Source organism: Nesterenkonia marinintestina (assembly GCF_025420485.1).
GTDB lineage: Bacteria > Actinomycetota > Actinomycetes > Actinomycetales > Micrococcaceae > Nesterenkonia > Nesterenkonia marinintestina.
Genome location: NZ_JAOEFD010000014.1, coordinates 1 through 57671 on the forward strand (window position 1 = coordinate 1; position 57671 = coordinate 57671).

General features: G+C 70.1%; 51 protein-coding genes and 1 tRNA gene (1 of these 52 running past the window's edge). 35 read left to right on the plus strand and 17 right to left on the minus strand.

All coding sequences use genetic code 11. The features are described from left to right. The first annotated feature begins 107 nt into the window (after positions 1-107). Positions 108-878: a M50 family metallopeptidase gene (locus N7E59_RS10285; protein WP_261624848.1), complete on the plus strand. Its 771-nt coding sequence runs from the start codon at positions 108-110 to the stop codon at positions 876-878. A 16-nt stretch (positions 879-894) separates the two neighbouring features. Here N7E59_RS10285 and purU read toward each other — a convergent pair whose 3' ends face one another. From purU to N7E59_RS10310, 5 genes are read right to left on the minus strand one after another with little or no spacing between them, the layout of a single operon-like run. Continuing rightward, a complete protein-coding gene (gene purU, locus N7E59_RS10290; protein ID WP_261624849.1) occupies positions 895-1776 on the minus strand; it encodes a formyltetrahydrofolate deformylase in 882 nt (293 codons plus the stop codon). Beyond that, positions 1773-2429, minus strand: a complete 657-nt coding sequence (locus tag N7E59_RS10295; RefSeq protein WP_261624850.1) for a sarcosine oxidase subunit gamma — start codon at positions 2427-2429, stop codon at positions 1773-1775. Before N7E59_RS10295 ends, purU begins: the two co-directional genes overlap by 4 nt. Beyond that, entirely contained in the window at positions 2419-5373 is a 2955-nt protein-coding gene (locus N7E59_RS10300; protein ID WP_261624851.1) for a 2Fe-2S iron-sulfur cluster-binding protein, read from the minus strand. The genes N7E59_RS10295 and N7E59_RS10300 overlap by 11 nt, the downstream gene beginning before the upstream one ends. After that, entirely contained in the window at positions 5370-5630 is a 261-nt protein-coding gene (locus tag N7E59_RS10305) for a sarcosine oxidase subunit delta (RefSeq protein WP_261624852.1), read from the minus strand. Before N7E59_RS10305 ends, N7E59_RS10300 begins: the two co-directional genes overlap by 4 nt. Positions 5631-5657: 27 nt before the next feature. Next, positions 5658-6875 (minus strand): sarcosine oxidase subunit beta family protein, encoded by a 1218-nt coding sequence (locus N7E59_RS10310; RefSeq protein ID WP_261624853.1) that lies wholly within the window; start codon positions 6873-6875, stop codon positions 5658-5660. Between the two features lie 119 nt (positions 6876-6994). Between N7E59_RS10310 and N7E59_RS10315 the strand changes: the two genes are divergently transcribed. Continuing rightward, positions 6995-7657, plus strand: coding sequence for a GntR family transcriptional regulator (locus N7E59_RS10315; protein ID WP_315943020.1), 663 nt, complete (start codon positions 6995-6997; stop codon positions 7655-7657). A 32-nt stretch (positions 7658-7689) separates the two neighbouring features. On the opposite strand, the gene N7E59_RS10320 is transcribed toward N7E59_RS10315, so the two are convergent. Beyond that, positions 7690-10209: a GcvT family protein gene (locus N7E59_RS10320; protein ID WP_261624854.1), complete on the minus strand. Its 2520-nt coding sequence runs from the start codon at positions 10207-10209 to the stop codon at positions 7690-7692. 94 nt (positions 10210-10303) lie between these two features. After that, entirely contained in the window at positions 10304-11083 is a 780-nt protein-coding gene (locus N7E59_RS10325; protein WP_261624855.1) for an IclR family transcriptional regulator, read from the minus strand. Between the two features lie 131 nt (positions 11084-11214). On the opposite strand from N7E59_RS10325, the gene N7E59_RS10330 reads away from it, so the two are divergent. Genes N7E59_RS10330 through N7E59_RS10340 form a run of 3 tightly spaced genes read left to right on the plus strand, consistent with a single transcriptional unit; the run spans position 11215 to position 13989 of the window. Further along, the gene (locus tag N7E59_RS10330) at positions 11215-11568 is read left to right on the plus strand and encodes a bifunctional 3-phenylpropionate/cinnamic acid dioxygenase ferredoxin subunit (RefSeq protein WP_261624856.1); all 354 of its coding nucleotides are present in this window, start codon (positions 11215-11217) and stop codon (positions 11566-11568) included. Next, a complete protein-coding gene (locus tag N7E59_RS10335) occupies positions 11565-12827 on the plus strand; it encodes an NAD(P)/FAD-dependent oxidoreductase (RefSeq protein WP_261624857.1) in 1263 nt (420 codons plus the stop codon). Before N7E59_RS10330 ends, N7E59_RS10335 begins: the two co-directional genes overlap by 4 nt. A gap of 10 nt (positions 12828-12837) precedes the next feature. Beyond that, on the plus strand, positions 12838-13989 hold the full coding sequence (locus N7E59_RS10340) for an aromatic ring-hydroxylating oxygenase subunit alpha (protein ID WP_261624858.1): 1152 nt from the start codon (positions 12838-12840) through the stop codon (positions 13987-13989). Positions 13990-14020: 31 nt separating this feature from the next. On the opposite strand, the gene N7E59_RS10345 is transcribed toward N7E59_RS10340, so the two are convergent. Beyond that, positions 14021-15379, minus strand: a complete 1359-nt coding sequence (locus N7E59_RS10345; RefSeq protein ID WP_261624859.1) for a GntP family permease — start codon at positions 15377-15379, stop codon at positions 14021-14023. Positions 15380-15456: 77 nt separating this feature from the next. On the opposite strand from N7E59_RS10345, the gene N7E59_RS10350 reads away from it, so the two are divergent. Further along, positions 15457-16080 carry an HAD family hydrolase gene (locus N7E59_RS10350; protein ID WP_261624860.1) on the plus strand — a complete coding sequence of 208 codons (624 nt, stop codon included), beginning with the start codon at positions 15457-15459 and terminating at the stop codon, positions 16078-16080. A gap of 68 nt (positions 16081-16148) precedes the next feature. Here the strand turns inward: N7E59_RS10350 and N7E59_RS10355 are convergent, their stop codons facing one another. From N7E59_RS10355 to N7E59_RS10365, 3 genes are all read right to left on the minus strand, one after another. Beyond that, positions 16149-16352: a hypothetical protein gene (locus N7E59_RS10355; RefSeq protein WP_261624861.1), complete on the minus strand. Its 204-nt coding sequence runs from the start codon at positions 16350-16352 to the stop codon at positions 16149-16151. A gap of 43 nt (positions 16353-16395) precedes the next feature. Next, entirely contained in the window at positions 16396-18339 is a 1944-nt protein-coding gene (locus tag N7E59_RS10360; RefSeq protein WP_261624862.1) for an aconitate hydratase, read from the minus strand. A 129-nt stretch (positions 18340-18468) separates the two neighbouring features. Further along, the gene (locus N7E59_RS10365; RefSeq protein WP_261624863.1) at positions 18469-19695 is read right to left on the minus strand and encodes a PQQ-dependent sugar dehydrogenase; all 1227 of its coding nucleotides are present in this window, start codon (positions 19693-19695) and stop codon (positions 18469-18471) included. 86 nt (positions 19696-19781) lie between these two features. On the opposite strand from N7E59_RS10365, the gene N7E59_RS10370 reads away from it, so the two are divergent. From N7E59_RS10370 to N7E59_RS10380, 3 genes are read left to right on the plus strand one after another with little or no spacing between them, the layout of a single operon-like run. Continuing rightward, positions 19782-20606, plus strand: a complete 825-nt coding sequence (locus tag N7E59_RS10370) for a TspO/MBR family protein (RefSeq protein ID WP_261624864.1) — start codon at positions 19782-19784, stop codon at positions 20604-20606. 54 nt (positions 20607-20660) lie between these two features. Continuing rightward, entirely contained in the window at positions 20661-21707 is a 1047-nt protein-coding gene (locus N7E59_RS10375; RefSeq protein ID WP_261624865.1) for a hypothetical protein, read from the plus strand. Positions 21708-21757: 50 nt separating this feature from the next. Further along, positions 21758-22303, plus strand: coding sequence for a hypothetical protein (locus N7E59_RS10380; RefSeq protein WP_261624866.1), 546 nt, complete (start codon positions 21758-21760; stop codon positions 22301-22303). Positions 22304-22315: 12 nt separating this feature from the next. On the opposite strand, the gene N7E59_RS10385 is transcribed toward N7E59_RS10380, so the two are convergent. Beyond that, positions 22316-23134, minus strand: coding sequence for a FadR/GntR family transcriptional regulator (locus N7E59_RS10385; protein ID WP_261624867.1), 819 nt, complete (start codon positions 23132-23134; stop codon positions 22316-22318). 123 nt (positions 23135-23257) lie between these two features. Between N7E59_RS10385 and N7E59_RS10390 the strand changes: the two genes are divergently transcribed. Beyond that, a complete protein-coding gene (locus tag N7E59_RS10390; RefSeq protein WP_261624868.1) occupies positions 23258-24508 on the plus strand; it encodes an alpha-hydroxy acid oxidase in 1251 nt (416 codons plus the stop codon). On the opposite strand, the gene N7E59_RS10395 is transcribed toward N7E59_RS10390, so the two are convergent. Beyond that, positions 24497-25390: a M23 family metallopeptidase gene (locus tag N7E59_RS10395; RefSeq protein WP_261624869.1), complete on the minus strand. Its 894-nt coding sequence runs from the start codon at positions 25388-25390 to the stop codon at positions 24497-24499. The genes N7E59_RS10390 and N7E59_RS10395 overlap by 12 nt on opposite strands. A 128-nt stretch (positions 25391-25518) precedes the next feature. On the opposite strand from N7E59_RS10395, the gene N7E59_RS10400 reads away from it, so the two are divergent. From N7E59_RS10400 to N7E59_RS10420, 5 genes are all read left to right on the plus strand, one after another. Next, positions 25519-26577 carry a YeiH family protein gene (locus N7E59_RS10400; protein ID WP_261624870.1) on the plus strand — a complete coding sequence of 353 codons (1059 nt, stop codon included), beginning with the start codon at positions 25519-25521 and terminating at the stop codon, positions 26575-26577. Positions 26578-26631: 54 nt separating this feature from the next. Then, a complete protein-coding gene (locus N7E59_RS10405) occupies positions 26632-27648 on the plus strand; it encodes an Rv2578c family radical SAM protein (protein WP_261624871.1) in 1017 nt (338 codons plus the stop codon). A gap of 137 nt (positions 27649-27785) precedes the next feature. Beyond that, positions 27786-29573 carry a gamma-glutamyltransferase family protein gene (locus tag N7E59_RS10410; RefSeq protein WP_261624872.1) on the plus strand — a complete coding sequence of 596 codons (1788 nt, stop codon included), beginning with the start codon at positions 27786-27788 and terminating at the stop codon, positions 29571-29573. A 47-nt stretch (positions 29574-29620) separates the two neighbouring features. Then, positions 29621-29953 carry an antibiotic biosynthesis monooxygenase family protein gene (locus N7E59_RS10415; RefSeq protein ID WP_261624873.1) on the plus strand — a complete coding sequence of 111 codons (333 nt, stop codon included), beginning with the start codon at positions 29621-29623 and terminating at the stop codon, positions 29951-29953. Positions 29954-30012: 59 nt separating this feature from the next. After that, a tRNA-Arg gene (locus N7E59_RS10420) sits at positions 30013-30085 on the plus strand. Between the two features lie 101 nt (positions 30086-30186). Here the strand turns inward: N7E59_RS10420 and N7E59_RS10425 are convergent. Beyond that, positions 30187-31692 carry a protein adenylyltransferase SelO gene (locus tag N7E59_RS10425; protein WP_261624898.1) on the minus strand — a complete coding sequence of 502 codons (1506 nt, stop codon included), beginning with the start codon at positions 31690-31692 and terminating at the stop codon, positions 30187-30189. 192 nt (positions 31693-31884) lie between these two features. On the opposite strand from N7E59_RS10425, the gene N7E59_RS10430 reads away from it, so the two are divergent. Together N7E59_RS10430 and N7E59_RS10435 are read left to right on the plus strand one after the other, a co-directional pair. Further along, a complete protein-coding gene (locus tag N7E59_RS10430) occupies positions 31885-32412 on the plus strand; it encodes a hypothetical protein (RefSeq protein WP_261624874.1) in 528 nt (175 codons plus the stop codon). A 72-nt stretch (positions 32413-32484) separates the two neighbouring features. Further along, positions 32485-32883: an SDR family NAD(P)-dependent oxidoreductase gene (locus tag N7E59_RS10435; protein WP_390905043.1), complete on the plus strand. Its 399-nt coding sequence runs from the start codon at positions 32485-32487 to the stop codon at positions 32881-32883. A 44-nt stretch (positions 32884-32927) separates the two neighbouring features. On the opposite strand, the gene N7E59_RS10440 is transcribed toward N7E59_RS10435, so the two are convergent. Next, positions 32928-34382: a GMC family oxidoreductase gene (locus tag N7E59_RS10440; protein ID WP_261624875.1), complete on the minus strand. Its 1455-nt coding sequence runs from the start codon at positions 34380-34382 to the stop codon at positions 32928-32930. Between the two features lie 41 nt (positions 34383-34423). Between N7E59_RS10440 and N7E59_RS10445 the strand changes: the two genes are divergently transcribed. Next, on the plus strand, positions 34424-35560 hold the full coding sequence (locus tag N7E59_RS10445) for a permease (RefSeq protein WP_261624876.1): 1137 nt from the start codon (positions 34424-34426) through the stop codon (positions 35558-35560). A gap of 6 nt (positions 35561-35566) precedes the next feature. Here N7E59_RS10445 and N7E59_RS10450 read toward each other — a convergent pair whose 3' ends face one another. After that, positions 35567-36238, minus strand: a complete 672-nt coding sequence (locus tag N7E59_RS10450) for a phosphatase PAP2 family protein (protein WP_261624877.1) — start codon at positions 36236-36238, stop codon at positions 35567-35569. A gap of 168 nt (positions 36239-36406) precedes the next feature. On the opposite strand from N7E59_RS10450, the gene N7E59_RS10455 reads away from it, so the two are divergent. Further along, positions 36407-38770: an excinuclease ABC subunit UvrA gene (locus tag N7E59_RS10455; protein WP_261624878.1), complete on the plus strand. Its 2364-nt coding sequence runs from the start codon at positions 36407-36409 to the stop codon at positions 38768-38770. Here the strand turns inward: N7E59_RS10455 and N7E59_RS10460 are convergent. Further along, a complete protein-coding gene (locus tag N7E59_RS10460; RefSeq protein WP_261624879.1) occupies positions 38760-40733 on the minus strand; it encodes a bifunctional metallophosphatase/5'-nucleotidase in 1974 nt (657 codons plus the stop codon). The two genes, N7E59_RS10455 and N7E59_RS10460, sit on opposite strands and share 11 nt — an antisense overlap. Before the next feature lie 197 nt (positions 40734-40930). Between N7E59_RS10460 and argS the strand changes: the two genes are divergently transcribed. From argS to atpA, 16 genes are all read left to right on the plus strand, one after another. Continuing rightward, positions 40931-42583 carry an arginine--tRNA ligase gene (argS, locus tag N7E59_RS10465; RefSeq protein WP_261624880.1) on the plus strand — a complete coding sequence of 551 codons (1653 nt, stop codon included), beginning with the start codon at positions 40931-40933 and terminating at the stop codon, positions 42581-42583. Continuing rightward, complete coding sequence (lysA, locus tag N7E59_RS10470; RefSeq protein WP_261624881.1) at positions 42583-44055, plus strand: diaminopimelate decarboxylase; 1473 nt, start codon at positions 42583-42585, stop codon at positions 44053-44055. The genes argS and lysA overlap by 1 nt, the downstream gene beginning before the upstream one ends. Positions 44056-44122: 67 nt before the next feature. Then, a complete protein-coding gene (locus tag N7E59_RS10475; protein ID WP_261624882.1) occupies positions 44123-45469 on the plus strand; it encodes a homoserine dehydrogenase in 1347 nt (448 codons plus the stop codon). Positions 45470-45548: 79 nt separating this feature from the next. Next, positions 45549-46649 carry a threonine synthase gene (gene thrC, locus N7E59_RS10480; RefSeq protein WP_261624883.1) on the plus strand — a complete coding sequence of 367 codons (1101 nt, stop codon included), beginning with the start codon at positions 45549-45551 and terminating at the stop codon, positions 46647-46649. 2 nt (positions 46650-46651) lie between these two features. Further along, entirely contained in the window at positions 46652-47638 is a 987-nt protein-coding gene (gene thrB, locus N7E59_RS10485; RefSeq protein ID WP_261624899.1) for a homoserine kinase, read from the plus strand. A gap of 338 nt (positions 47639-47976) precedes the next feature. Next, positions 47977-49968 carry a transcription termination factor Rho gene (rho, locus tag N7E59_RS10490; protein ID WP_261624884.1) on the plus strand — a complete coding sequence of 664 codons (1992 nt, stop codon included), beginning with the start codon at positions 47977-47979 and terminating at the stop codon, positions 49966-49968. A 118-nt stretch (positions 49969-50086) separates the two neighbouring features. Then, positions 50087-51232, plus strand: coding sequence for a peptide chain release factor 1 (gene prfA / locus N7E59_RS10495; RefSeq protein ID WP_261624885.1), 1146 nt, complete (start codon positions 50087-50089; stop codon positions 51230-51232). Further along, on the plus strand, positions 51229-52158 hold the full coding sequence (prmC, locus tag N7E59_RS10500) for a peptide chain release factor N(5)-glutamine methyltransferase (RefSeq protein WP_261624886.1): 930 nt from the start codon (positions 51229-51231) through the stop codon (positions 52156-52158). Before prfA ends, prmC begins: the two co-directional genes overlap by 4 nt. Then, the gene (locus N7E59_RS10505; RefSeq protein WP_261624887.1) at positions 52155-52856 is read left to right on the plus strand and encodes an L-threonylcarbamoyladenylate synthase; all 702 of its coding nucleotides are present in this window, start codon (positions 52155-52157) and stop codon (positions 52854-52856) included. Before prmC ends, N7E59_RS10505 begins: the two co-directional genes overlap by 4 nt. Before the next feature lie 15 nt (positions 52857-52871). After that, on the plus strand, positions 52872-54044 hold the full coding sequence (locus N7E59_RS10510) for an MraY family glycosyltransferase (protein ID WP_261624888.1): 1173 nt from the start codon (positions 52872-52874) through the stop codon (positions 54042-54044). Next, entirely contained in the window at positions 54041-54466 is a 426-nt protein-coding gene (locus tag N7E59_RS10515) for a hypothetical protein (RefSeq protein ID WP_261624889.1), read from the plus strand. Before N7E59_RS10510 ends, N7E59_RS10515 begins: the two co-directional genes overlap by 4 nt. A 217-nt stretch (positions 54467-54683) precedes the next feature. Next, entirely contained in the window at positions 54684-55496 is an 813-nt protein-coding gene (atpB, locus tag N7E59_RS10520; RefSeq protein ID WP_390905044.1) for a F0F1 ATP synthase subunit A, read from the plus strand. Between the two features lie 150 nt (positions 55497-55646). Further along, the gene (locus N7E59_RS10525) at positions 55647-55853 is read left to right on the plus strand and encodes an ATP synthase F0 subunit C (RefSeq protein ID WP_261624890.1); all 207 of its coding nucleotides are present in this window, start codon (positions 55647-55649) and stop codon (positions 55851-55853) included. Positions 55854-55940: 87 nt separating this feature from the next. Next, positions 55941-56501, plus strand: a complete 561-nt coding sequence (locus N7E59_RS10530) for a F0F1 ATP synthase subunit B (protein WP_261624891.1) — start codon at positions 55941-55943, stop codon at positions 56499-56501. Next, a complete protein-coding gene (locus tag N7E59_RS10535; protein ID WP_261624892.1) occupies positions 56501-57310 on the plus strand; it encodes a F0F1 ATP synthase subunit delta in 810 nt (269 codons plus the stop codon). Before N7E59_RS10530 ends, N7E59_RS10535 begins: the two co-directional genes overlap by 1 nt. Before the next feature lie 87 nt (positions 57311-57397). Next, a protein-coding gene (gene atpA / locus N7E59_RS10540) for a F0F1 ATP synthase subunit alpha (protein ID WP_261624893.1) crosses the window boundary here: on the plus strand, positions 57398-57671 show its beginning. 1349 nt of this gene lie beyond the right edge of the window; the window shows 274 of its 1623 coding nt (coding positions 1-274); it begins with the start codon at positions 57398-57400; its stop codon lies off the right edge, out of view.

Genomic DNA, 57671 nt, shown 5'->3' on the forward strand with positions numbered 1-57671 from the left:
CCCCCCCCCCCCCCCCGGGGGGGGGCCCCACTGGTGCGACGGAGAGTTGTTCTCAGGCACCTCGGTGCCGCACCATCGATCGAGGACCATGCCTGAGGAGGGCGCAGATGATCGGTGAGGTGTTCGACGCCGTCGCACGGCGGTGGACCAGCGACGCCGTCGCCGACCCGCAGGTGGTGCTGATCCTCGCCGCGGCGGCCATGGCGGCCTCCTTCGTCCCGGTGCTGGCGAGGCTCTTCTCCCAGACGGGCACGATCGTCCACGAGATGGGACATGTGCTGGCCGCCTGGCTCACCGGCCGACGGGTCAGCGGGATCCGCGTCCACAGCGACACCTCTGGTGTGACCCTCAGCCGCGGTCGCCCCCGCGGCCCGGGGATGCTCCTCACCGCTCTCGCGGGCTATCCGGCACCGGCTCTGCTGGCGTGGGGACTCGCCGCCTCGGTCGGGACCGGCCATGCGGGGGCGGGGCTCACGCTCTACCAGGCGCTGCTGGTGATCGCCCTGATGCTCAGCCGCAACGTGGTCGGAGTCCTGTCCTGCGCGGTCTCGCTCGTCGCCACCGGGCTGATCTGGTGGTACGCCACGGACGAGGTCGTCGTCTACACCGTCGCGGTGCTCGCCGTGGTCTACGCGGTCGCCGCGGTCCGGGCCGTGCTGGGGCTCGCCGGCGTCCATGTGCGTGCCCTGACGGGGCGACGGTCCCACCGAGGCCACCGAGGCCACCGAGGCCACCGAGCGGCGGAGCAGGCGCGGACCACGGACGCCGCCCTGGCCGCCCGCGCAAGCTCCCTGCCGCTGCCGACGGCCGTCTGGCTGGTGCTGCTCCTCCTCGTCGTCGGGGTGGTCTCGGCCGCGGCGCTGTGGACTCTGACCTGACGGAGCATCAGCAGGCCTACCGGAGCACCACCGTCTTGACCCCGTTGAGGAACACGCGCCCCTCACAGTGCCACCGCACCGCCTCCGAGAGCGCCCGGCATTCGGAGTCCCGACCCACGGCGACGAGGTCCTCCGGCCCGTAGGTGTGGTCGACGTCCATCACCCGCTGGGAGATGATCGGGCCCTCGTCGAGTTCGTCGTTGACGTAGTGGGCGGTGGCTCCGACGGTCTTCACCCCGCGTTCGAAGGCCTGATGGTACGGCTTCGCCCCCTTGAACGACGGGAGGAACGAATGGTGGATGTTGATCGCTCGGCCGGAGAGCTCACGGGAGAGGTCGTCGGAGAGGATCTGCATGTAGCGGGCGAGCACCACCAGGTCCACCTCGAAGCGGGCGACGAGCTCCAGCAGCTGGGCCTCCGCCTGCGGCTTCGTGTCCGGGGTGACGGGCACGCAGAAGTACGGGATGCCGTGCCACTCGACCAGCTCGCGGTGGTCGGGATGGTTCGACACCACGGCTGCGATCTCGGCGGGCAGATCGCCGATCCTGCACCGGTACAGCAGGTCGTTCAGGCAGTGGTCCGACTTCGAGGCCATGACCAGCAGACGGCGGCGCTGGCCGTGCGGTCGCAGATCCCACGTCGCCCCGACCTCCGTCGCGAGTTCGGTGAGCCCATCGCGGATCACCTGCTCCCGAGCCGCGACGTCGGGGGTCTCGGCGCCGTCGTCGGGGGAGAGCCGGACGTGGACGCGCAGGAAGAAGTGCTCGGTGTGCGGGTCGTCGAACTGCTTCAGCTCGACCACGTCGCCTCCCTGGGCGGCGAGCACGCCGGTCACCGCGTGGACGAGTCCCGGCCGCTCCGGGCTGTGGAAGGTGAGGATCATCTCCGCCGCGCTCATCGGATCAGCTCCTCACCGGCGAACTCCGCCATCCCGTCCAGCAGCCATCGGACCGTGTAGTCGGCGAACGAGGCGCGCGGGAGGATGCGGAAGACGTCCTCCCGGGTGCGGTGGACGATCGCCTGCACGGGCCCCAGCAGCGTAGAGGCTGCGGCCCCCGCGGGGAAGGCCCGCGGGTGCAGGTCCACGTGGCAGCCCTTCTCGAGCACGGAGCGGGCGCTGGGTCCAGTGAGCTCCAGGATCGTCCGATTCCCGGAGAGGTCCACGATCTGGCCGGGCATCCCGTCGAGCGCGCCCTCGATGCCGCGCACGTCGATCAGGCCTGCCAGGCCGGAGGGCTCCACGGCGAGGAACTCGTCCGGGGAGATCCAGATGACGTGGCGGCCCTCCGGATCCCCGGTGACGGTCTCTCCGGCCCTCGGCCCCGCCGGAAGGCCCACGCCCCAGGCCTCGGCCGCCGCGCGGCCCGAGGGCGCTCCCGGCTCCGCGCGGATCCCCAGCTGCACGGCGAAGGGGATCTCTCGGAGTCTGACCCCCCTGGGACCGTCGACGTCTCCGGCGCGCATCTGCTCGGTCAGGTGGGCGGCGGGGGAGCGGCGCAGGTCGGCAGGCGGGGCGGATGCCTGGTCGGCGGTCGTCTGGTCAGCCGTCACGACGGGTTCCTTCCGGGTCGAAGTGGACAGGGGAGGTGAGCTCCACGTCGACGAGCCTACCGTCGACCGGACTGCGCACGACCTCGCCGATGCGGTTCCGCCCGTCCCACACCATGGCCAGGCCGAAGGGCCTCCCCAGCGCCGCGGAGCGGTAGGAGGAGGTGACGTGTCCGAGCATCGGCACGGGGCCCTCCTCCGGGGTGATCGGAGTCTGTGCTCCCACCAGCTGGGCTCCCTCCGGCAGCAGGGTCCGGCCGTCGGCGGGCAGCACGCCGACCAGATGTTTGCGGTCCTGCCTCGCGGTGTCGGGGCGGGAGTGGGATCGGCGTCCGATGAAGTCCTCGGTCGTCGACACCGCCCATCCCATGCCCGCGTCCTGCGGGGTGACCGTCCCGTCGGTGTCCTGCCCGACGATGATCAGCCCCTTCTCGGCCCGCAGCACATGCATGGCCTCGGTGCCGTAGGGGGTGATGTCGAAGGGTGCGCCGGCCTCCGCGATCAGCTCCCACGTCGCCAGGCCGCAGAAGTTCGCGACGTTGACCTCGAAGGCCAGTTCGCCGGAGAACGACACGCGACAGATCCGTGCGGGGACCCCGTTGCGCAGCGTGGTCTCACGGAACGCCATGAAGCCGAACGCCTCGTTCGACACGTCCAGCTCCGGAGCGATGCGTGAGATGACTTCGCGGGACTTCGGCCCGACGACGGCGACGGTGCTCCACTGTTCGGTCACGGAGGTGAAGGCGACGTCGAGCTCCGGCCATTCGGTCTGGTGCCACTCCTCGAGCCAGTCCAGGACCGTGGCCGCGCCGCCTGTGGTGGTGGTCATCAGATACCGGTCGTCGGCGATGCGCAGGGTCACTCCGTCGTCGAAGATCATGCCGTCCGGCGTGCACATCAGGCCGTAGCGTCCCCTGCCGACCCGCAGCTTCGAGAAGACGCCGGTGTAGATGCGGTCGAGGAGCCGACCGGTGTCGGTCCCTCGGATCTCGATCTTCCCCAGGGTGGAGACGTCCTGGAAGCCCACCGACCCTCGGGCGGCCGCGCATTCGCGCAGCACTGCGGTCTCCATGTCCTCTCCGGTGCGCGGGTAGTACCGCGGCCGCTTCCACTGGCCCACGTCCTCGAAGACGGCTCCGTGGTCGGCGTGCCAGGAGTGGATGTTCGTGATCCGCGCCGGTTCGAAGAGCTCTCCGCGCCTCCGTCCTGCCAGTGCGGCGAAGGGCACCGGTGTGTAGGGGGCGCGGTAGGTGGTGGTGCCGACCTGCCCGGGGTGCCCCGCGCCGAGGACCGTGGCCAGCAGCCCGACCGTGTTGACTGCGCTGGTGCGGCCCTGGTCGTTGGCCGTGGAGATCGAGGTGTACCGCTTGACGTGCTCCACCGAACGCATTCCGGCTCCGACGGCACGCAGCGCGTCGGCCACCGTCTGGTCCCGCTGCATATCCACGAAGTGGGTCGACCACTCGGCGGGGTCCTGAGCGTCCGGTGCGCCGATCAGCCACAGGGCTCGTACCGGACCGTAGTCCAGATCGGCCCGGGGCCCGTCGGCCAGCGGGTCTCGGGTCTGCGGGGAATCGCTCGGAGAGTCAGCCCCTTCGGCCCTGAAGCCGCAGGCCTCGGCGGCTCGCCGACCGGCCTCAGCTCCGGTGCGCAGCGCCCGACTCAGCGACCACGTGCCGGCCATCGCGCCGACGGTCTGCTGGCGCGCCACCGGTGCGGAGGGGACGAACGCGGCGAGTACGTCGTCCCAGGCGATGCCGCCCTGACGCTGACTGTGCAGATGCACCACGGGGGAGTGTCCTCCGGAGACGGCCAGGAGATCGGCGGAGAGCGTCTCGACGGAGCCGACCGGCACGTCGTCCCGGTCGAGGCGATGCACGGTGACCGCGGTGAGACGTCCGGCGTCGCCGTCGCCGTCGCTTCCGGTCACGACGGCGTCGAAGATCCCGCGGACACCGGTGGCCTCCAGCACGGCGGCGGCACGCGGAGTCGCCTCCGGCCGGGAGTCGACCACGGCCACCGGAGGGGCTCCGGCCTCGGCGAGGTCCTCGAGCAAGCTGTAGACGGAGTCGTTGGTGGTGGCGACCACGATCTGCTCGCCGGCGAGGGCGGCGTACCGGTTCAGGTAGGTCCTCACGGCCTCGGCCAGCATGATCCCGGGCCGGTCGTCGTCGGCGAACATGAGCGGACGCTCGTGGGCACCGGCGGCCAGGATCACCTCGGCCGCCCGGATGTGCCACACCCGCTGACGCGAGACGCCCGGCCGCTCGGACGCCGGCAGGTGGTCGGTCCTGTTCTCGACGGCGACGACGTAGTTCGCGTCATAGCTGCCGACGGCGGTGGTCCGCGGCAGGTAGGTGAATTCTGCGGCCGTGCGGGCGTCGTCGACGGTCCGACGCGCCCAGGCGACGGCGTCGGTGGACTCGATCCGTTCACCGCGGGAGCTCAGCAGCGAGCCGCCCGGTGCCGGCTGCTCGTCCAGCAGCATGGTGCGGGCGCCCGAGGCGGCCGCCTGGGAGGCCGCGGCGATGCCTGCCGGGCCGGCGCCGACGACGAGGACGTCGGTGTGGACGCGTGTGTGGTCGTAGAGGGCGCCGTCCGGGGTCTCGTCGAGCCGGCCCAGCCCCTGCAGCCACGAGGCCCGCAGACCGTCGACGAGTTCGACGGTGGTGGCCGGGAGCATGGACTCCGCGGCGTGGCCCGGTGACCGCGGCTCGACGTGCAGCAGCGCATTCGGCTCCTCGACGCCGGCGCCCATGATCCCGCGGGCCCTGCCCAGGTACAGGGAGGGCCCGCAGGGGAGCTCGCCGGCGGCGACCATCGCGCTGGCGACGGTGTCTCCGGACAGGCCGGTGTGGGCCTCGCCGTCGAGGGTGAAGCTGTGCTCCGCGTCCCGGTCCACGCCGTAGCCGGGAGACCGGTCGATGCCGAGTCGACGGCTGGTCATCGCGACCCTCCCTCCGGAGTCAGGAACTCATAGGTGACGGTGTCGCGGACGACGTCGAACCACTTGCGACAGCCTGCGGAGTGCTGCCAGCGCTCGGCGAAGGCTCCCGCCGGGTTGTCGCGGTAGAAGAGGAAGTGGGCCCAGGCGGCGTCGTCGAGCGCCTGAGGGTCCTCGGGGTAGGCCACGTGCGCCTGTCCTCCGTAGTGGAACTCCACCTCGTCACGCGGTCCGCAGTGCGGACAGGTGATCAGCAGCATCGGGGTCTCCTAACCGGTGTGGGGAGGTCAGTGGGCGACGGCGGCGGCGCCGTGCTCGTCGATCAGGTGCCCGGTCTCGAACCGTTCCAGGACGAACGGGGCGTTCAGCGGGTGGGGTGCTCCGGTGGCGATGGTGTGGGCGAAGGTCAGCCCCGACGCCGGAGTCCCCTTGAATCCGCCGGTGCCCCAGCCGCAGTTCACATAGAGGCCGTCCACCTCGGTGGGGGAGATGATCGGGGACGCGTCCGGCGTGGTGTCCACGATGCCGCCCCATGTCCGGATGAGGTGCGCCCGGGCGAAGATCGGGAAGAGCTCGACGGCGGCCGCCATCTGGTCCTCGATGACGTGGAATCCTCCGCGCTGGCCGAATCCGTTGTAGGAGTCCACGCCCGCCCCCATGACCAACTCTCCCTTATGAGCCTGTGAGACATAGACGTGGACGTGATTGGACATGACTACGGTGGGATGCACCGGTTCGAAGAGCTCTGAGACCAGAGCCTGCAGCGGATGCGACTGGATCGGGAGCCGCACGCCTGCCAGTGCGGCGGCCTGCGAGGAGCGCCCGGCCACGGCGAGCCCCACCGTCTCTGTGCTGATGCGACCGCGGGCGGTCTCCACGCCGACCACCCGATCGCCGTCCTTGTCGAAGCCGGTGACCTCGCAGTTCTGGATGATGTCGACGCCCATCTCGTCGCAGCGCCGGGCCAGGGCCCAGGCGACATGGTCGTGCTTGGCGATGCCGGCCCGGGGCTGATAGGTGGCGCCCATCACGGGGTAGCGGATCATGTCGTCGATGCTGATGATCGGACAGATCTCCCTGACCTGCAGCGGCTCCAGGAATTCGGCGTCCACCCCGTTGAGGTGGTTCGCGCCGACTCGGCGTCGGGAGTCGCGCACGTCCTGAAGGGTGTGGGCGAGGTTCAAGACGCCGCGCTGGGAGAACAGGAAGTCGTAGTCGAGCTCCGCCGGCAGCTCCTCCCAGAGCTTCAGCGACTTCTCGTAGATCGCGGCCGACTCGTCCCAGAGGTAGTTGGAGCGGATGATCGCCGTGTTCCTTGCCATGTTCCCACCGGCCAGCCACCCCTTCTCCAGGACGGCGACGTCGGTGATCCCGTAGCGGGAGGCCAGATAGTACGCCGTGGCGAGTCCGTGGCCCCCGCCGCCGACGATGACGACGTCGTAGCTGGACTTGGGCTCCGGGTTCCGCCAGAGGAAGTCGGGGTGCGGGGGAAGCATCTCTGCCATCGGGCGCCTCCATCGACGGTCCGTGATTGTCAACTGATATATCAGTTGTAGGCTAGAGTCTAGGACAGCCGTTCTCGAGCTGACAAGGTTGCCGGTGCGAGGTGGTTCAGGAGGAGGAGATGATGACGATGTCCGTGGAGCCCTCCGTCGGGGCCGAGTCGATGGCGGACAGGGCCTACCATGCGCTGCGGCGACGACTCGTGTTCCTGGACCTCACTCCGGGCGCACCGATCGCGGAGAGCGCCCTGTCGGCGGAGCTCGGCGTCGGGCGCACTCCGCTGCGCGAGGCCCTGAAGCGACTCGAGGCTGACCACCTGGTGGTGACCTTCGCCCGGCGGGGGACCTTCGCCTCAAGCGTCGACGTCGCCGAGCTCTCCGGCATCTCCGAGATGCGTCAGGCGCTGGTGCCGCTGGCGGCGCGCAAGGCCGCCCGGCAGCGGGGAGGAGGCGTCGCCGAGGAGCTCGCCCGGGAGACCGGGCGCCTGGAGGCCGGTCGGGGGACCGGTGGGGCCAGGGAGCTGCTCGAAGGGGACCTGCGCATCCACCGTCTCCTGAGCAGCGCGTCGGAGAACCTCTACCTCGAAGAGACCCTGGTGCGTCTGGACAGCCTGGTCACGCGTATGTGGTGTGCGATGCTCGACCGCATCCCACCCATGCAGGAGCACGTGCTGGAGCATGTGGCGCTGATCCGGGCGGTGCTCGACGGCGAGGAGGCTCGGGCGGAACGGCTGGCCGGGGCCCACGTGGACCACTTCGACCGGGTGGTGCGCGAAGTCGTGTGACACGCTCTCGGGCAGATCGTGCGGGGCGTGGATCAGCTCCGCATCCGGGAGCCTGAGGGGTCGAAGAGCCGGTCGGCGACCACATGCGCGCGCCAGCGGTCACCGAAGTGCTCCGTCAGCAGGGGCGTCCCCTCGGCGGCGAGCTCCGAGGGCACCCAGGCGTAGGCGATCGACTGTCCGACCGTGTGGCCCTGATCGGCGCTGGTCACATAGCCGACCGGCCCGTCGGAGCCGCGGGCGGGGTCGAACACCGGCTCGTGGCCCATCAGCACGTGGGTGGGGTCGTCGAGGGTCAGGCACGCCAGTCGGCGCGTGGGCAGGTCCGCACCGAGGGCGGCGAGCCGATCGGCCGCGGCCCCGCGGACCGCGAAGTCCAGGCCGGCCTCCGCCGGAGTGTGCTCCGGCGTCATGTCGGATCCCCAGAGTCGGAATCCCTTCTCGAGCCGCATGCTCTCGAATGCCCGGCGACCCACGGGAACGATGCCGAGGTCCCGGCCCGCGGCCATGATCTCGTCCCACAGGAACCGCCCGAACTCCGCGGGTGCGTAGATCTCCCACCCGAGCTCGCCGACGTAGCTCAGCCGCAGGGAGAGCACCGGCACCCCGGCGATCTGCAGCCGGCGGCAGCGATAGAAGCCGAACGCCTCACGCGAGACGTCCTCGTCGACCAGGCGCGACAGCACCTCCCGCGCCTGCGGACCCCACAGGCCCACCCCGCAGGAGCCGGTCGAGACGTCGGTGATGCGGAGGTCGGCCCCGTGGGCCCGCATCTTCCGGCTCAGCCACGCCGCATCCTGATGCCCGTTGACGCCGAGATGGAACTCCTGGTCACCGGTCCGTGCGATCGTCACGTCGGAGAGGATCCCGCCGCGGGGTCCGAGCATCAGCGCGTAGACGATGCTCCCCACCGATGTGCCGACGGGTCTGCTGAGCGCGCCCTCGTCGCTCAGCGCGGCGAAGAACTCCGAGGCACCGGCCCCGGAGACCTCCAGACGGGGGAGGGGCGTCATATCGACCAGACCAACGGATGCCCGCAGCCCGCGGACCTCCGCCGCGACCGCGGGATCCCAATGGCGGGCGGTCCACGGATCGCGCTCGGGTGCCGGCGCACCGTCGGACCCGTCGGTGTCCGCGCCGTACCAGAGCGGCCGCTCCCACCCGCCGGACGATTCGAAGACCGCGCCGAGGGCCTGCTGCCGTTCGTGGAACGGCGAGGTCCGCAGGCCGCGCATACGCAGGGTGGTGGCCTTCGGATGGACGATGTCATAGACCTCGTCGTAGGACTCTTCGCCCTGCTCGCGCGCCCATCGTCGTGTCACCACCGCAGGGTCGAACCGACTGAGGTCCAGGCCGTGGGTGTCGATCCCGGGATCACCGTGGACGATCCAGTCGGCCATGACCTGCCCGACGCCGGCGGACTGGGTGACCCAGACCGCCTGAGCCATCCAGAGGCCCTCTGTGCCGGGCACGGGCCCCAGCAGCGGTCCCCCGTCGGGGGTGAACGAGAAGATCCCGTTGAAGCTGGCGTCCTCATCCAGATCGACCGACCGCAGCGCCGGCAGCAGCCGTCGGGTCTCGTCCCACGTCGGCTGATAGTCCTCGCGGGTGAACGGGTGGATCGACGGTTGGACGCCGGTTCGGCGGGCCTCCTCGGGTGAGGCGATCTCCTCCGGCGCCACCGGCAGGGGCCGGTGCTCGTAGGCGCCGATGCAGATCCGGTCCCCCCACTCGCGCAGGTACATCGCGAAGTCCTGGTGGCGGAGCATCGGTCGTCCGACCTCCGTGCCCTCGTCGAGGTCGGTCACCGCCGGGGCGGGGAGGCTGAATCCGAATCCGTGCTCGACCGGCACCATCGCGATGTCCAGGTCGAGCATCTCCCGAGCCGCCCCCGGACCCCAGAGGCCGGTGCAGCTCACCACCACGTCGGCGTCCAGGGTCTGAGGGTCGACGTCGCCGACGCCCACGGGGACGACGTCGACTCCCGTCACACGTCCGTGGTCGCGACGGATCGCGACGGCACGGGTGTCGGGCAGGATCGTCGCCCCGCCGGCCTCGGCGCGGCGGGCCTGGAATTCGACGGCGCGGACTCCCTTGACCACGGCGTCGTTGGGGGTGTGGAGGCCTCCTAGGACCAGGTCCGTGTCCAGGCCGGGCCACAGGCGGCCCACCTGTTCGGCCGACAGCAGTTCGGCCGGCACGCCCCATGATCTGGCGAGGCCGAGCCGACGGTGCAGCTCCCGCAGGCGTTCCGGCGTCGTCGCGATCTCGATGCCTCCGACGCGCTTCATGACCCACCCGTCGTCGACGGCGGCCCCGTCGAGCTTGTCCAGTGTGCGCCGAGCCAGTTCGGTCATGGCTCGATGCGGCGAGATCTGGAAGACGAAGCCGGGCGCATGGGAGCTGGAGCCGCCGGTGGCGTACAGGGGGCCCTGCTCCACGACGGTCACGTCCGTCCGTCCCCGGAGCACCAGCTCGTCGGCCAGTGCGGCTCCGACGACACCGAGGCCGATGATCACCACGCGGGAACCTTCGGGGAGACCACTCTGCGACATCTGCCCTCCCTAGCGTTGCGGCTGGCGCAACGGCGTGTAGAAGATGCACTCACTCTAGAGAATGTGTGATCACCGACACAAGGGTGGCGGGCCGTCAGGCGGAGAAGTAGCCGAGTCGGGCCGCCAGCTGCGAAGCTTCGGCCGTCAGCAGTTCGGCCGTCTCGGCGAAGTGCGATTCGGGGAGTCGGAAGGACGGCGCCGTGGCCGACAGAGCGGCGACGACCTCGCCCTGCGGACCGTGCACCGGGACGGCCAGGGCATTGATGCCCTGCTCCCATTCGGCGACCGCGGAGGACCAGCCGCGGGCGCGGACGGCCTCCAGTTCGGCGCGCAGGAGCTCGGGATCCGTCATGGTCATGCCGGTGAAGTTCTCGAGGCCGCGGGCGACCACCTCGTCGAGCGCCCCCTCGTCGGAGTGGGCCAGCAGGACCTTGCCCGTGGATGTGGCGTGCAGGGGCCCGCGCTGTCCGACGTACTGCCTGGTCAGCCCCACCATCTGCTCACCCTGTGCCTGAGTGATCGTCACCGCTCCGCCCTCGGCGAGGATGGCGACGTTGACGGTCTCGTTGAGGCGCCGGGCCAATGCGGTGCAGCTGGACTGGGCGTCGCGGCTGAGGTCGATCCGCCCGGAGACCGAGCTCGCCAGGCGCAGGACGCCGAAGCTCAGCCGGTAGGACCCTCGGGCGGCCTCCTGCTCGACCAGGTCATGTGCCTCCAGGGTGCCCAGCAGGCGGAATGCGGTGGAGCGATGGACTCCCAGGCGCCGTGAGATCTCGCTGATGCTCGCGGAGGGCGTCTCGCTGAGCAGCTCCAGGATCGTCACGGCGCGCTCCACCGATTGGACTCCGCCGGCGCTTCCGGTCTTGGGGGGCATGGGTTCGTCCCTTTCCTGCGGTGTGTCCCTTGACGTGATGCGCGTCACGGGTGGCATACTCGGTCGCACCTGGTGTTGCGCATAAGACGAGCTGTTGCGCTATACACAACACTACGAATCGTCGGTGGTGAATGCAAGTGGCGTTCAGGGCATGTTCCGTCCAAGACCTCACCGCGGGGGAGGGCCTCCGCATCGACTCGGTCAGTCCTCCCATCGCCGTCTTCCTCACGGAGGAGGGATCGGTGCACGCGGTGGACGACACCTGCACCCACCAGGACGCCTCCCTGGCCGCCGGCTGGGTGGAGGACTGCCGAGTGGAGTGTCCGCTGCATGAGAGCACCTTCTCACTGCTCAGCGGTGCGGTGGACCAACCGCCGGCGAAGCGGCCGGTGCGGGTGCATCACGTGACTCTCCACGGCGACGACGTGCTCGTAGAACTCTCGCAGGAGGCTCCGAACCTCCCTCCGGGGATGGGGACCGTATGACGGTCCCGACGCTCGCCCCCGAAGGCCACCTGCTCATCGTCGGGGCCGGGCTGGCGGGGTATCACACCGCACGCGGGGTCCGCGCGCACGGTCACACCGGTCCCATCACGATCATCGGCGAAGAGCATCGGGCGGCCTACGACCGTCCTGCCCTGTCCAAGGCCTATCTCACCGGTGCGGCGGCCGAGGAGGACCTGCTCCTCGACGATCCGGAGGACCCGCTCGACGTCACCTGGGTCAGCGGAGTCGGAGTGGTCGGCCTCCGGGCCGAGCCTCTGGGGGTGCACACCGACGACGGCGCGTTCCACACCGCCGACGCCGTCGTCATCACCACGGGAGCATCCGCGCTGAGTCTCCCCTCCCTCGACTCCTCCGAGGACCGGGGCGGCTGCGCCCCGGCTCGGCCCTACGTGCTGCGGAACATGGAGGATGCGCTCGCACTGCGGGACACCCCGCTGCACGGGGCCGACGTCGTCGTGGTGGGCGGCGGATTCCTCGCACTCGAGTCCGCGGCCACCTGTGTCGCCCGCGGCGCAGGATCCGTCACTGTGGCCGCAGGTGAGGAGGACCCCGGCGCCCGACGCCTCGGGTCGCCGGTGGCTCGGGCCATCCGTTCGGCCCACGAGGCCCGGGGCATACGCTTCGCCCCCGGGGCCAGGGCGCAGGGGCTTCGTCGACGTCCGCCCTCAGACGGAGGTCCCCACTACGAGGTGCTGCTCGGCGACGGGGGAGTGCTCCCGGCCGACATCGTCATCTGCGCGATCGGCGCCGAGCCTCGTACCGAGTGGCTTCTGGACTCGTTCGTCCGTCTCTGCACACAGAGCGGTGCGGTGCTGTGCGACGACACCGGGGCGACATCGGTGCCCGGGGTGTACGCCGCAGGCGACTGCGCGCAGTGGGCCTCCCACTCCAGCGGGCTGCGACCGGTCGGTCACTGGCAGGAGGCCTTCGAGGAGGCGGCCGTCGTCGCCGCCGCACTGACCGGATCCGACCCCGTCCCGCTCCAGGAGCCGTACTTCTGGTCGGATCAGTTCGACCTCAGGATCCAGGGCGTCGGTCGGATCCACCTGGCCGATGATGTCACGGTCGTCGACGGCACCTCGGACGGTGGAGACCTGCTGGTGCACTACTCCCGGGACGGAGTGAACGTCGGAATCCTGGGGATCAACCGACTCCGCGACGTCACCCGTTGGCGCCGCGGCAGCCGGATCCGTCCCGCCTCGGCGGAGGCGCCCGGCCCCACCCCCGTCTCTGCCTGAGGAGGGTCCCATGATCATCGACCCCCTGGACCGACCCCTCCCCGGTGCCTCGCTTCATCCCACCCTCACCGGTGACGCCTACACGGACCCGGAGGTCTTCCGCGCCGAACAGGCCTCGATCTTCGAGACCATGTGGAACTGCGTGCTGCGAGCCGACGCCCTGCCGAGCCCGGGCCATTGGAGGACCGTGCAGGTCGGCAGGGAGGAGATCATCGTCGTCCGAAGCCGCAGCGCGGGCATCCGCGCCTACTACAACGTGTGCGCGCACCGCGGCATGAGGGTGTGCACCGGATATGAGGGCGTGAGCAGGAAGCTGCAGTGCGGCTACCACGCCTGGACGTACACCCTGGAGGGAGACCTCGCGGCGGCGCCGAACCTGACCTCCATGCCCGATGTGGACCGGGAGGACTACGGGCTGCGGCCGGTCCACGTCCGGGAGTGGCTCGGCTATGTGTGGGTCAGCCTGGCCGATGAGCCGCCGAACTTCGACCAGGAGGTGCTCGGGGAGGTGCGCACGCGGTTCGGTGAGGTCGAGTCGATCGACAACTACGGCATCGATCGGCTGCGGGTCGCGGAGTCGAAGACCTACGACGTGGGGGCGAACTGGAAGCTCATCATCGAGAACTTCATGGAGTGCTACCACTGCGCAACCATCCACCCGGAACTGACCGAGGTCATCCCTGAGTTCGCCGACGGTCTGGCCTCACAGCGCGCCGGCGGGGCGGTCCATGGATCGGGGTTCGGACAGGACGTCGCGGGGTTCACCGTCGACGGCTCGGAGTCGGGGCTCTCGGAGCTGCCCTCGATCGCACCCGATCAGGAACGCAGGTACTACGCCATCACGGTGAAGCCTCAGGTCTTCATCAACACCGTCCCGGACCATGTGATCGTCCATCGGATGACTCCGATCTCACCGGAGCGCACCGTCGTCGAGTGTGACTGGCTCTTCGCCGCCGAGGTCGTCGACCGTGTCGAGTCCGGGGAGCTCGACGTGGCGCGGTCGGTGGAGCTGTTCCACCGGGTCAACCTCCAGGACTTCGAGGCCTGCGAGCTCACACAGCCGTCGATGAGCTCGAAGGCGTATAAGGGCGGTGGGGCGCTGGTGCCCAGCGAGCACCACATCGGTGAGTTCCATGAGTGGTGGCGGCGAACACTCCGGTGATCGAAGGTCGTCGTCTCCCAGATCTGACTCGTCACAGCAGCAGACTCAGGATCCAGACGGCGGCGAACGCCGTGACCCCCTGGACGGCAGAGGCCACGGTGATCGTGCGGTAGGCCGTGCCGACCGGGATGCGGCTCAGCTGGGACACGACCCAGAAGAACGAGTCGTTGGCGTGGGACACCATCATCGCCCCGGCACCCACGGCGAGGACGGCCAGCACGGCCCCGGTGGAGCTTCCCAGGCCGAGGGCGTCCGTCAGGGGCGCCACCAGGGCGGAGCCGGTGATGATGGCGACCGTCGAGGATCCCTGAGCGGTCTTCAGCGCCGCGGCCACGAGGAACGGCACTGCGATGCCGATGCCGAGGTCGCTGAGCGTCTCGGCCAGGAAGTCCGTCAGAGGTGCCTCGTTGAGGACCGCCCCGAAGGAGGCACCGGCTCCGGTGATCAGGAGGATGGGCGCTGAGACGCGGATCGCCTCCGCCATCTGTTCGTTGAAGGTCTGGAGCTTACCGGTTCCTGAGAGCTGGGTGACGGCGATGAGCAGCCCGATGATCAGGGCGATGACCGGTGTGCCGAGGAACACCAGCGCATCGATGAGCAGCTCCGGCCCGCCGTCGATTCCGGGCAGCTGGACGAAGGACCCCACACAGATCAGCAGCAGGGGCACGCCGATGGGTGCGAACGCCGCCCCCGCGTTGGGCAGGCGTCCGTAGGAGGCGCGGAGCTCGTCGTAGTCGAGATCCTCGATGTCGTCGTCCTTGCCGGCGGGGAGCCGCTCGAAGTCCTTGTGGGAGAGTCGCGCGGCGAGGAGCAGGGCAGAACCGGCCGCAGCCGCGGAGACGACGAGGCCCAGCCCGACCACGAGGCCGAGCTGGTCCGTCACACCGAGTTCCCCGGCCGCCGCCAGCGGACCTGGGGTGGGAGGCACCAGATTGTGGGTGGCGAACAGACCGGTCATCAGTGCGACCGACGTCGCCACAGCCGAGATCCCTGCCCGGGCTGTGACCGCCTTGCGCAGCGAATTCAGGATGACGTATCCCGAGTCGCAGAAGACCGGGATCGAGACGAGGTATCCGATCACCGACATGGTGAGGTTCGGGAATCGCGACCCGATCAGCCTGATCAGGGCGTCAGCCATGGCGATGGCCGCCCCGGACCGTTCGAGGATCACCCCGATCATCGTGCCGAGGACGATCACCAGCCCGATGTTGCCGAGCGTGCTGCCGAAGGCCTCGGTCACGACGTCGACGCTGTCGGTCAGGGGGATGCGGTACAGCAGCGCCGCCAGCAGCGCGGCGCCCAGCAGCGCCAGGAAGGGATTGACCTTCCACCGGGCGGTGACCAGGACGATTCCGGCCACCAGGGCCACAAGGATGAGCAGATCGACCACGGGTCCCCTCCAGGAGTCGGTGCGGGTGAGTCGGTGGAGTGATCAGACTCACCGTCCGACAACGATAAGGTCTCCTCATGATCGGACGCACGAACTCCGCGCTGACGACGGTGGTCTTCGACCTCGGGAACGTCCTAGTCGGATGGGACCCGTACCTGCCCTTCGCGGATCACCTGACCCGCGCCGAATGGCGCGAAGCGGCCGACGCGGCCGGATTCGCAGCGCTGAACGTGCGGGCGGACGCGGGGGAGCGGATACACGACCTCGTCGATGAGGCGACGCGGCGCGACCCGGCGCACGGCAGGCTCCTGCGCGACTACTTCGACGGGTTCGCGGACTCGCTCACGGGTCCGGTGCCCGGTACGGCGTCGATCGTCGCGCGTCTGCGGGAGTCAGGGGTCAGACTCCTGGGGCTGACCAACGCGTCGGCCGAGACGTACCCCCTCATGCGTGCTGCCGCCCCTGCGACGGATGAGTTGGAGCAGATCGTGGTCTCGGGGCGCGAAGGCCTGATCAAACCCGATGCGGAGATCTTCCGGCGCCTGACCGAGATCACCGGCGCGACGCCGCAGGAGTCCGTGTTCATCGACGATACGGAGGCCAACGTTCGGTCCGCCTCCGCATCGGGGTTCACCGGGATCCGATTCCGTGATGCCGAGCAGCTGGCGGCCGACCTGCGGGAGCTCGGTCTGCTGCGCTGAGGCTGCGCTCGAGGCCTCAGACCTCCCGGCGTCTCAGTCTCAGCCCGCCCCGCCCGCTCGACTGCGACCTACTCGCCCGCGCAGTGGGGGCAGCAGTAGGTCTTCTCGCCGCGGTCCACGCCGTGACCGATGACCCGGCAGCCGCAGGCGGCGCAGGTCGGAGCCATGCGGTGGATCGCGCACTGGAAGCTGTCGAAGGTCAGGGTCTCACCGGCCTGGGTGACGGTGAATGCCTTCTCGTACTCGTTTCCGCACGTGGCGCAGGGTGTCATGCAGCATCTCCTCGATATCGGTCGTTCGGATGTCGGCCGGGCGTCATCCCGCCGCGGCCGTCGACTGTGCGTACTGGGCGATGCGCCCGCCGGCGAGCACCATCTCCACCTGCCGCTCCGACAGCCGGTGCCTCAGCTGGACCTCGCGATCGCCGATCTGTGCGGAGACCTCGTCCGAGGCACGGAGGGACTCGTGCAGTCCCCGCAGCGACAGCACGTCGTCCTGGGTGAGGGCGTCGTAGTCGGCCTCGTCGTCGAACTCCAGCGCCAGCACCCCGAAGTTGGCCAGATTCTGCCAATGGATGCGGGCGATCGACTTCGCCACGACCACGCGGAGTCCCAGGTATCGGGGCGCGACGACGGCGTGCTCGCGGGAGGACCCCTGCCCGTAGTTGGTCCCGCCCACTACGGCGTGGCCGCCGTCGGTCTCCACGGCCCGGGAGGAGTAGGTGTCGTCGACCTGGACGAACACGAACTCCGAGATCGCCGGGATGTTGCTGCGGTACGGCAGCACACGCGAGCCGGCCGGCATGATCTCGTCGGTGGAGACGTCGTCACCGACCTTCAGAAGGATCGGCAGGTCCATCTCGTCCGGAATCGGGTCGAAGGTCGGAAGGGAGCGGATGTTCGAGCCCTTCACCAGCTCCACGCGGCGAGCCTCCTCCGCGGGCAGGGGAGGGGTGAGCAGGTCCGGGCTGATGGTGAACGTCCCGGGCATCTGCACCTCGGGGTGCGCCATCTCCAGGTCGCGCGGATCGGTGATCTCGCCCGTCAGGGCGGCGGCCGCAGCGGTCTCGGGGGAGCACAGCCACACGGCGTCCTCATCGGTGCCGGATCGGCCGGGGAAGTTCCGCGGCATGGTGCGCAGACTGTTGCGTCCCACCGCCGGTGCCTGACCCATGCCGATGCAGCCCAGGCACCCGGACTGGTGCACTCTGGCGCCCGCGGCGATCATGTCGAACAGCCACCCCTCGCGGGCCAGATCCGCATACATCTCCCGAGAGGTGGGATTGACGTCCAGGGAGACGCGCTCATGCACGCGTCGCCCGGCAACAGCCTCGGCGACGACGGCGAAGTCGCGCAGCCCCGGGTTCGCGGAGGATCCCACGACGACCTGGAACACCTCCTCGCCTGCGGCCTCGCGCACGGGTCGAACGTTGCCGGGGGAGGAGGGTGCGGCGATCAGAGGTTCGAGCTGGGAGAGTTCGATGTGTTCGTGCACGTCGTACGCGGCGTCCTCATCGGCGAGGAGCTCGGTGAAGTCCTCGGCGCGGTCCCGTTCCGCCAAGTACGTCCGTACGGCGTCGTCGGCGGGGAACACCGAGGTGGTGGCACCGAGCTCGGCACCCATGTTGGCGATGACGTGGCGGTCCATCGCTGTCAGACCGACCAGCCCGTCGCCGTAGTATTCGATGATCCGGCCCGAACCGCCCGAGACTCCGTGGCGTCGCAGCAGCTCCAGGATCACGTCCTTGGCGGAGACCCACGGCGGCAGCTCACCGGTGAGCTCCACGCCCCAGATCTCCGGCATCGAGATGTAGAGCGGTTCGCCGGCCATGGCCATCGCGACTTCGAGGCCGCCGACGCCCACCGCGAGCATGCCCAGGGCTCCGGCCGCACACGTGTGGGAGTCTGCTCCGACCATCGTCAGTCCGGGCCGCCCGAAGTGTCCCTGATGCACGGGGTGTGAGACGCCGTTGCCGGCCCGGGAGAACCAGATCCCGTAGCGCTGGGCGGCCGACTGCAGGAACGCATGGTCCTCTGCGTTCTTCTCATCGGTCTGCAGCAGGTTGTGGTCCACGTACTGGACCGAGGTCTCCGTGCGCACCCGATCCAGCCCCATGGCTTCGAGCTCCAGCATGACCATCGTCCCTGTGGCGTCCTGGGTCAGGGTCTGGTCGATGCTCAGCGCGATCTCGCGGCCTCGGGTCATCTCGCCGGAGACGAGGTGATCTCCGATGAGCTTCTGTGCGACGTTCCGGCCCATACCAGGCCCTCCTCGCCCTCGTCGTTCGACTGTGGATCCCCCTCCACCCTGCCCGAGCATGACCGTTTGTGGCAAGGATCACGGGCCGCTGACCTGGGGCGATGCTGGGGTGCGGCCGCGGTGAGGTGCTCACCCCGGGGGAGTGAGCTGCAGGAGGCGGGCCTGGTCGCCGTCCTCGATGAGCCAGATGCTGCCGTCCGGCGCCTCGGCGACATCGCGGATCCTCGCGCCCATGTCCCAGATCTGCTGCTCCACGGCCTCGGTGCCGTCGAGCTCGACGCGGACCAGCGCCTTCCCGGAGAGTGCCCCCAGGAAGGCGTCCCCGGACCATCCGTCGAAGGCGTCGCCCTGATAGATCATGAGGCTGCCCGGCGAGATGCTGGGGGTCCATGAGACCTGCGGGGCGACGAAGCCGTCGTCGTCGGTGTGGTCCGGGATCTCCTCGCCCCCGTAGTGGGAGCCGTCGGAGGCCTCGGGCCACCCGTAGTTGCCGCCTTCTTCCAGGAGGTTGAGCTCATCACCTCCTGCGGGCCCCATCTCCGAGGACCACAGCCGGCCGTCGGGGGCGAACGCGATGCCGAGCGCGTTCCGGTGGCCGTAGCTCCAGATCTCCTCGGCGACGTCTGCGGAGACGTCCTCGTGGTCGGCGAAGGGATTGCCCGGCGCCGGGTCCCCGTCCGGCGTCAGCCGCATGGTCTTGCCGAGACCGCTGTCCAGATCCTGGGCGGGGTCCAGCTCCTGACGGTCGCCGGAGGTGACGAAGAGGTGCTCGCCGTCGGGGCTGATGGTCATCCGGTGGGCGAAGTGCCCGCTGCCGTCGGTCTTCGGCCGCTGCTCCCAGATGACCTCGAGGTCGTCCAGACGTGCCGAGTCGTCCTCTTGGGAGAGCGAGGCTCTCCCGACCACGGCGCCGGTCCCGCCGCCCCCGGCCGTCACCCAGCTCAGATAGACCACTCCGTCGTCCTCGAAGTCCGGACCGACGATCACATCGCCGAGGCCGCCCTGACCGTCGACGACGATGTCGTCGGGCACCCCGGAGACGTGCACCTCCTCGGATCCGTCGGGTTCGCGCAGCAGCATCTCCCCGGTCCGGGTGGTCACGAGCATCCGGCCCGAGTCCGGGAGGAACTCGAGGGCCCAGGGGGAGTCGTAGGTCCCGTGCTCCGTGATCTCGAACGGTGCGTCCTCGGCCGAACCGGTCTCCGGCGAGGGTCCGCGTCCGTCCGCGTCGTCCGCTCCGTCGTCTGCTCCGCCGATGCCGCAGGCCGGGAGCAGCATGGTGAGTGCGCCGACGGTGAGGAGGCGGCGCACGGTTCGGCGGTCGTCTCGACCGATGCTGGGGTGCGGATCCGGCATGCTGTCACTGTACCGACCGTGCTCCCGATACGCGTCCGAGTCTGACCTGCGACGATGGGGGTATGACATCTCCAGGGACGACGAACATGGACACACTCATCAGGGATGCCCCCGTCGACGGGCCGCTCCGACGCTGGGGCGTGCTGATCGCGGTCCTGACCGCGATCGGTCTGGCCGCATGGGGCGCAGGAGCCTTCGGCGGGGACTCGATCACCGAGGCCGCCGGGGGATGGCTCGACTCCGACTCCACCCCGCTCGCACCGGCGTCGGGCGCCTTCCGCATCTGGAGCGTCATCTATCTGGGCATGCTGGGCTATGCGGTGTGGCGGCTCGCCTCGCGGGGACGGTCCCCTGCGCGGGCCCGCCGGGCGGATCCGTGGGTGGTCGGCTCGGCGCTGCTCAACGCCGCGTGGATCGGAGTGGTGCAGGCTGACCAGCTCGCACTCAGCCTCGCGGTGATCGTGGTCCTGCTGACGGTCCTGATCCGCCTCCATCTGCTGCTGGCCCGCACCACGGCGGAGGGACGCGTGGAGACGGTGCTCCTGGACGGCGTGTTCGGCCTCTACCTCGGCTGGGTGTGTGTCGCAGTGGTCGCCAACGCCTCCGCGCTGGGCGGCTCGCTGCTCGACCCGGAGCGCGCGATGGGCCCTGAGACATGGGTCGTGGCCACGGCGATCGGGGTGCTCATCGTCGTGGTGCTCCTGGCCCTGGCGCTGAGCGAACTGACAGGGCGCCGGCTGGCCCCGATCCTGGCGATCGCCTGGGGGACGGCCTGGATCGCCGTCGGACGACTGGAGGGACGCTTCGAGGATCTCATCCTGGTCATCGCCGCGGCAGCGGCGGCGGGCACCGCGCTGGTGGTCCCGTCCGTCCGTCGAGCAGCGCTCGGTCGACGTGCCATGAGTCGCTGACCTGCGGCGATCCTCTCAGCAGTCGGCGCCCCGAGCGCGTAGGGTCACGGGCATATGGATCTCCGCGACCCGCGACTCCCCAGGTTCCCCGGCCTCCGTCGACCCGACGGCCGACGCCTCGGCATGCCGGGCGCGAGGCTGCTCGCCGTCACAGTCGTCGGTTCGCTGATGCTGAGCGCGTGCGGAGAGGGCGAGGGAACGACCGAGACTCAGACCGAGACGCAGACGCAGACGGAGGCGGAGGCTGAGGCGGAGTCGCCCGACGACGCCGTCGACGACGGCGTTGACTCGACCGACGCCGAACCCGCCGAGCTGCCCGGCGGCGGAGATACGCTCTTCCCCGACAGGCGATTCGTCGCCCTCTACGGCACTCCGGACGTCCCGGCGCTGGGGGCGCTCGGCGAGCAGGACGTCGATGAGGCCGTCGACCGGATCGAGGAGAAGGTCGCGGACTACCGGGAGCACAGCGAGGAGCCGGTGCAGCCGGCCTTCGAGATCATCACCACCGTGGCCACCGAAGCTCCGGGTCCCGATGGGAACTACACCAGCGAGATCGACCCGGAGACGCTGCGCCCCTGGGTCGACGCCGCCGCTGAGGCGGAGGTCTACGTCGTCCTGGACCTGCAGCCCGGACGCACCGACTTCCTCTCCCAGGCCAAGGCCTACGAAGACCTTCTGCGCGAGCCGCACGTCGGGCTCGCGCTCGATCCGGAGTGGCGGATCGGGCCGGGTCAGGTCCACGGGACGCAGATCGGGTCCGTGGACGCGGCGGAGATCAACGAGGTCTCGGACTGGCTCGCCGCACTCGTCGCGGAGCACGAGCTGCCCCAGAAGATGCTGGTGCTGCACCAGTTCACCGACGCCATGATCCGCGACCGGCAGGACGTCGACGCCTCCCACGACGAGCTGGCGATCACCCTGCACGCGGACGGACACGGAACTCCGGAGTCGAAGATGGAGACCTGGGAGCGTCTGCAGCGGGATCTGCCGGACGGGATCTGGATGGCGTGGAAGAATTTCCATCGTCAGGACAGTCCGACGTTCACGCCTCAGGAGACCTACGAGGTCGAACCCAAGCCCTGGTTCGTCTCCTATCAGTGACGCTGCGGACGCAGAGCGGGTCGAGCCCGATCGGGCGGACGGAGGGAACTATGGTCAGCGCACAGAACACCGGGGCCGTCGAGAGGGCGACGGCTCGCCCGTGGGCGCAGTGGCTGAGCCTGCTCGACGAGGCCGGAGCGGCTCGGATGGGACACGCCGCCATCGCCGAGCTCGCCCTGGAGCACATGCCCGAGGACCTGAGGAATCCCGGGTGGTGGGCCCAGGGGGTGGCCATCGGATACGAGCAGGAGCGCGGACTGCGGGTCCCGGGCCAGGGTTCCGACGGCACGTTCAAGACGTCGGTCTCCCGCACCGTGGCCGAGGGTCCCGAGGAGGCCCGCGGCGCGTGGATCCGACTCATGGAGCAGGCCCCCGACCATCAGGGGGTCGCGGTGGCCGGTGAACCCTGGACCTCGGACACGGAGAAGCGGCTGTACTGGCGCGCCAAGCTCGACGACGGTTCGAAGGTCTCACTGAGCGCCGAAGGGAAGGGTGAGGGGCGGACGCTGCTGACCGTCACCCATGAGAAGCTCCACGGCCCTGAGGTCATCGACGGCTGGAAGGCCCACTGGAAGGGCGTCCTCGGACGCCTCTGAGTCGACGACTCCTCACTCGGGTCCGCTCTCAGGCCTCCCCATATGCGGAAGCTCCGACACGGCGAAGCGGATGTGCTGCTCGATGAGGGCGGCGGCCCGATCCGCATCCCCGGCCTCCACCGCGGCGAAGATCTCCCGGTGCTGGTCCAGCAGGCGCCCGCGCAGGTCCTCCCAGGACTCGCGTCGGTGGAATGCGTGCAGGATCTGGGCGCGCAGGGAGTTCCGGATGGCCGTGGTCAGGTCGGCCACGAGGCGGTTCCCGGCGGCCTCGGCGATCGCCACGTGGAAGTCGGTGTCGGCGTCGTTGAAGATCTCGCGGTCGGCCTCTGCGGACTCCATCCGGGAGAGCGTCTCACGCATCCGGTCCAGGTCGCCGTCGTCGGCGTTGTGTGCGGCCAGGCCCGCGGAGGCGCGCTCCAGGGCGATGCGCAGTTCGACGACGTCGCCGAGGGGGAAGTTGGCCAGCCCGACGTGCAGCCGCAGCAGGCGGGTCAGCGCAGTGCCCGGCATCGCCGTGATCACCGTTCCGGAGGAGGTGCCGGCGCCGACTCGGGACTCCAGGGCGCCGTGGCTCTCCAGGACTCGGATGGCCTCGCGGACCCCGGCGCGGCTGACCCTGAGCATCGCCGCGAGCTCCCTTTCGGGCGGCAGGGTGTCGCCGACCTTGAGCCGCCCGGCCATCACCTGCTCCTCGATGGCTTCGATCACCAGTTCGTGCGCCCGGGCCTTCGGGACCGGAGCCCAGGGCAGATCAGCGGTGCGCGCCGAGGACGAGGGGTCAGTGCCGGATGGATCGGTGCCGGGTGGATCCGTGTCAGAGCGGTCGGGCATGGCACATTTCTACCACCGGCGGCGACGACGACGGAGCCGGGGCTCCCCACGCATTGACCTGCGTCACATCTGACTCTAAGCTCTCATTGGTCAGACCATACAGTCGTCTAAGGAGCGTCGAGCATGGTGAAGCGGCAGGTCCCGAATCCGAACGAGATCTTCGAGCTCATGCAGTTCAAGCGGCCGAGCCTGGACTTCACCGGGAACCGGCTCGCCGGGGCGCAGTCGATCCATGACCTGCGTCGCATCGCGAAGCGTCGGACCCCGGCGGCGGCGTTCGACTACACCGACGGCTCCGCCGACCGGGAGATCTCTCTGACCCGGGCCCGTCAGGCCTTCGAAGACGTGGAGTTCCACCCCGGTGTCCTCGCCGACGTCTCCTCTCTGGACATGACCACGCAGGTGCTGGGGCAGAGCTCGGCCCTGCCCTTCGGCATCGCGCCCACCGGGTTCACCCGACTCATGCAGACTGAGGGAGAGGTGGCCGGCGCCGGCGCCGCGGCCGAGGCCGGGATCCCCTTCAGCCTCTCGACGCTGGGCACCACCTCCATCGAGGCGGTCCGCGAGGCCGCGCCGAACGGACGGCTGTGGTTCCAGCTCTATGTGATGCGTGACCGCTCCATCTCCTACAGCCTCGTGGAGCGTGCGGCGCAGGCCGGATATGACACCCTGCTGTTCACCGTGGACACCCCCATCGCCGGCAATCGGATGCGCGACAAGCGCAACGGCTTCTCCATCCCGCCGCAGCTGACCGCGAAGACCGTGCTGAACGCGATCCCGCGCCCCTGGTGGTGGTTCGACTTCCTGACCACACCGCCGCTGGAGTTCGCCTCGCTGACCTCGACCGGCGGAACGGTCGGGGAGTTGCTGAACAGTGCGATGGACCCCTCGATCGACTACGAGGATCTGCAGGAGATCCGCGAGCTGTGGCCCGGGAAGATCGTCATCAAGGGGGTCCAGACCCTCGCCGACGCCAGGAAGCTCGCCGACCTCGGCGTCGACTCGATCCTGCTGTCGAACCACGGGGGACGTCAGCTCGACTCGGCGCCCGTGCCGTTCCACCTGCTGCCCGACGTGGTCCGAGAAGTCGGCGACGAGGTCGAGGTCATGGTGGACACCGGGATCATGCACGGCGCCGACATCGTCGCCTCGCTCGCGCTCGGTGCGAAGTTCACCCTCGTCGGGCGGGCCTACCTCTACGGCCTCATGGCCGGCGGACGTCGCGGTGTGGATCGGATGATCGAGATCCTCTCCGGCGAGGTCGAGCGCACCATGAAGCTGCTGCAGGTCCACTCGGTGGAGGAGCTCGAGCCTCGCCACGTCACCCAGCTGCGTTCGCTGGTGCCGATGGAGTCGCGGGTCTCAGCTCGGTGACTCTCCCATCCATGGGGTGGTGAACACCTCACCCATCGGCGGCATGTCCTTGATCGCGGACTTCTCGGGCTCGGACACGGCCTCGGCCAGGCGGGCGTCGAGCTCGCCGGTCAGGATCACGTCGTGCCAGGCGAGCTTCATGCCGGCGGCGACCCGCAGGCGCGAGCTGTCCATCAGCTGGACGTGGAGGTGGGGCTCGGAGCTGCTGCCGCTGTTGCCGATGCGGCCGAGGACCTCGCCGACTCGGATGCGGTCGCCGACCTCGACCGTCGCCGACCCCCGCCGCAGGTGGGCGTAGGCCGCCACGGTGCCGTCGCCGTGGTCGACGATGATGTGGTTGCCGAGCAGCGCCGACGGGCCGAAGAGGCTGCGCAGGACCGCCTCGACGGTCAGCATCATCAGACGCGTCGGCCACGTATTGCGCGCCCGATGATCGCCGGCGCCCGAGCGGCACCGCACGACGGTGCCCGTGGCCATGGCGTGGATCGGTTCGCCGAAGCTCTCGTAGTCGGTCGGCGCCGAACCGCGCAGGCCCCACCGGACCAGAGGGGGCGTGGCGTCGGTCGAGGGGCGGAGCACGTCCACCGCGCACCACTGACCCAGCGCGCGGGTGCCGTGGCTGGGAAGCCGTTGGCCCGGGGTGTTGACCGAGGTCCACTCGCCGCGGACGGGGCAGCTCATCAGCTGCAGGTCATGGGGCTTCGCCCGCGGTGCGGTGACCAGACCGACTGCTGAGAGTCCGACGGCTCCGATGACGGAGGGCACCCACCAGATCGAGTCCGGGACCGTGAGCAGGCCCGCGAGGTCGCCGACGACGACGGCCAGACCCACTACGAGCAGCAGCCCCCACAGGGGGCGCAGTCCTGCGATGATCCGGCGCATCCTCGGTTCCCTCGGCTCGGCGTGCGGTGCGCCGGGAGTGTGTTTCGGGCGCGCGCCGCGCCCCTGAGGCTACCGTGAGGCCCGTGCCTCGGAGGAATCTCGGCACGGCTCGCCTCTAGACTGGCGCGGTGCGCGGATTCGACCTGAAGGCCTTTCGGCGGGAGCGGCGTCGATCCATGCCCGGAATCGTGCTCGCGTTCGTCATCGGGGTGGGGTCCTACGTTCTGGCCGACCGGTACATCCCGGGCGTCTCGGGGATCCTGCTGGCCATCGTGATCGGTATCGCCGTGCGTTCGTTCGGCTGGGTGCCGTGGTGGGCCGAGGTCGGGCTGAAGCTCTCGGCCAAGACCCTGCTGCGTCTCGGCATCGTGCTGTTCGGCCTCCAGCTGGTCCTCGGCGACATCCTCGCGCTGGGGTGGGAGGTAGTCACCGTCGTCGTGATCACCGTGGTGGCCAGCTTCTTCGGCACTTGGGCCGCGGCACGGATGCTGCGACTGGGGGGCTCCGATGCCATCATGCTCGCCACCGGCACCTCGATCTGCGGAGCCTCTGCGGTGGCCGGTGCGGCCGCGGCGCTGGACCGCGGCGACGGGAAGGACCGCAGCGGGCGAGACCTCGACTCCGGAGTCGCGGCCGCGATCGCCGTGGTGACGCTCTGGGGCACGGTGGCGATGCTGTCCCTGCCGTTCCTCGCCGGACCGCTGGGTCTGGACCAGCACACCGCGGGGGTGTGGATCGGAGCCGGAGTCCACGAGGTCGGGCAGGTGGTCGCCGCCGGCGGCATCGCCGGAGCGACGGCGATGAGCGTCGCAGTCACGGTGAAGCTCGCACGTGTGGTGCTTCTCGCTCCTGCCGTGGCCGGAATCAGCCTGTGGTCGGGTCGGCGGAGCGCCGGGGGGTCCGTCTCGGGGACCACGGGGTCTCGTCCTCCGATCGTGCCCGGGTTCGTCCTCGGATTCCTGGCCGCCGTGCTGTTCGCGACGTTCGTCGGCGTGCCCGACGCGGCCGCGGGCTACCTCGAGACCGCCGCAACCCTGCTGCTGAGCGTGGCCATGGCGGCGGTGGGGACCGGCGTCGACCTCCCGGCTCTGCTGCGCCGCGGTGGCCCGGCGCTGGTGGCGGGACTGATGGGCACGCTGGTGACCGTCGGCGTCGCGCTGGGCGCCGTACTGGTCCTGGTGGCGTGACCCGCCGGCGCGCGAGGCGTCGACAGTCGTTCGAAACTGTGTTCGAATGGACTCATGCGGTGGGAACAGCAGAAGCTCGACGACGACGGTGCCGCCCTGCTCTCCCTCAGGGGCATGATCCGCACTGTGACCACCCCGGACTTCGAGGGAGTCTCCTTCCACGAGATCGCCTGCCGCACGGCCCTGAACAAGGTGCCGGTGCAGTCGTCGATGCCGTTCCGCTGGACGATCAACACGACCCGCGGATGCCTCCACCGGTGCGTCTACTGCTTCGCCCGCAAGACCCATGAGTACTTGGACCTCGATGCGGGCCGAGACTTCGACACCCAGATCATCGTGAAGACCAATGTGGTCCAGGTGCTGCGCGCCGAACTGGCCAAGCCGTCGTGGTCCCGTGAGCATGTGGCGCTGGGGACGAACTCGGACCCCTATATGCGGGCCGAAGGGCGCTACCGACTGATGCCCGGGATCATCACCGCGCTGGCGGAATCCGGCACTCCCTTCTCGATCCTGACCAAAGGCCCGCTGCTGCGACGGGACCTGCCGCTGCTGAAGGAGGCCGCACAGCAGGTGTCGGTCTCGGTGGCCGTGTCCTTGGCGATGGTGACCCCCGAGCTCCAACAGGCCGTCGAGCCGGGCACCCCGGACCCGCGGGCGAGGTTGGGGCTGATCGGCGCGATCGCCGATGCCGGACTCGACTGTCAGGTCCTGGCGATGCCCATCCTGCCGCGGCTGACCGACTCGCAGGAGCACCTCGACGCCCTCCACGGGGCCTTGGCCGAGGCTGGTGCCCGCGACGTCACCACAGGTGCTCTGCATCTGCGTCCCGGGGCACGGGAGTGGTTCCTGGCCTGGCTGGCGGCGCACCGTCCACACCTGGTGGGGCCCTATCGGCGGCTCTACCGCGGCGGCAGCTACGCCCACTCGGACTACCGGAGGTCATTGGCCCGACGCGCGGCGCTCGCCCGCGAGCGGCACGGTTTCGGCGACGGCGCGGATCCGATGTGGCGTGGTCGCTCGACGCCGGAGCCCGTCGTCTCCGAGGTCGGCCCGCAGCCTGCCCTGTTCTGACCGACTGCACGTGACCACTCCGCGGAGCCTTCGCATCGCCCTGAAGCATGTGCGGCAGGTCGTCACAGAACCTCAGGACCGCTGTACGGGTGAGAGCCGAGGAAGACTCCCCGGGGTCATCGTGGCAGGGTGGAGACATGTTCTCCCATGCAACGGACCAGACCACGCGCCCGAGTCTGACGGGCAGCTTCGGAATGTCGGCCTCGACGCACTGGTCGACGACGGCGACCTGCCAATCGGTCCTGGAGCGAGGGGGCAACGCCTTCGACGCCGCCGTCGCCGGGGCATTCGTCCTGCACCTGGTGGAGCCGCACCTCAACGGACCCGGCGGAGACATGACCGGTCTCTTCGTCGCTGCGGAGGCCCCGAGCGAGCCTCACGTGCTCATGGGGCAGGGCCCGGCGCCGGCAGGTGCCACGATCGAGCACTACAGGTCCCTCGGCCTCGAAGACGTCCCAGGCGCCGGAGGTCTCGCCGCCGCCGTGCCCGGAGCGGTCGACGCCTGGCTGCTGCTCCTGCGTGACCGCGGGACCTGGCGACTGACCGAGGTGCTCGGCTATGCGATCGAGGTCGCCGAGCAGGGACATCCGATCCTTCCGCAGGCCTCCGCTGCGGTGGCCCACGTCGCCGAGCTGTTCACCGACCACTGGCCGACCTCGGCCGAACGCTGGCTGGCCGACGGTTCGGCACCGGCACCGGGAACGATCATCACCAATCCCGCGTACGCGGCCGTGATGCGCCGCCTGACGGCAGTCTCCGACGGTGCGGACGGGCGAGAGTCGGGGATCGACGCCGCTCGTCGCGCCTGGAAGGAGGACATCGTCGGGCCGGCCGTCGAACGGTTCTTCTCCCACGCGCACCGTCATGCCGACGGCGGTGACTACCCCGGGGTCATGACCGCGGCGGACGTGGCAGAGTTCTCCGCGACCACGGAGGCCCCCGCGACGATCCGATTCCGGGGTCACACCATCGCCAAGACCGGAGCCTGGGGTCAGGGCCCGATCATGCTGCAGACTCTGACGCTGCTCGAGCACTACGACGACGCGGAGCTGGACCCGGGCACCGCGGACGGCATCCACCGGATCCTCGAAGCCATGAAGCTGGCCCTGGCCGACCGCGACGTGTACTACTGCGACGGGGAGGTCCCGCTCGAGGAGCTGCTCGGGGCCGAGGCGGTCGCCGAGCGTCGGAAGCTCATCGGAGAGCGCGCGTCGTCGGAGTTCCGGCCCAGCGAGCTGCCCGGAGGGACGGTCTGGCGCCCGCCCCTGGTCCGTGAGGATGAGGTCGCCGCCGGAGCTGGGGCGGGGGAGCCCACCGTCGCGAAGTCGGGGGCCCGCCGGGGTGACACCAGCCACCTCGACGTCGTCGACCGGTGGGGGAACATGGTCTCCGCGACTCCGTCCGGCGGATGGCTGCAGTCCTCCCCGACGATCCCGGAGCTCGGATTCTGCCTGGGCACACGTCTGCAGATGACCTGGTTGGACGAGGAGTCGCCCGCGGCCCTTCGGCCCGGAGTCCGGCCTCGGACGACCCTGTCTCCGACGATGGTGCTGCGCGACGGGCAGCCGATCATCGCGCTGGGGACACCGGGAGGGGACCAGCAGGACCAGTGGCAGATTCCGATGCTCCTGCGGCTGCTCCTCGGCGGACACAGCGCGCAGCAGTCCATCGACGCGCCGACGTTCCACACCACGCATATGGTCGGCTCCTTCTGGCCCCGCACCTGGGATCCGGCGGGGGTGGTCGTCGAGGACAGGATCGGTGATGAGGTCATCTCCGAGCTGGAGTCCCGTGGGCACCGGGTGACCCGGGCCGGGGACTGGGCCCTGGGACGACTCTCCTGCGTGACCCGTGATCCTGCGACCGGACATCTGTCGGCGGGGGCGAACCCCCGCGGCGCACAGGGTTACGCCGCCGGTCGATGAGGTGTCACGGTCATGCGCCGTCGTCGAGGCAGTGATGTACTGAAGCCATGACTGTTGTGAAGATCAACGCGATCACCGTGCCGGAGGATTCGGGAGACGAGCTGGGGAAGCGGTTCGCCGCCCGCCGGAGTTCGATGGCCGGGACGCCGGGCTTCGAAGGCTTCGAGCTGCTCCAGCCGAACGACGGCCGGAACACCTGGCTGGTCGTCACCCGCTGGGCCTCTGAGGAGGACTTCGAGGCGTGGAAGTCGTCGCAGGACTTCGCACGCGCCCACGGACAGTCCTCGGACGCAGGGGCGAAGGGCGGCGGTGACGGACCTCAGAAGCCCGTCGGCATGTCTGCAGAGCTGTGGAGCTACGAGATTTCGGTGACCGGCTAGCGGCTGGTAATCTGGATCGGTCGGCGGACGGCGCGTGGAGCGCCGACACCGGCTGACGTGCCTCCTTAGCTCAGGGGATAGAGCGTCTGCCTCCGGAGCAGAAGGTCGTAGGTTCGAATCCTACAGGGGGTACTTCGTGAAGTGCCGGGACATCGTTCACTCGATGTCCCGGCACTTTCTCGTGACGGGCCCCCATGCCGCCGGGGGAGACGTGCTGAACGGGGGACCGGCGCTCAGGTTCCGCAGAACGTCCGGTACGGCCCGAAGCTCTCCGGCGCGGGCAGAGCGTACCGTTCCAGGCCCGGACGCTCGGTGTACGGATCCGTGACCGCCTCGAGCAGTCGTGTGAACGGTTCCATGTCACCGGCCTCCCCAGCATCGAGAGCCTCCTCGACGAGATGGTTGCGGGGGATGTAGATCGGGTTGCACCGCCGCATGAGCTCGGTCTCCGGCTCGAGCCCTCGCCAGGACTCGAGCCACGCTGCGAAGTCGGGGACGTCGGTGAGCATCTCGGCGACCACTCCGGCATTCGGCCCGGCCGCTGCGTCTCTCGGCTGCGCCTCTGCATCGGCCAGGCCGCGGAAGAAGCTCGTGTAGTCGACCTCATGCTTCTGGAGCATGGTGGGGAGCGCGTCCATCACATCGGCCGCGGCCTTCTGAGACACCGTCTCGCCGAGCCCGAGCTTGTGCCGCATGCCTGCAGTCCACGCCGCACTGTACTGGGTGCGGAACCTCCCGAGCGCCTCCTGGGCTGCGCCCACTGCAGACTCCTCGTCCTCGCCGAGCAGGGGAAGCAGCGCCTCGGCGAACCGAGCGAGATTCCATTCGGCGATGAGCGGCTGATTCGCGAAGGCATACCGACCGCCGGTGTCGATCGAGCTGTAGACCGTCGACGGATCGAAGGCGTCCATGAACGCACAGGGTCCGTAGTCGATGGTCTCCCCGGAGATCGTCATGTTGTCGGTGTTCATCACACCGTGGACGAAGCCCACCAGCATCCACTGCGCCACCAAGTCCGCCTGGACGGAGACGACGCGCTCGAACAGTCCGAGGTGGGGTTCGGAGTCCTCCCGCGCCTGCGGGTGGAGGTGATCGATCGCGTGGTCGGCGAGCCGGCGCAGAAGCGCCTCGTCACCGGACAGCTGTGCGAACTGGAAGCTGCCCACCCGCACATGGCTGCGGGCGACGCGGGCGAGCACTGCGCCCGGCAGCACCCGTTCGCGGTGCACCCGGGCTCCGGTCGCGACCACCGAGAGCGCTCGGGTGGTGGGGATTCCGAGTGCGTGCATCGCCTCGCTGACGAGGTACTCCCGCAGCATCGGACCGACCGCGGCGAAGCCGTCCCCGCCGCGGGCGAAGGGAGTCCGTCCGGACCCCTTGAGGTGGATGTCGTGCGGCTCGCCGTCGGGTCCCTGCACCTCTCCGAGCAGCAGTGCCCGCCCGTCGCCGAGGCGCGGATTGAGCGTACCGAACTGGTGTCCGACGTAGGCCTGGGCCACCGGCTGCGCTCCCGTCGGGGGCGCTGTCCCGGTCAGCAGTCCCAGCCCGGCCTCCGAGCCGCTCCCGTCGGGTCCGCGGAGGATTTCTGGGTCGAATCCGAGTTCGGCGGCCAGGGAATCGTTGAGCACGAGGAGCCTGGGTTCGGGAGGCTCCGCCGCCTGCCACGGAACCGTCAGCTCCGGGAGATCATCGACGAACCGGCTCGTCAGCCGGGTGGTCTGCTGGGACGACCCGCTCATGGGGATCACACCCCCTCCATCGCGTGACGCCGTGCGTCAGTCGACGCCGACTCGGACGGGCCAGTCTACGTCAGCGATCCCTCAGGCGTGTAGGGCCGGCCATCGGCCACCTCGTGCGCACGATGAAGATGTCCGCACACCTCACGACCGAGGGCCGGAACTCTTCTGAGTCCAGTGACCATGATGACGCGGATGCCCCCACCCCTTGGGGTGTCACCGCGTCGCTCAGGATCCTGTGGACTGGATCGGTTCGAGGAGACGCCGAGTGAGGTCTCCGACGTCCCCGTCGTCGGGGGGACCCGCCGCCAGACCCTCCAGCTCCGGCCGGACGCCGGACTCGATGTGGACTCGTGTCCGCTGCTCGGAGCATGGTCGACCAAGCGCCGCATCGGGAAGACGATGACCAGCGCGGCGCTGCGCCTCTCGCCGCCTGCGGGCCGGCGCGCTGAACCCCCCCGCCTGCTGTTCATCGGTGCCGCCGCCGTCCTGCTGATGATCGGCTGGCTGATCTTCAGCAACATCCTCTGGGACACCCTGCGTCGCAGGACCTTCGCCAGCGTCGTGCTGCTCTACAACCTCTCCACCGTGCTGACCCTGCTGATCTGTGTGGCCGCACTCTACTTCGTGCTGGTGATGCTCATCCTCGTCGGCGGTGTGGTGGTGATCGACTTTGAGTTCATGCGATCGGTGATCGGCGACCAGGCCGATTGGCGGAACTAGCTGGACATCGCGTGGCTGAGTGCGGCGATGGGTGTGGTCGCCGTCGCCTTCGGGGGGGGGGAAGACGCGGACGTGGCCCTGGACCACATGGACGAGGAGCAGGACGACGCCGAACAGTCTCGTCGCTGGGTCAAGGAGGCCGGCCGCACGGCGGTCCGGGTGCCCGGGGACCTCCGTGATGAGGAGACGGCCCGACGAGTCGTGGACGAGGCAGCGGGTCAGCTGGGTGGACTCGACGTGCTGGTCATCAACGTCAGCTCCATCCAGTCCTACGACCCTTCGGTCCCTCTGATCGACTACGCCGCCACCAAGGCGGCGCTGAACAACTTCACGGTCAACTTCGTCGAGGAGCTGGGGCCACAGGGCATCCGAGTGAACGCGGTCGCGCCGGACAGCCGGCCGAGGTCGCAGGCGCCTTCGTGTTTCTGGCCAGCTCCACGGAAGCGTCCTGCGGCTCCGGTTCGGTCATAGGCGTCACCGGTGTCAGGCCTGTGTTCTGAAGGGTTCGACACCGCTCAGCGACGGAGCGTCGTCGCCGCCCGTTCGCCGATCATCACCGACGGCGCATTGGTATTGCCCGTGGGCACCTGCGGCATGATGGACGCGTCCGCCACGAAGAGGTCGTCCACACCGTGGACGGCGAACGTCGTCGGATCCACGACGGAATGCTCGTCCCGACCCATCCGACAGGTGCCGACCTGATGGTGGTAGGTCACCACAGAGCCTCGCACGTAGTCCTCGAGCTGGGCATCGGAGACCTGCGGTCCCGGGTACAGCTCCCGGGGACCCCAGGGCGCGAGGGCCTCGGCCCGACCGATCTGCCGGCACTGACGCACCGACGCGACCAGGGCGTCGACGTCGCGCCGATCCTGCAGGGCGCCCAGGTCGACGCTGATCGGATCGGACGGCTCCGGGCCGGTGAGCCGCACCTGACCCCGTGAGTGCGGGCGCACCAGGCCTCCCTGCAGGGTGAACCCGTTCTCCGCCACCGGCTCCTGCGGCGGCCGGGCGTCCTGGGCGTACATCGGCACCGAGAAGAAGATCGGCTGGGTGTCCGGGACCGGCAGCCCGGGATCCGAGCGGTCGAAGAAGTGGACTTCGGCGACGGTCACCTCACCCTCGGGCACGGGGGCGTCGTCGGTGGTGAACACGACCGGGGAGAGCAGGTGGTCGTGCAGGTTCCGTCCGACGCCGGGCAGATCGTGCACCGATTCCACCCCCACCTCGCGCAGCTCGCCGGCGGGCCCGACCCCGGAGCGCAGCAGCAGCTCCGGGGAGTTCAGCGCGCCGGCGGCGAGCACGATCCGATCCGCCGTCAGCTCGCGCACCCCATGGGCGTCGCTCACCTGCACCCCGACCGCCCGCCGCCCGTCGAACAGGATCCGCCGGACCTGGAGGTCGGTGCGGATCGTCAGATCCGGGTGGTCGGCGACCGGTTTCAGGTAGGCCCGCCAGGTGTTGAAGCGGCGCCCGTCACGGATCGTCAGCTGCATGCGGGAGACGCCGTCGACGGTCCCGGAGTTGTAGTCCGGATTCAGCGGGATCCGCGTCTGGCGGCAGGCTTCGACGAGGTCCTCCATCAGGGGGTTCCGCGGGAAGTGTGCGACCACGTCGAGGAGCCCGTCTCCGCCCCGGGTCTCCGAGGCTCCGTCGTCGAAGGTCTCGATCTCCCGGAAGACGGGCAGCACGTCGTCCCAGGACCACCCCTCGCAGCCGAAGTCGCCGGCCCAGGTGTCGTAGTCCCAACGGTCCCCGCGCACCCAGATCCCGGCGTTGAGGGCGTGCGAGCCGCCCATCACACGTCCACGGGGCAGGTGGATCCGTCGTCCTGCGGCGTCCTCCTCCGACGGCGTCGTGTGACACCGATCGTAATGTGGACGGCAGCCGCTGGGGAGGTTCTGCGGCCCGCGGGGGCGACCGCCGTGCCGACGAACTCGTCGGGCCCGTCCGACGCTATGCTGAACGGGCATCGCCGCACCTCAGCACGCCGAACCACCCTCGGGGGAGCCCCATGGAGACCCGTGAGACCTCGCAGTCTCCCGGCGCCGGGCCACACGTCGACGATGCCCGCGGACGTGTCGGCCGGACGTCGCCGGCCTCGGGCTGGATCGGAGTGGGCATCCTGACCACGATCCTGGTCCTGGGACTGGGCTGGTCCAAGTGGATCCCCTACGTCGACCGGATCGCCGAGCTGAGCGTCGATGCCGTGTGGGACGCAGAGATCATCTTCGCCGCCGCGGGGGAGACTCCGAGCCTCGGCGGGGCGTGGGACTTCACACTCCTCTACTTCGCGGCCGTGTGGAAGGCCCTGGTGGTGGCGATGCTCGCCGCCGCCGCCATCGACGCGCTCGTCCCCCGGGACTGGCTGGTGCGGCTGCTCAACCGGGCGAGCAGCCTGGGGCAGGCGATGGTCGGTGCGGTCGTCTCGCTGCCCAGCATGATGTGCACGTGCTGCGCGGCGCCTGTGGCCGCCGGACTGCGCCGTTCGGGAGTCTCCACGGGGGCGGCGATGGCGTACTGGGTCGGCAATCCGCTGCTCAATCCGGCGGTGCTGGTGTTCCTGCTGTTCGTGCTGCCCTGGGAGTTCGGCGTCGTCCGCCTGGTCGTCGGGATCGCCGTCACGGTCGGTGCCGCGGCACTGATAGGACGTCTGCTCGGGCGCTCCGCCCGCGCCGCGGCCCCGGTCGCCGACCCGCAGGGCCTCGGGCAGTCCGCGACCGACGTCGAGGATCCGCCGACCCCGTCCGACCTGCCGGGACGGTACGTCCGCTCGTTGGGCCGCTTCGCACGCATCATGCTGCCGGAGCACCTGCTGCTGGTCTTCCTCATGGGCCTGCTGTTGCCGTGGCTGACCGGTCTCTACGGCCTGGAGGCGCAGATCGGCGCCGCCGCCATCCTGCTCGCAGCCGTGGTGGGCATGCTGCTGGTCATCCCCACCGGCGGTGAGATTCCCGTGATCATCGGCCTCACCGCCGTCGGAGTCGGCGCCGGCACGGCCGGGGCGCTGCTGGTGACGCTGCCGGCGCTGAGCCTGCCGTCGATCATCATGGTCGGCAAGTACCTGGGCTGGCGGGCCACCTCCGCCATGGCCGCGGCCGTCGTCGTAGGAGGGATCCTCTCGGGAGCAGCCATGCTGGTGCTGGTCTGAGGCTTCTCAGCCGCACGCCGACGCAGACGGGGCGTCCTCTCCGCGGGGCTCGGACTCCTCGATCCTCCGCCTAGGCTCCTCGCCGGTCAGGGGAACGATCACCGTGCGGCGCAGGGGCGGAGAGGCGATGAGCACCGCGGCGATGACGACGGTGAGACCGAGCCCGGCCCCGGCGACCACGTCGTGGGGATAGTGGTGCCCGGCGAGGACGCGACCGGCTCCCGTAGCCGCCGCCAGGGGCGCGGCCGCCCAGGCCCAACGGGGTGCGGACGCCACGACGGCGGCGGCGAGCGCGACGGCGATCACTGTGTGGTTGCTCGGATACGCCATGCTCTCCGCCCCTGGACAGGTCGCCACCTCGACGGCGTAGGCCCGGCAGGGTCGGTCGGCTGCGATCAGCGCCTTGGCCGCTTCGGAGAGCGCATAGGCGATCACCGCGCCGAGGCCTCCGGCGGCCAGTCGGGCGAGCGGCGAGCTGAGGCGACGCATCAGCAGCCAAGCCGCCAGGGCGCACCAGAGCACCACCAGGCTGATCAGCGTGACCTCCGATGTGTGGTGCGCCTCGGTCGTGGCCTCCAGGTCGATCGCCGCCTGAGCGACGAGGCTGCTCCGCCCGCCGCCCTCGCGCAGCGCCCAGACGGTCCCGAGGCCGAGCGCCAGCAGCAGAGCGGCGCTCACAGACCTCACGGCGAAGGAAGACAGAGGGATCACCTGCGTCGGAACTGGGAGGAGAAGCGGGCGAACGGGCCACTCTACCCGGTGTTCATCGAAGGTTCACAGCGCATTCACCACCCACCTGGACTACGCTTGGCTCGACTCCGTCCCACCGGACCGCCAGGAGACCCTGTGACCGCCACACGCCACACCGCCGACAGCCACGACTGGATCGAAGTGCACGGCGCCCGGGAGAACAACCTGCGTGAGGTCACCCTGCGGATCCCCAAGCGGCGGCTCACCGTGTTCACCGGGGTGTCCGGCTCCGGCAAGTCCTCGTTGGTGTTCGGCACCATCGCCGCGGAGTCCCAGCGGATGATCAACGAGACGTACTCGGCGTTCGTGCAGGGCTTCATGCCCACCATCGGTCGGCCCGACGTCGACACCCTGGAGGGCCTGACCACCGCCATCATCGTCGACCAGGAGCGTATGGCCTCGAACCCGCGCTCCGCCGTCGGCACCGCCACGGACGCCAACGCCATGCTGCGGATCCTCTACAGCCGCCTGGCCGAGCCCCGCCTCGGAACCACCAATGCGTACTCCTTCAACGTCGCGTCGGTTCAGGCCTCCGGGTCCATCACAGTGGACAGGGGGGAGGCCTCCACCACCGAGGTCACCCGCTTCTCCCGGGCCGGAGGCATGTGCCCGCGATGTGAGGGGCTCGGCCGGATCAGCGACCTCGACCTCGGCCAGATCTACGACGAGTCCAAGTCCCTGGACGAGGGCGCGATCACCGTGCCCGGGTACAAGCCCGGGGGATGGGCGGTGAAGTACTACGCCGAGTCCGGTCTCCTCGACCCGGACAAGCCCATCCGGGACTACACCCCGCAGGAGCTCGACGACTTCCTGCACAGGGAGCCGACGAAGATGAAGTTCCGGGGCATCAACACCACCTATGAGGGCCTGGTCCCACGCATCCGGAAGTCCATGCTCACCAAGGACCGTGAGGACATGCAGCCCCACATCCGAGAGTTCGTCGACCGCGCGGTGACCTTCGTCCCCTGCCCGGACTGCGACGGCACCCGACTCAACGGGGCAGCCCGCTCCTCGCTGATCGACGGGCGCTCCATCGCCGACGTCTGCCGCATGCAGGTCAGCGACCTCGCCGGATGGGTCCGCGGGATCGACGACCCCGGCGTCGCCCCGCTGCGCGACGGGCTGCTGCACATCCTCGACTCCTTCGTGGCCATCGGTCTGGGCTACCTGTCCCTGGACCGCCCCACCGGGACCCTGTCCGGGGGAGAGGCCCAGAGGATCAAGATGATCCGGCATCTGGGCTCCTCCCTGACCGACGTCACCTACGTCTTCGACGAACCCTCCACCGGGCTGCACCCCCACGACATCGCCCGGATGAACGAGCTGCTGGTGCAGCTGCGGGACAAGGGGAACACGGTCCTCGTCGTCGAGCACAAGCCCGAGATCATCGCCATCGCCGACCACGTGGTCGACCTCGGCCCCCACGCCGGTGAGCGAGGCGGCACCATCACGTACCAGGGCGACCTGCAGGGGCTGCGCGGCTCGGACACCCTGACCGGCCGCCACCTGGGTGATCGGGCCGCCCTGAAGGAGACGGTGCGCAGTCCCACCGGAGTGCTGGAGATCCGCGGAGCGGCCGCACACAACCTGCGCGACGTCGACGTCGACGTGCCCCTGGGAGTGCTCACCGTAATCACAGGGGTGGCCGGCTCGGGGAAGTCCACACTGATCGGCACCGGGATCTCTCCGCGTGAGGGCGTGGTGACCGTGGACCAGACCTCCATCCGCGGCTCGCGGCGTTCGAACCCCGCCACCTACACCGGGATGCTCGAGCCCATCCGCAAGGCCTTCGCGAAGGCCAACGGGGTCCGGCCCGGCCTGTTCAGCGCCAACTCCGAGGGCGCCTGCCCGATCTGCAGCGGCGCGGGGGTGATCTATACGGATCTGGCCATGATGGCCGCCGCGGCCACCCCCTGCGAGGAGTGCGGGGGGCGGCGGTTCCAGCCCGAGGTCCTGGACTACACCTACGGCGGCAGGAACATCGCCGACGTGCTCGACCTCTCCGTCGAGGAGGCGCTGGCGCACTTCTCGTCACCGGAGGCCTCGCTGCCGGCGGCGACGAAGGTGCTCACCCGCCTCGCCGACGTCGGCCTGGGCTACATCCGGCTGGGCCAGCCGCTGACCACCCTCTCCGGCGGAGAGCGCCAGAGGCTCAAGCTCGCTGTCCGCATGGCCGAGAAGGGCGGGATCTACGTCCTCGACGAACCCACCACCGGGCTGCACCTGGCCGACGTCGACCAGCTCCTGCGGCTGCTGGACTCACTGGTCGACGCCGGCAAGACGGTCATCGTGATCGAGCACCACCAGGCGGTGATGGCCCACGCCGACCACATCATCGACGTGGGCCCGGGTGCCGGCCACGACGGCGGACGGGTCGTCTTCGAGGGCGCTCCGTCGCAGCTGATCGAGGACCCGAGGACGCTGACGGGCCGACACCTGGCCGAGCACCTCAGTCGCTGAGGGACACCGGGAGGACCGCCTCGGTGCCTCCGGCGTCGGCGCGGACGACGAGCTCGCCCTCACCTGAGGCGGCCTGGTCGGGGATCGTCACCGTCGGCGCGGCCGTCCCCGAGCCGTCGTCGACGGTGTACTCCGCCGAACCGATCTCGGTCTCCTCATCACCGTCACGCCATACGACGATGACCTCGGACACCTGAGGTGCGCCGAGGCTCATGCTGTGCATCGAGCCCACCTCGAAGCTGATCTCGTCGCCCGGGGCGAACTCCTCGTCGGGCTCCACGCCTCGGAACTCCACGGCCCGCAATGCGTAGTCGGGCGCGATCTCATCCTGCTCCGCGAGGTGGTCGGGCCAGACCTCCGTATCGATGACTTCGGTCTCCTCACGGTCCTCCGTCTCCGTGAACGCGGTGAACCCGTCGCCCCCACCGGCGAGGAACTCCCCGACGCCGACGGTCAGGACGTCGTCCTCAGCCACGGGCTCGTCCCGGAACCGCAGCGACGTGATCCGATCTCCCTCCTCGGCCTCGGAGTCGAAGGTGTAGCGCAGGTCGGAGGAGACGCCGAACTGCTGATAGCCGTCCTCCCCCCACTGCTGCTCGAGCACCTCGCGCAGCTGCTCACCGGTCATCTCGAGAGCGACCAGCCGATTGTTGAACGGCACGGCGTCGACCGCGTCGCGCAGCGTGGTCTCCCCACCTTCGTCGCGGATGTCGTCACGCAGCCCGCCGGCGTTGATCAGGCCCACGTCGATGCTCAGCTCCTCCGGCCAGGCGTCCGCGTCCTGATGGAAGTCCGCCACCAGGCTGCCGATGGTCGACTGCAGGGTCCGGTCGTCCCCGTGGCCGGACGCCTCGGTGTCCCACACGCCGTCGACGTACTCGGCGTCCTCGGCGGACCAGCCGGTGGTGATGTCTCCGTCCTGAGCGGTGAGCACCTCGTCGCCCACCTCGGCGGCGTACTCGTCGGCGTCGGCGACGACCTCCTGCGTCGCGGCGAACCGCTCCTGCTCCGCACACTCGTCGGTGTCGGTCTCATCGGTGGGCAGCAGCTCCGGCTCCGAGGCGGTGACCTCACCGTCCTCGACGCTCAGCGTCGCCGCCCCGAGGTTCTCCCCGTTCGACCCGGTCTGCATCACCGCCAGACCGTCGGTCTCGTAGGCGTAGGCGTTGTGGGTATGCCCCTCGAGGACCAGATCGACCAGGTCGCCGAGCTCCTCGTGGACTCGGACCGACCAGTCGTCCTCCGGGACCTCGCCGGTGTCCAGGTCCTCGGGGGAGCCCTGATGCACCGAGAGGACGACGACGTCGGCGTCCTCGAGCTCCTCCTCGATCACCTCGACGGCCGAGTCGATCGGATCCCGGAACTCGACGTCCTCGACGCCCTCCGGCACCACGAGCTCCGGCGTCTCGGCGGTGACCGCGCCGACCACCGCGACGTCCAGCCCGTCGACGTCGTAGATCTCGTACGGAGAGGCGGCCCGGTCCTCGGAGTCGGCCTCGAACAGGTTCGCCGCGAGGAAGTCGAAGTCCGCCTCCGGTTCGAGACGATCGGTGATGTCCTCGTAGCCCTGGTCGAACTCATGGTTGCCCAGTGCGGCCGCGTCCAGCTCTATGGCGTTGTAGAGGTCCAGGGTCGGCTGGTCGTCCTGGACCGCCGATTCGAACTGGCTGGCCCCGACGTCGTCGCCGGCGGAGATCACCAGGTTCTCCGGGTGCTCCTCGCGAGCCTGCTCCACCGTGCAGGCCAAGGCCTCGGCGGAGTCCATGGAGCCGTGGAAGTCGTTGAACCCCAGGACGGTGACCTCACCCTCGCCGCCCCCGTCGCTCGTCTCCTCAGCAGTATCCTCAGCGGTGCCGTCGGCGGGGTCTTCGGTGTCCTTATCATCCGTGGGCTCCGAGGAGCAGGCGGTGGAGGCCAGTGCGGCGAGGACGATGATCGACAGGGCGTGCCGGGTGCGGGGCATGGGTCTCCTCCGAAGAGTCGGCGCGTAACGGGGGCCACCTCCCACCGTAGGCGGGGGAGGCGGAGCTGCGGGGTCCGACGGGGCCGACGTTCACCGCGTCGTCGGCCGATGGTCACCCGCGGTCGGTCCGACCGAGCTGACCGGGGCGACCTCGGACCGGATCTGAGGCGGAGGCCCACAGACCGTAGACTGTTCCGGTGACTCCAGAAGAACTCTCCGCCGAAGTGATCCGTGTGCTCTCCGAGGCCGTCGAGGCCGGCGAGCTGACCCTCGAGGTCCCCGAGACGGTCGTCGTCGAGCGGCCGAAGGACCGCGCGCACGGAGACTGGGCCACCACCGTCGCCATGCAGCTGGCCGGACGCGCCGGCATGCCGCCCCGCGACCTGGCAGAGATCCTCGCCGCTCGTCTGGGCGGGGTCGAGGGTGTCACCGGTGTGGACGTGGCCGGCCCCGGCTTCATCAACATCACCCTCGACGCCGCCGCCGTCGGCGAGCTGGCACGGACCATCGTCGAGTCGGGCGAGGACTACGGGCACAACCGGAGCATGGCCGGGCGCGTGATCAACCTCGAGTTCGTCTCCGCCAACCCCACCGGGCCCCTGCACCTGGGGCACACCCGGTGGGCCGCGCTGGGCGACGCCCTGTCCCGCGTGCTGCGCGCCTGTGGGGCCGAGGTCACCGACGAGTACTACATCAACGACGCCGGCAGTCAGATGGACATCTTCGCCCGCTCGGTCCTCGCGCGCATCCGGGGCGAGGAGCTGCCCGAGGGCGGATACCCGGGCGAGTACGTCGCCGGACTCGCCGACGAGGTCCTCGCCCAGCGGGCCGACGTCGCGGACATGGACCCCGGGGAGGCCCTGCCGGTGGTCAGGGACCTCGCCTACGAAGCCCAGCTCGCGCAGATCCGCGGAACCCTGCTCGACTTCGGCGTGACCTTCGACGTCTACTTCTCGGAGCAGAGCCTGCACCGTGAGGGACGCCTCGAGGAGGCGGTGGCCACGCTGCGGGAGCAGGGGCACATCGACGACCGCGACGGCGCGGTCTGGCTGCGCACCACAGACTTCGGTGACGACAAGGACCGCGTCCTCATCAAGGCCGACGGCGAACCGACGTACTTCGCCGCCGACGCCGCGTACTACCTCTCCAAGCGCGAACGCGGATTTGCGGAGAAGATCTACCTGCTCGGCGCCGACCACCACGGCTATGTGGCCCGACTGAAGGCCATCGCCGCCTGTGCCGGAGACGACCCGGAGCAGAACATCGAGATCCTCATCGGCCAGCTGATCTCCGTCTCCGGCGCGCGGCTGTCCAAACGCGCAGGCAACATGATCGAGCTGACCGAGCTCATCGAATGGCTCGGCGCCGACGCCCTGCGCTACACCCTGGCGCGTTCTCCGGCCGATTCGCCGCTGGACATCGACCCGGAGCTGCTGCGCTCGCGGACCAACGACAACCCCGTCTTCTACGTCCAATACGCCCACGCACGCGCCTGCGCGGCCGCCCGCAACGCCGCCGACCACGGCGTGGGCCACGGTGCGCCCGGCGCCGGCTTCGACGCCGGACTGCTCAGCGCACCCGAGGAGGAGGAGCTGCTCGCTCGTCTGGGCCGCTTCCCCTCCGTCGTCGCCGGCGCCGCCGAGATGCGCGAGCCCCACCGCATCGCCCGCCACCTGGAGGGCGTCGCCGCGGCCTACCACTCCTGGTACGCGACCTGCCGCATGGTGCCGCGCGCCGGTGAGGAGATCACCGACACCAACCGGACCCGCCTCTGGCTCAACGACGCCACCGTGCAGGTGCTGCGCAACGGGCTGGCGATGCTCGGCGTCTCGGCCCCGGAGAAGATGTGATGCACGGACAGCCGCAGGAACAAGCCCACGGACAGCCGACCCACGGAGCACCCGCTCCCCACCCGCTCGCCCCGGACTGGCTGAGCCCGATCACCGACTCGGCGGGCCTGGAGCACCACCTGCTGCCCGCCGACGCCCACCGCGACGACGACGGCGTGCTCACCGTCGGGGGAGTCGACGTCGCCTCGCTCGCCGAGGAGCATGGGACTCCGCTCTACGTCCTCAGCGAGTCCGACTTCCGCGCACGGGCCCGAGCCTTCCGCGAGGCGTTCGGCCGCGCGTTCGCCCCGGAGACCGAGGTCGACGTCTTCTACGCCGGCAAGGCGTTCCTGTCGACCCAGGTCGTGGCCTGGGCCGTCGAGGAGGGCCTCTGCGTGGACACCTCCACCGGCGGGGAGCTCGCCGTCGCCCTGGCCGGCGGTGCGGACCCGGCACGTCTGGGCCTGCACGGGAACAACAAGTCCGACGACGAGATCCGCAGGGCCCTGGATGCCGGGATCGGGCGGATCATCGCCGACTCCCTGGACGAGCTGGAGCGCATCGAGACGATCGCCGAGCAGATGCGGACCCGCGCTCCGGTGATGCTCCGGCTGACCCCCGGGGTGCACGCCTCCACGCACGAGTACATCGCCACCGCCCACGAGGACCAGAAGTTCGGCCTCTCGATGGCCCGAGACTCGGGACCCTCGGTCGCTGAGCGTGCGGCCGCGGCGGCGCTGGACTCCGAACACATCGACCTGCGCGGTCTGCACTGCCACATCGGCTCCCAGATCTTCGAACCCACAGGGTTCGAGGTCGCCGCACGTCGGCTCATCGAGCTGGTGGCCGACATCCGTCGGGACCACGGCGTGGAACTGGCGGAGCTCGACCTCGGCGGCGGCCACGGGATCGCCTACACCGAGGCCGACGACCCGCGCCGGCCCGAAGACATCGCCGAGGCCCTGGCCGCCACGGTGAAGACCGCGTGCGCCGAGGCGGACCTGCGGGTGCCTCGCATCTCCATCGAGCCCGGCCGTGCGATCGTCGGTCCGGCGGGCTTCACCCTCTACCGGGTCGGGGTGCAGAAGGACGTCGGAGTGGACGCGCCCGACGGCTCCACAGCGACTCGCCGCTACGTCGCGGTCGACGGAGGGATGAGCGACAACGCCCGCGGGGTCCTCTACGGGGCCGACTACTCCGCCGTGCTGGCCGGTCGCAAGGTCGTCGGAGACCACCGGCTGTCTCGGATCGTGGGCAAACACTGCGAGTCCGGAGACATCGTCGTGCGCGACGTATACTTGCCTGCGGCGACGGTGCGGGGCGATCTGCTGGCCGTCCCGGCCACCGGGGCCTACTGCCACTCCCTGGCGAGCAACTACAACTGGCTGCCGCGGCCGGCGGTGGTGGCGGTGGCCGAGGGAGCCGCGCGGACGCTGATCCGTCGGGAGACCGAGGACGAGATGCTCTCCCGGGACACCGGCTGGACCGCCTAGCCGCGGCCGCATCCCTCTCCGCATAACTCCTTATACAGACCACATCCACATCACTACGGAGGGTACGATGCCCAGCCCACAGGACCAGCTCACGATCGGCCTGCTCGGCGCCGGAAGCGTCGGATCCCAGGTGGCCCGGGCCCTGGTGGAGGAGCGTGCCCACATCAGCGCGCGGGTGGGGGCCGACGTGCGCCTGGCCGGCGTGGCCGTGCGCGACGTCGACAGCCCACGGGACTGGCGCATCCCCGGTGAGCTGCTCACCACCGACGCCGAGGGGCTCGTGGACCGGGTCGACGTCGTCGTCGAACTCATCGGCGGCATGGACCCGGCCGCCGACCTCATCACCCGTGCGCTGCGCCGGGGCGCCGCCGTGGTCACCGGGAACAAGGCGCTGCTCGCGGCCCGCGGAGCCGAGCTGGCCGCCGCGGCCGCGGAGTCGGGGGCACCGCTGCTCTATGAGGCCTCGGTCGGCGGTGCGATCCCGATCCTGCGGCCCATCCAGGAGTCCCTCTCCGGTGACCGGATCACGAAGATCATGGGCATCGTCAACGGCACCACCAACTACATCCTCGACCAGATGGACTCCACCGGTGCGCCGTTCGACTCCTCGCTGCAGGAGGCCCAGCGGCTCGGCTACGCGGAGGCGGACCCCACCGCCGACGTCGAGGGCCACGACGCCGCGGCCAAGGCCGCGATCCTGGGGAACCTCGCCTTCCACTCGCCCTTCACCATCGACGACGTCCACTGCGAGGGCATCCGCGAGGTCACCGCCGACGACATCGAGGCGGCGGCCGCCTCCGGCTACGTCATCAAGCTCCTGGCCATCGCCGAGCGGCTCGACGGCGAGGACGGTCCCGCCGGTGCGGTGCTGCGTGTGCACCCCACCCTGCTGCCCCGCCACCACCCGTTGGCCAGCGTCCGCGGCGCGTTCAACGCGGTGTTCGTGGTCGCGGAGAACGCCGGCGAGCTCATGTTCTACGGCCAGGGCGCCGGCGGCCAGCCCACCTCATCGGCCGTCCTGGGCGACCTGGTCACCGCGGCGCGCCAGCTGCGCGGCGGCACCACCGTCACCCCGGCCGGGCCGGCCGAGGACTCGGGGTCGCTGCCGGCCCTGAGCATCGACCAGGCCCACACCCAGTACTACGTCGACATGACCGTGGACGAGCGCGAGGGCGTCATCGCCGAGATCGCGCGGGTCTTCGCCGACCACCACGTGTCCATCGAATCGATGAGGCAGCCCGGCGCCGTGACACTCACCGGTGAGGTCGAGGCCGCCGCCGACGACGGCGTCACGGTGCAGATCGTCACCCACATCGCCCAGGAGCGTGCCCTGGCCGCGACCGTGGAGGCGCTGCGCGACCTCGAGGTGGTGGAGTCCATCGACTCCGTCATCCGGGTCGACGTCGACCGCTGACACCGACACTGACACCGACCCTGAGACCGCACCCAGTCCGCACTCCGACCCCGTCCTACCAGCGAGGAGGCCCTCCGCCGTGGCGCATCAGTGGCGCGGAGTCATCCGCGAATACGCAGACCGTCTGCCCTTCGACGACGATGCGCGCATCATCACCCTGGGCGAGGGCGGCACCCCGCTGGTCCGCGCACCGGCGCTCTCCGAGCTCATCGACGGTCAGGTGCACCTGAAGGTCGAGGGCATGAACCCGACGGGTTCGTTCAAGGACCGTGGCATGACGGCGGCGATCACCGCCGCGGTGGCCGACGGAGCCGAGGCCGTGGTCTGCGCCTCGACGGGGAACACCTCAGCCTCCGCCGCCGCCTACGCCACACAGGCCGGGCTGACCTGCGCGGTGCTGGTCCCCAACGGAAAGATCGCCATGGGCAAGCTGTCCCAGGCCATCGCCCACGGCGCCGAGCTCATCCAGGTCGACGGCAACTTCGACGGCTGCCTCGACGTGGCGCGCAAGCTCTCGGAGGCCTACCCGGTATTCCTCGTGAACTCGGTGAACCCCGCCCGCATCGAAGGACAGAAGACCGCCGCCTTCGAGGTGGTCGACGCCCTCGGTCGGGCACCGGACCTCCATCTGCTGCCTGTGGGCAATGCCGGCAACATCACCGCCTACTGGCGGGGATACCGGGAGTACTCGGAGACGTGGACCCATCCGCTCAGCGGCGCAGAGCTGGCCCCGGTGTCCGAAGGGCGGCCTGTGATGTGGGGCTTCCAGGCCGCCGGTGCCGCACCGCTGGTCGCCGGTCACCCCATCACCGAGCCGGACACCGTCGCCACGGCGATCCGAATCGGCAATCCGGCCTCCTGGGAGCAGGCGGAGGCCGCCCGGGATGACTCCGGAGGGATCATCGAGTCGGTGACCGACGACGAGATCCTCACCGCACATCGGTGGCTGTCTTCCAAGGAGGGCGTCTTCGTCGAGCCGGCCTCCGCGTCCGGGGTCGCCGGCCTGCTGAAGAAGCATGCGGCCGGAGAGGTCTCCGCCGGTCTGACGGTCGTCATCACAGTCACCGGTCACGGCCTGAAGGACCCTGACTGGGCGCTGCGCAACGCCGACGGCAGCGACATCACGCCCACCCACCTGCCGCAGGACGCCGAAGTCATCGCGCGTCAGCTGGGACTGTGACCATGCTCCACACCGACGATGCGGCGGCCGAGAGCGAGCTGCCCGACCCCGTGGCCGGACCGACGGCCTTCCGGGTCAGTGTGCCGGCGACCTCGGCCAATCTGGGCCCCGGATACGACTGCATGGGGCTGGCGCTCGAGCTCAGGGACGTCGTCGACGTCGAAGCGCGCCCGCGGTCCGACGCCCGGCAGGCCTCCGTGTCGGTGGACGTGGTCGGGGAGTCCGCCGAGGACCTGCCCACCGATGCGACGCATCTGATCGTCGTGCTCATCGCTCGGATCCTGCGGAGCCGAGGGTTCCGCCTGCCGGACCTGTCGCTGCGGGCGACCAACAGCATCCCGCACGGCCGTGGACTGGGATCCTCCGCGGCGGCCGCCGCCTGCGCGGTGACTGCGGCCGCCGAGCTGCTCCCCGACGGGCTGAGCCCGGACGAGCAGCTCCAGATCGGTGCACGGTTCGAGGGTCATCCGGACAACTACGTCCCGGCGCTGCGAGGGGGAGCGGCGGTGTCCTGGGAGCAGGACGGACACTTCGACGGAGCGCCCCTCCGCCTGGATCCGGGTGTCCGGGCCGTGGCGGCGATCCCTGACTTCCGTCAGTCCACGGCGGCCGCACGGGTCTCGCTGCCCGATACGGTCCCTCACGCCGAGGCCGCGGCGAATTCGGCCCGCGCGGCTCTGCTCGTCCATGCGCTGACCGCCGAACCGTCCCGGCTCTGCGACGCGACGGCGGACCTGCTCCACCAGGAGCAGCGCCGCCCGCACTTCCCCTCCTCCATGGCGCTGGTCGACCGGCTCCGGGGCGAGGGGCACGCGGCGGTGATCTCCGGTGCCGGTCCGACCGTGCTGGTCCTGGCCGACGGCGACGACGCCGCTGAGTCCGCCCTGACCGCACTGGAGGGCTTCGGGGGACTCGCCGGACAGCACTGGCGGCGCCTGCGACTGCCGATCAGCACCTCAGGTGCTACAGTGGAGCGGTACCCACGGTGATCGCCGCGGTTCCCGACAGCGTCGGGGGCGGCGGGAGGATCGGGTTCTCTCCGACTTCGCTCCGGCCGAGCACCGTGCAGTTCTTCGCGCGTACAGCGCATCTCTCTGTGTGACTGCGGCGCTCCGCCCTGAGCCTGATCGGGCCGGGACCGCATCGCATCTCGTCGCGGACCGCTCTGCGGCGAGGAGTTCGCATCACGACACCGCGCGGGAACTCCGGAAGAGACGGCGGCCATCTGAGGAGCCGCCGCACACACGATGCGGGATCCGCGACGTCGCGCCGCCCATGCGGCACCGGCAGAAGTCGATCCCGCCCGACGAGGGGGAAGGAATCCTTCGTGACCGAAACCACCACTGAGGCCGCCCAGGCGCAGGAGACCACCGGCACCGAGCAGAACTCCGGTCTGGCGGGACTCAAGCTCGCCCAGCTGCAGGCCCTGGCCTCGCAGCTCGGCATCACCGGCGGCTCGCGGATGCGCAAGTCGGCTCTGGTCGACGCGATCTCCGCCCATCAGCGCGGCGGCGCCGTCGCCGAGCGCGAGGAGCGAGCACGCAAGAAGGCCGACCAGCAGAAGTCTGATCAGCAGAAGTCTGACCAGCAGGACTACCAGGACTCCTCCGGCCAGTCCCGTCAGGGAGACGGCTCCTCGGGCGCCGACGCCTCGGACGACCGTCAGTCCCGGGACAAGGGTCGCGGAGGCGGTCGCGGTCGGGGCGACGGGGGCCAGCAGAAGGAGCAGGCCGGTGACCAGTCCCAGGATCAGAGCCGGGGCAGGGACCAGTCCAAGGGGCAGGACCAGCAGCAGTCGAAGGGCCAGTCCGACAAGGGCGACAAGAACGACCGCGGCGACAAGAACGACCGCGGAGGCCGCGGCCGCAACGACCGCGGCGACAAGGGCGGCAACGACCGCGGCGACAAGGGCGGCAATGACCGCGGCGACAAGGGCGGCAACGACGGGCAGGGCGGTCAGAAGAACCGCGACGACCGACCCCGCGGCGGCAAGGGCAACGACGGCAAGGGCAACGACGGCCGGGGCGGCGACGGCCGGGGCGGCGACGGTCGGGGCGGCGACGACGGCGACGGCCGCGGACGCAACCGTCGCAGCCGCAACCGCAACGATCGCAACAACCGTCGTCGCGGACGCGGCGGACCGGACGTCGACGACACCGAGATCACCGAGGACGACGTCCTGCTTCCGGTGGCCGGCATCCTCGACGTCCTCGACAACTACGCGTTCCTGCGGACCTCGGGATACCTCTCCGGCCCGAACGACGTCTACGTCTCGCTGGCCCAGGTCAAGCGCTATAACCTGCGCAAGGGCGACGCCGTCCACGGCCACATCCGTGCTCCGCGGGAGGGCGAGAACCAGAACAAGAAGCAGAAGTTCTCGGCCCTGGTGAAGCTCGACGCGGTCAACGGCCGTCCCGCCGACCAGAACGACCAGCGCGTGGACTTCGGCAAGCTGGTGCCCCTCTATCCGCAGGACCGCCTGCGCCTGGAGGGCGACCCGAAGAACATCGGTCCGCGGGTCATCGACCTCGTCGCGCCGATCGGCAAGGGGCAGCGTGGTCTGATCGTCTCGCCGCCGAAGGCCGGCAAGACGATCATCCTGCAGTCCCTGGCCCAGTCCATCAAGGCGAACAACCCCGAGGTGCACCTGATGATGGTGCTCGTGGACGAGCGCCCCGAAGAGGTCACCGACATGCAGCGGACCGTCGACGGTGAGGTCATCGCATCCACCTTCGACCGTCCGGCCGACGACCACACCACCGTGGCCGAGCTGGCCATCGAGCGTGCCAAGCGTCTGGTCGAGCTCGGTAAGGACGTCGTCGTGCTTCTCGACTCGATGACCCGCCTGGGTCGTGCCTACAACCAGGCGGCACCGGCCTCGGGCCGCATCCTCTCCGGCGGTGTCGACGCCTCAGCCCTGTACCCGCCCAAGCGGTTCTTCGGCGCGGCGCGGAACATCGAGGACGGCGGCTCGCTGACCATCCTCGCGACCGCCCTGGTCGAGACCGGGTCCAAGATGGACGAGGTCATCTTCGAGGAGTTCAAGGGCACCGGCAACATGGAGCTTCGCCTGTCCCGTCAGCTGGCTGACCGCCGCATCTTCCCGGCCGTCGACGTCAACGCCTCGTCGACGCGTCGCGAGGAGAACCTGCTCTCGGCCGAGGAGATCAGGATCATGTGGAAGCTGCGCCGCGTCCTCTCCGGCCTCGAGCCGCAGCAGGGCCTCGAGCTGCTGATCAACAAGCTCAAGGACACCGGCTCCAACGCCGAGTTCCTGCTCCTGGCCAATAAGACGACCCTCGGCGACGGCAAGGGCTAGCACCGCCGAGACCCCTCCGACGACGGCGTCCCGCACCGCTCTGCGGCCGGGGCGCCGTCGTCGGCGTCGTCCGTGCTCCGCATCCCCGGTCCCCGACCGTCGAGGAAGGTCACACTCCATGGCTGAAGGCCACGACCCCGTCCTGCAGAGGCGGCTCTTCGACTCCGTCGACGCGCTGCTGACCGAGCATGCCCAGCTTCAGCGGCGACTGGCCGAGCCGGAGGTCCATGCCGACCAGGCGCTGGCACGTCGGCTCGGGCGTCGCTACGCCCAGCTCAACGCCGTCGCCGAGGCCCACGGCACCTGGCGACGGCTGAGCGACGACCTCGAGGCGGCGCGCGAGTTGGGGGAGGAGGACCCCGAGTTCGCCGAGGAGGTCCCCGCCCTGGCGGAGGCGCAGTCGGAGGCGGAGGAGCGGCTCGTGCGGCGGCTCATCCCGCCGGACGAGCACGACTCACGCGACGTGATCCTCGAGGTCAAGGGCGGCGCCGGCGGCGATGAGGCGGCGCTGTTCGCCGCAGATCTCCTGCGCATGTACACCCGGTACGCCGACTCCAAGGGCTGGAAGACCGAGATCCTGTCCGCGACGCCCTCGGACCTCGGCGGCTACCGCGACGTCCAGATGTCGGTCCGATGTGCGGCGACGGATCCGGCCGACGGGGTCTGGGCGCATCTGAAGTTCGAAGGCGGGGTCCACCGGGTCCAGCGCGTGCCCGAGACCGAGTCCCAGGGACGGATCCACACCTCCGCCGCCGCAGTGCTCGTCCTGCCCGAGGTCGAGGAGCCCGAAGAGCTCGAGATCCGGCAGAACGACCTCAAGATCGACGTCTACCGGTCCTCAGGGCCCGGCGGTCAGTCGGTCAACACCACCGATTCCGCGGTGCGCATCACCCATCTGCCCACCGGCATCGTGGTGGCGATGCAGAACGAGAAGTCCCAGCTGCAGAACCGGGAGGCCGCCATGCGCGTGCTGCGCTCCCGGCTGCTGGCGCACCAGCAGGACCAGCGGGACGCCGAGGATGCGGAAGTGCGCGCCTCCCAGGTCAGGACCATGGACCGCTCCGAGCGCATCCGCACGTACAACTACCCGGAGAACCGGATCGCCGACCACCGCACCGGCTACAAGGCCTACAACCTCGATGCGGTCGTCGACGGCGACCTCGACGCCGTGCTCGAGTCCTGCCGCGCCATGGACGAGGCCGAACGCCTCGCCGCACTGACGCGGTCCGCCGAGGGCGCCGACGACGAGCTCGGTGCCCCGTGAGCGGAGGGAATCTGGACGATCTGACCCCCGACGCGCTGCGGCGGCTGACCGAGGCCGGTGTCCCGACTCCGCGGGCCGACCTCGAACTGCTCATCGCCCACGTGCTGGGCGTCTCGCGGGGTGAGGCCGCGGCGGCCGTCGTCGCCGGACGGCGGGTCACCGAGGAGCAGGTCGGACGTCTGACCGACCTGGTGGACGACCGCTCCCGGCGGATCCCGCTTCAGCACCTGACCGGTCTGGCCCCCTTCCGAGGCCTCGAGCTGCGCGTGGGCCCCGGAGTGTTCGTGCCCCGCCCGGAGACCGAGCAGGTCGCACAGCTCGCCCTCGACCGCCTCGCGGCCCTCGCCCCGCCGACACCGCGGGTGATCGATCTCGGCACCGGCTCCGGGGCGCTGGCCGCGGCGATCGCCGCTGAGGTGCCCGACGCGGAGGTCCACGCGGTCGAGGTCTCGCCGCAGGCGGCGGCCTGGGCTCGGATGAACCTCGAGCCGCTGGGCGTCAGAGTCCACGAGGATGACCTGCGGACTCTGCCCCAGACCTGGGACGCCACCTTCGACGTCGTCGTCTCCAACCCGCCCTACATCCCGCCCGGAATGGTCCCCCGCGCCCCCGAGGTCCGAGACCATGACCCGCAGACTGCCCTCTACGGAGGCGGTGAGGACGGACTCGCGATGCCTCGGGCGACGATCGCCGCCGCCCGGCGTCTGCTGAGACCCGGCGGCTGGTTCGTCCTCGAACACGCCGAGGCGCAGGCCGCACCGCTGCGGGAGCACCTGCGTCGGCACCGGGACCTGGACGAGGTCACCACCCACAGAGACCTGACGGGCCGCGACCGGGCGACCAGCGCCGTGGTGCGCACGCCCACCACCTCCGAGCCGACCCCCGTGCAGGCCCCCGTGCAGGCCTCCGAGACCGTGGGAGAATGACGACCGTGAGCCGGATCCTGACCTGTGAGACCGAAGACCGCCGCGCCGAGGCCGTGTCCGCCGCCGTTCAGACCGTCCGGACGGGGGACTGCCTGGTGCTGCCCACCGACACCGTCTACGGCGTGGGGGCCGATGCGTTCTCCCCGCAGGCGGTGCGCGTGCTCCTCGCGGCCAAGGGGCGCGGACGCTCGATGCCCCCGCCGGTGCTCATCGGATCGCTGGCGGTGCTGCGGGCCCTGGCCGAGGAGGTCGACGACCGGGCCGAACGGCTCGCCGAGACCTTCTGGCCGGGGGCGCTGAGCCTGATCCTCCCCGCCCAGCCTTCGCTGGCGTGGGACCTGGGCGAGACCCGGGGCACCGTGGCGCTGCGGATGCCCGCCGACGACCTCGCCCTGGACCTCCTGGGCCGCACGGGTCCGCTGGCCGTGTCATCGGCCAACCGCACGGGCTCGCCGGCCGCGACCACGGCCGCAGAGGCCCATGACATGCTGGGGGACTCCGTGGAGCTCTACCTCGACGACGGTCCGCGGAACACGGTGAGCCCCTCGACGATCGTGGACTGCACGGTCTCGCCGCTGCGGGTCGTGCGTGAGGGAGCGATCTCCGTCGCCGAACTGCGCACCGTGGTGCCCGACCTCCTGGGACTGGACGAGGAGCCGCACCAGAGTCGGGAGGAGGCCGCCGAGGGCGGCGGCTGAGCCCTCGCACCGGTCATGATCTACTTCCTCATCGTGCTCACCGTCTCGGCGGTGGTGACCTACGTCGCCACGCCGATGGTCCGCGCCGCGGCCCTGACGCTGGGCGTCTGCACGGCGCCGCGCACCCGTGACGTGCACCGGGGGCCGATGCCGCGATGGGGAGGGGCGGCCCTGTTCCTGGGCATGGTCCTCGGGCTGGCCGCGGCCTCGACCATCCCCTACCTGTCGGGGATCTTCGCCGACCTCACCCCCGTTCGCGGGGTGTTCGCCGCTATGGTGGTGACGCTGCTGACGGGCCTGGCCGACGACGCCTGGGACATCCACTGGGCTCTGAAGCTGGGCGGTCAGGTGGCCGCCGCCGTGCTGCTGGTCGTCCACGGCGTGCAGCTAGAAGTGATGCCGGTCGGATGGTTCGGCGTCGGCGACGGGATCCTGCAGGCCGTGCTGACGGTGCTGGTGGTGGTGGCCACCATCAACGCCTTCAACTTCATCGACGGGCTCGACGGGTTGGCCGCCGGGGTGGCGGCCATCGGCGGATCGGCCTTCTTCATCTACAGCTACCAGCTCACGCTGACGATCAACGAGTTCGACGCCTCCAACCTGGTCACCCTCCTGATGGCCGTGCTCGTCGGCTCCTGCCTCGGCTTCCTGCCGCACAACTTCCATCCCTCCCGGATCTTCATGGGCGACACCGGGGCGATGCTCATCGGGCTGGTCATGGCCGCCGGCACCCTGGCCGTCACCGCCGACCTCGGCCAGCTCGACACCAGCTTCCGCTTCCGCAACGTGCCCGCCTATATGCCGATCCTGCTCCCGCTGGCGGTGACCCTGCTGCCGCTGCTGGATCTGCTGCTGGCCGTCGTGCGCCGCACGGCGAAGGGAATCTCCCCCTTCACGCCCGACCGCGGTCACCTGCACCATAAACTCCTCGACGGCGGCTATTCGCATCCGCAGACGGTCCTGCTGCTCTATCTGTGGGCCGCTCTGTTCGCAATCGGCACGGTGTCCTTCAACTTCCTGCCCGGATGGCTCGTGGCCCTGGGGATGATGCTGAGTCTCGGAGGGGCGATCCTCCTGACCCTGGGACCCTGGCTGCGCCTCCGGGCGCAGCGGCTGAACAGGGCCGCCGCCCAGCGCGCCCTGGTGGAGCGGCGCCGCGCCGACCGACGCCGGGAGGGGACCCGATGAGTCCGACTCGGCACCAGGACCTCAAGCAGACCGGCTGGCGCCTCGTGCTCCTGTGGGCCATGACCGCCGGGACGCTGGCGACGGCGGCGGCGGCCGGACTGGGCCTGGTCGTCGGCGGAGACCAGTCGGCGATGAGCGCCGCCGCCGGGGGAGGGGCGGTCGTCGTGCTCTCGGGCCTGACGCTGCTGCTGGTGGACCTGGCCGAGCGGCACGTCCCCCAGCTGAGCATCGCCGCGTTCTTCCTCGGATTCCTGCTCAAGGTGGCGGCCTTCCTGCTCGCATTCAGCGTGCCCGAGCCGCCCTCCTGGGCCGAACCGGCGTGGGCGGTGTGCACCGGGGTCGCGGTGCTGGTGATCTGGCAGATCGCCCAGGTGCGGGCCTTCGCCCGCATGCGCCTGACCGTCGTGCCGCAGCAGGACTGAGCCGCGGGGCGGATGCCGAGGATTTCTACGTGACGTAGTACAGTGGAGCGGGCGCACCGCCATGCCGTGTGTCACGGCGGACTTTGGTAGGATTCACAAGGATCGCGCCCGGCAGGGTCACCGCCTGCCTGATGAGACGCCCTGAGAGACGGACCCGATCCGACTCACGATGCCCGGGGCCTGTGCCCACTCACGGACACCGCAGAGAGGACCAGCGTTGCATTCGCTCGTGCCCGTCGCCGCCGCAGAAGAAGGCGGTTTCCAGCCCCCCACGATCAGCGAGACCCATCTCCCGGACATCCTGCCGTGGATGGCCGAGTGGGGGACCGGCTTCGGCAAGCAGATGCTGATGGTCGTGCTCTCGATCATCGTGATCTCGTGGTTCTTCACCTTCGCGATCCGCAGGGGTGCGCTGGTGCCCTCCCGCGTGCAGTACTTCGGCGAGTCCTGCTACGCCTTCGCCCGCAACACGCTGGGCCGCGAGATCCTCGGTGAGAAGCACTTCAAGCCGTGGGTCCCCTTCATCTTCACCGTGTTCTTCTTCGTCCTGGTGAACAACCTCGTCGGCGCGGTCCCGCTGCTGCAGCTCCCCTCGTTCTCGCACGTCGGCGCGGCCTACGCGATGGCCGGCATCGTCTGGTTCACCTGGGTCGGAGTCGGGATCAGGCTCCACGGTCTGCGCTACTTCAAGCTGGCCACCGTGCCCAGCGGAGTCCCCGGCTGGCTGCTGCCGCTCCTGGTGCCGATCGAGATCCTGTCGAACTTCGTCATCCGGCCGATCACCCACTCGCTGCGTCTGATGGCCGTGATGCTCGCGGGCCACATCATCGTGATGCTCGCCGGCTCGGGCGCCGAGTTCCTCATCGTCCAGCAGGACTCCCTGGGGATGAACGCCACCGGCGTGCTCGTCCTGTTCGGCTTCGTCCCGCTGTACTTCCTCGAGCTCATCATGATGGTCCTCCAGGCGTTCGTCTTCGCCCTGCTGACCGCCATCTACATCCAAGGCGCGATCGAAGCGGACGCGCACTGACGGTGCGCCGCGGCGCACCGCACACCTGAAGATTTGCGGCGGGCAGGGCTGTCCTCCGCAGTACGACGTCTGACCGGCACGCTCGGGCAGGCAACGACCCAGAAGACCCGGTGACCACCACCGGGCCAACACAGAAAGTGAGAGAGTGACATGGTTGGATCTCTGAACCTGATCGGACTCGGTGTCGCCGGCCTCGGTTCCGCCATCGCCATCGGCCTGATCTTCGCCGCCTACATCAACGGTGTGGCGCGTCAGCCGGAGGCCCAGCGGGTCCTGCAGCCGATCGCCATCCTCGGATTCGCTCTGGCAGAGGCCGTCTTCATCCTCGCGATCGTCTTCGCGTTCGTCATCAACTGACGTCACGACGGACCACGTCGGTGCGAGGAGGCCCTCGTCGAGCGCCTGCCGCGCCGCAGACCACAGAACTAAGGAAATGGTGAACACATGATCAGGGCAGAGATGCTCCGCGCCGCCGGCGAGGACGCCAACCCTCTGGTTCCCGCATTCTGGGAGATCATCGCCGCGCTCCTCGGCTTCGCCGTGCTGTTCTTCGTCGTCGTCAAGTTCATCGCCCCGGCCTTCGAGAAGGCCTACCAGGACCGTCGCCAGGCGATCGAGGGCGGCCTCGAGGAGGCCGAGAAGGCCCGGTCCGAGGCCGAGGCGATGAAGGCCGAGTACGAGAAGAACCTGGCCGAGTCCCGCGCCGAGGCCTCCCGCGTCCGCGAAGAGGCCCGGGCGGAGGGTGCACAGATCGTCGCCGAGCACAAGGAGAAGGCGGCCGCCGAGGCGGCGCGCATCACCGAGCAGGCTCAGCATCAGATCGCCGCCGAGCGCCAGCAGGCGGCGGCCTCGCTGCGCCACGACGTCGGGTCCCTGGCCACCGATCTGGCCGGCCGCATCGTCGGCGAGGCGCTGGAGGACGACGCCCGTTCGCAGCGGGTGGTCGACCGCTTCCTGGCCGACCTGGATGCTGAGCAGGCCAACACCTCGGGGGCCGCGCACTGATGGCGGCGGTGACCAGCGAATCCCTGTCGACGGTGCGCCGCGACCAGGAGCAGACCGTCCGGTCGGCGGACCTGACCGTCGCCCGGCAGCTGTTCGAGGCCCTCGACGTGCTCGACTCCTCGGCCGCACTGCGCCGTGCGCTGACCGATCCCGCCCGCGAGGCGGAGGAGCGCGCCGGCCTGGTCCGGGAGCTCTTCGGCGGTCGGGCCGATCAGGGTGCGGTCACCCTGCTGGAGGCTCTGGCCTCCCAGCGGTGGAGCCGAGAGCGCGACCTCGGCGACGCGGTCGAGGTCATCGCAGTGGACGTGGTGGCCGTCGGCGGCGAGCGTGAGGGGCTGGTCGGTCTGGAGGCCCTCGAGTCGAGCCTGCTCGAGCTCCGTCGGGCCGTGATGTCCTCCCACGAGCTCCAGCGTGCGATGACCGACCAGCAGGCGAGCTCCGAGGCCAAGCTCCGGCTGGCCGCCGCGCTCTCCCGCGACGCCTCGGACGAGGCCCGGCTGCTCATCGACCGTGCGGTGACCTCGCCCCGCGGACTGCGTCCCGAGGCGCTGATCGAGCGCTTCGCCGAGCAGATCGCCCAGCGGCAGCAGCGGTGGATCGCTCAGGTCACCGTCGCGAAGAGCCTCGACCAGACCTACCGCGACCGGCTCTCGGCCGGACTCAACCGCTACTTCGGCCGCGACCTGAAGCTCGACGTCGTGGTCGACCCTTCGGTGGTCGGCGGCATCCGCGTGCAGGTCGGCGACGAGGTGGTCGACTCCACCGTGTCGTCGAAGGTCGGCGAGCTCCGTCGGAGGATGGCCCGCTGAGGCGGCGTCCTCACCACCATGAGAAGACCCAGCAAGAACCCTTCGGCCGCCCAGCGGCCATGACACTACAGAGAGCAGGGACCGCAGATGGCCGATCTGACCATCAACGCTGACGACGTCCGCAATGCTTTGAACGAGTTCGCGGCGTCCTACGACCCGTCCGGCGCCGAGCGCGTCGAGGTCGGGCGCGTGATCTCCGCGTCCGACGGCATCGCCCGCGTCGAGGGGCTCCCCTCGACCATGGCCAACGAGCTCCTCCGCTTCGCCGACGGCACCCTGGGCCTCGCCCAGGACCTCGACACCCGTGAGATCGGCGTGGTCGTGCTGGGCGAGTTCACCGGCATCGAGGAGGGCCAGGAGG

Bases quoted from the DNA above. Each gene is read 5' to 3' on its own strand.
- N7E59_RS10355 (WP_261624861.1), bottom strand. From the start codon at position 16,352: ATGACACCCTGCGCCACGTGCGGAAACGAGTACGAGAAGGCATTCACC.
- N7E59_RS10315 (WP_315943020.1), top strand. From the start codon at position 6,995: ATGATGACGATGTCCGTGGAGCCCTCCGTCGGGGCCGAGTCGATGGCG.
- lysA (WP_261624881.1), top strand. From the start codon at position 42,583: ATGCACGGACAGCCGCAGGAACAAGCCCACGGACAGCCGACCCACGGA.
- N7E59_RS10375 (WP_261624865.1), top strand. From the start codon at position 20,661: ATGGATCTCCGCGACCCGCGACTCCCCAGGTTCCCCGGCCTCCGTCGA.
- N7E59_RS10530 (WP_261624891.1), top strand. From the start codon at position 55,941: ATGATCAGGGCAGAGATGCTCCGCGCCGCCGGCGAGGACGCCAACCCT.
- prfA (WP_261624885.1), top strand. From the start codon at position 50,087: ATGGCTGAAGGCCACGACCCCGTCCTGCAGAGGCGGCTCTTCGACTCC.
- purU (WP_261624849.1), bottom strand. From the start codon at position 1,776: ATGAGCGCGGCGGAGATGATCCTCACCTTCCACAGCCCGGAGCGGCCG.
- N7E59_RS10515 (WP_261624889.1), top strand. From the start codon at position 54,041: ATGAGTCCGACTCGGCACCAGGACCTCAAGCAGACCGGCTGGCGCCTC.
- N7E59_RS10390 (WP_261624868.1), top strand. From the start codon at position 23,258: ATGGTGAAGCGGCAGGTCCCGAATCCGAACGAGATCTTCGAGCTCATG.
- thrB (WP_261624899.1), top strand. From the start codon at position 46,652: ATGCTCCACACCGACGATGCGGCGGCCGAGAGCGAGCTGCCCGACCCC.
- N7E59_RS10440 (WP_261624875.1), bottom strand. From the start codon at position 34,382: ATGCCCGTTCAGCATAGCGTCGGACGGGCCCGACGAGTTCGTCGGCAC.
- N7E59_RS10385 (WP_261624867.1), bottom strand. From the start codon at position 23,134: ATGCCCGACCGCTCTGACACGGATCCACCCGGCACCGATCCATCCGGC.
- N7E59_RS10415 (WP_261624873.1), top strand. From the start codon at position 29,621: ATGACTGTTGTGAAGATCAACGCGATCACCGTGCCGGAGGATTCGGGA.
- N7E59_RS10300 (WP_261624851.1), bottom strand. From the start codon at position 5,373: ATGACCAGCCGTCGACTCGGCATCGACCGGTCTCCCGGCTACGGCGTG.
- N7E59_RS10535 (WP_261624892.1), top strand. From the start codon at position 56,501: ATGGCGGCGGTGACCAGCGAATCCCTGTCGACGGTGCGCCGCGACCAG.
- N7E59_RS10365 (WP_261624863.1), bottom strand. From the start codon at position 19,695: ATGCCGGATCCGCACCCCAGCATCGGTCGAGACGACCGCCGAACCGTG.
- N7E59_RS10445 (WP_261624876.1), top strand. From the start codon at position 34,424: ATGGAGACCCGTGAGACCTCGCAGTCTCCCGGCGCCGGGCCACACGTC.
- N7E59_RS10370 (WP_261624864.1), top strand. From the start codon at position 19,782: ATGGACACACTCATCAGGGATGCCCCCGTCGACGGGCCGCTCCGACGC.
- N7E59_RS10425 (WP_261624898.1), bottom strand. From the start codon at position 31,692: ATGAGCGGGTCGTCCCAGCAGACCACCCGGCTGACGAGCCGGTTCGTC.
- N7E59_RS10285 (WP_261624848.1), top strand. From the start codon at position 108: ATGATCGGTGAGGTGTTCGACGCCGTCGCACGGCGGTGGACCAGCGAC.
- N7E59_RS10325 (WP_261624855.1), bottom strand. From the start codon at position 11,083: ATGCCCCCCAAGACCGGAAGCGCCGGCGGAGTCCAATCGGTGGAGCGC.
- N7E59_RS10305 (WP_261624852.1), bottom strand. From the start codon at position 5,630: ATGCTGCTGATCACCTGTCCGCACTGCGGACCGCGTGACGAGGTGGAG.
- N7E59_RS10505 (WP_261624887.1), top strand. From the start codon at position 52,155: ATGACGACCGTGAGCCGGATCCTGACCTGTGAGACCGAAGACCGCCGC.
- N7E59_RS10410 (WP_261624872.1), top strand. From the start codon at position 27,786: ATGTTCTCCCATGCAACGGACCAGACCACGCGCCCGAGTCTGACGGGC.
- N7E59_RS10525 (WP_261624890.1), top strand. From the start codon at position 55,647: ATGGTTGGATCTCTGAACCTGATCGGACTCGGTGTCGCCGGCCTCGGT.
- N7E59_RS10380 (WP_261624866.1), top strand. From the start codon at position 21,758: ATGGTCAGCGCACAGAACACCGGGGCCGTCGAGAGGGCGACGGCTCGC.
- N7E59_RS10330 (WP_261624856.1), top strand. From the start codon at position 11,215: ATGCAAGTGGCGTTCAGGGCATGTTCCGTCCAAGACCTCACCGCGGGG.
- N7E59_RS10310 (WP_261624853.1), bottom strand. From the start codon at position 6,875: ATGGCAGAGATGCTTCCCCCGCACCCCGACTTCCTCTGGCGGAACCCG.
- N7E59_RS10475 (WP_261624882.1), top strand. From the start codon at position 44,123: ATGCCCAGCCCACAGGACCAGCTCACGATCGGCCTGCTCGGCGCCGGA.
- N7E59_RS10360 (WP_261624862.1), bottom strand. From the start codon at position 18,339: ATGGGCCGGAACGTCGCACAGAAGCTCATCGGAGATCACCTCGTCTCC.
- N7E59_RS10340 (WP_261624858.1), top strand. From the start codon at position 12,838: ATGATCATCGACCCCCTGGACCGACCCCTCCCCGGTGCCTCGCTTCAT.
- N7E59_RS10335 (WP_261624857.1), top strand. From the start codon at position 11,565: ATGACGGTCCCGACGCTCGCCCCCGAAGGCCACCTGCTCATCGTCGGG.
- N7E59_RS10405 (WP_261624871.1), top strand. From the start codon at position 26,632: ATGCGGTGGGAACAGCAGAAGCTCGACGACGACGGTGCCGCCCTGCTC.
- N7E59_RS10460 (WP_261624879.1), bottom strand. From the start codon at position 40,733: ATGCCCCGCACCCGGCACGCCCTGTCGATCATCGTCCTCGCCGCACTG.
- N7E59_RS10395 (WP_261624869.1), bottom strand. From the start codon at position 25,390: ATGCGCCGGATCATCGCAGGACTGCGCCCCCTGTGGGGGCTGCTGCTC.
- N7E59_RS10430 (WP_261624874.1), top strand. From the start codon at position 31,885: ATGCCCCCACCCCTTGGGGTGTCACCGCGTCGCTCAGGATCCTGTGGA.
- N7E59_RS10510 (WP_261624888.1), top strand. From the start codon at position 52,872: ATGATCTACTTCCTCATCGTGCTCACCGTCTCGGCGGTGGTGACCTAC.
- N7E59_RS10350 (WP_261624860.1), top strand. From the start codon at position 15,457: ATGATCGGACGCACGAACTCCGCGCTGACGACGGTGGTCTTCGACCTC.
- N7E59_RS10320 (WP_261624854.1), bottom strand. From the start codon at position 10,209: ATGTCGCAGAGTGGTCTCCCCGAAGGTTCCCGCGTGGTGATCATCGGC.